We start from the raw sequence: 53,170 nt of genomic DNA on the forward strand, positions 1-53,170 counted from the left end.
GGGAAATGTAATCCCAGGCGGTAGACAAATGCGGCCAGTAAGACCCTACGGTCTTCACGGGATCTTCGTTTGCAAGCGTGTCGAACCCGCCGGCAAGAACGGGCCAGTTGTCCACACCTTCAGCAAACTCGCCGTGACATGACGCGCAGCGGTCGGCAAACACTTCTTCCCCGGTCCAAACGTCGCCCGAACCGACGGGCAAGCCACGCCCGTCCGGCAGAACATCAACATCCCAGGTCGCGATCTCCTCCTCCAAGGCGGGGCGTCCAATCCCATATATACCACCACGGCTCGGTGCAGGTGCGGTCAGGTTCGCCCCATTTGCTAACCGCTCCTCAGCAGCAGCCTGAATTTCCTGGACTTTGAGATCCAGCTGGGCTGCCCTGTCGGCTTCTGCCTGCGCTTTTTCTTGTGCGGCTGCTGCGTGGGCCTCAATCTGACCCACCCGGGTTTCCAAAGTTTCGATTTTCGATTGGCCGTAGTTTCTGTTGGCGAAGACCAACGCCCCCGCAAGCACCAACGCTGTGCCGCCGAATACCGGCAGGAAAACATGACTAAGAGACTTCGACATTCTCAGCGATCCCTTCTGCGCTTACGTACCACGTCTGGATACAGTTGTTGTGATAGACTGAGTTTTCCCCGCGCTTTTCGCGCAGCTGGTCTTTGGTTGGCTGTACGTAGCCGGTCTCGTCTATTGCTCGGGCCTGTAGGAGCATGGGTGCCCCGTCCCAGTTCGTGTCGAGATAGAAACGCGACAAAGCCTTGGAATCGCCCTGCTTGCCAAGGCGTGCCGTTTCCCACGTGATGCCGCCGTCCTTGGATACATCGACACGGGTAATCTGTCCGTGGCCTGACCATGCAAGCCCTGAAATCACCAGCGGCCCGGGCCCATGTTTGATCGGCATTTGCGGGCTAGGCGAGGTTATGACGGATTTCGCATCCATCACCCAAGTCCATTTCTGGGCTGTGCCATCGGCATAAACATCGGTGTATTTCGAAGTTTCTTCGCGGCTTTCGACTGCCCTATCTACAACCTCGATGCGGCGTAGCCACTTGACCCACATGTTGCCTTCCCAGCCTGGCACGACCAGGCGCACGGGATAGCCATGCTCCATCCGCAGGGCTTCGCCATTTGCCTTGAAGGCCACCAACACATCATCCAGCGCTTTTTCCATCGGAATGGAGCGGCCATTGGACGACGCATCCGCACCCTCAACATAGACCCACTTGTCGGGCGAGATATCGGCGCCTGCTTCCTGCAACAGCGTGCGCAGCGGAACACCGGTGTATTCCATATTGTGAATCATGCCGTGGGTGAATTGCGCACCGTTGAGTTGCGCGCCTGCCCACTCCATCCCGGAATTCGCCGCACATTCGCAGAAATACACGTGGTTTTCGCGCGGGAAACGTTCGATGTCGTCATACGTGAAGACAAGAGGACGATCGACCAGACCGTTGATCATCAGCCGATAGTCTTCCTTGCGCAGCTCGATTGCGCCCGAGTGATGCCGTTCAAAAGCACATCCCTGGGGTGTGATTGTGCCATCAAGCGCGTGGATCGGACTAAAGTTGATCGACGAAATCGGAGAGGCGGTCAGCCATTCCACATTGCGGCGCACGACATGGGATTCATAGCTTATCGGCATGCCATAAGGTGCCTCGTCAACGCCTGCACCCGTGTAAGACGCCCAATCCTGAAGCTCTGTTATCAGGGGGTCGGGCGTTTCTGCCACTGCCGCACCTGCAACTGACCCCGCGGCGACCGCGGCACTGCCTTTCAGGAAGGCCCGGCGGGACGGTTTGAACGCGTCATCCATATCTCTTAAGGTCTCCATCTGTTTCTTATGCGCCGACGACATCGACGCTGGTGTTCTCTTGCACTGTTACAGTGCCTAGATTGCGAATGTGGTTTTCGACGACATCCCAAATCGGCGGGCCCTCGGTACCTTCGTTGACACTGGCCCACCCCGCCACAACGTAGGTTTTCGACGGATCAATCGCTTCACCTGTCTTGAGCAGGGTCATTTCGCTGATCCGCTGCCCTTGCGGCTTGGTCACGTCGATGCGGTAACCAAGCCCACCGACACGGACCATGTCGCCGCCCTGCTGATAGTAAGGATCAGGGTTGAACAGGTTGTCGCCGACATCCTCGAGGATCACATGAATGAATTCACCTGTCATTTCTGTGCGATATGCATTCGGGTAAGACATCGAGGTGACGTTCCAGATGTCCTCGCGCGTAATCTCCTGCCCCGGCAGGATCGACGGGCCCCATCGGACGCCAGGCGACATGGCAATGTCTGCCTCACGTTCTTTAAGCAGGGCGTCGCAGATCAGATCATCCCAAGTGCCGTTGAAATTGCCGCGACGATAGAGCAACGAGTCCGTTTTACCGATCACTTCGCTGAGCGTCGCCTCATACGGCGCGCGCTGCTCATCTATCAGAGCGGTGATCGCAGGATCCGGAGCTATAACATCAGAGAAAATCGGGATCAGCTTGTGCTTCAGCCCCATCAACTGCCCGTCCCGTACATCCAGGTCCACGCGGCTGACGAATTTGCCGTTCGAGCCTGACGCGATGATATGTGTTTTGCCCACCAGAACCGGCTCGGGCAGCGCGTCATGAGTGTGGCCACTGAGGATCACGTCGATCCCCTGCACCCGGCCTGCCATTTTTTTATCTACGTCAAAGCCGTTGTGGCTGAGGACAACGACGACATCGGCTCCGGCATCGCGAACCTCGTCAACCATTGACTGCATGTTCTCATCCCGGATACCGAAAGAGTATTCAGGGAACATCCAGCCCGGGTTCGCGATTGGCATGTATGGGAATGCCTGCCCGATCACGGCAACTTTTGCACCACCCCGGTCAAAGAACTTGTAGGGTTTGAACAATTCCGCAGGTTCATCCCATTCGGCATCAAAAATGTTCTGGCCCAAGGCTGCAAAGGGCAAACCTTCGACGATTTCGTTCACTCTGTCGCTGCCCAGCGTGAACTCCCAATGGAAGGTCATTGCATCAGGTTTCAGCGCGTTCATGACATTGACCATGTCCTGACCGGCCGTCTGGTAACAGGTGTAAGACCCGTGCCAGGTATCGCCGCCATCCAAAAGCAGGGCATCGGGCCGGTCAGCACGGATGGCGTTTATGACGGTAGAAACCCGGTCCAAGCCACCGACCCGACCATAGGTCTTTGCCAGTGCCGCAAAGTCCTCGTAGGTCAGCGCATAGGCGGAAGGGCTGCCATCTTCGATTCCGTAAGCCTTGCGGAACGCGGCCCCCGTGACGTGCGGCATCTGCCCCTTTGCCTCGCCGATACCAAGATTTATCTCGGGTTCACGGAAGAAAATTGGTTTAAGTTGCGCGTGAATGTCAGTGACATGGATCAGGCTGATATTGCCAAAGGTCTCAAACTCCAGCAGCTGATCCTGCGTCAGACTTTGCTGCGCTGCAAGTCTGGCCCAGTTGCCAAACCCGGATGCCCCGTACAGAGCCGATGCCGCCATTGAAACCTGCAAGAAGTCACGTCGAGAAATCATCTTTCAGCTTTCCTATAACACATATAAATGTGTGAATGTTGCTTTCATGAAAAACCCGCGCCGAGCATCGCCAACGCGGGTCATTCGTTACTGGCGCACAGCCGGAGTTTCGACTGAAAGCCCGTTGCTACGCGAGGCAACATAGAGCTCCAGCGCACGGAACTCGTCCGAACCTTCGGCAAAGGTTTCCGCCCGTGTATCACGAATACAACCGCGGAAACGATTGTGTCGCGAGATCAGCTTGGCCTGTTTCAAGCGGTAAGTCGGGAACCCGTTGATCATTCCCTGGCTCAGGTGATCCGCTCGGATCATGTTGCCCCAATTGTCTTCATGACAGTTGGCACAGCTCAGCTCCAACTGACCATAGCGGGTATAATACATTTCCTTGCCCTGTTCCCAATACGGGGCGGCATCACCGTCAATGGCAATGTTCATGGGCATTCCGCGTGACTGCAGACCGATCAAAGCGACCATACCCTGCATATCTCCACCGGACCATTTCCAGGCGTCGGCTTCCATACGCTCCGTGCGGCACTCATTGATCAGATCTTCCATGACCACCAGCTTGCCGGTTTCGTCATCAACCTTTGGCATGGAAGCCTGCAATCCCTTGAAGCTTTCCACCCCGTCGTGGCACGACGCACAACTTTTTTCGGCAGCCCCATCAACCGTCTCAAAGAGGTCGGCGGCCTGGTCGACGAAGATCATCGCCGGATTGTCGAAATCATCGATCTGAAGGGCCTGGGTCTCATTCGTACGGAAATGCCAACCCGAATAGATCGTGTCCAGGTTTTCCAGATGCGCCGGAGCTTCGGTGACCGAGGTCATGTCCAGCTCGCCATTGATCACCAGATTGTCTTCGTCCGGTCCGGCCATTGCTGCCACTGGGAAAACCAGAACTGCCGCGATCGCCGTAAGTGCCTTAGTATTCATTTCGTTCCTCCCTTGGTGGACCAGCGCCAAAATTCATGTCCGGCGCTGATCTGCCTTAGTGGTCGAGCCGTCAGGCGATCTCGATCGATTTTTTCTCGTCGTAGACAGAGCCGTCGTCATCGTACCAGGTGAATACGAACTCACCTGTCTCAGGCACGGTTGCCTCAAACTGGAAATACGGATTGGTTGAAATTGCCGGCTCCATCGTCACATCGACCACCATTTCGCCGTTAAACTCGCAGGTGAAACGGTTGATGATCGACCGAGGTATGACGTTGCCTTCTTTGTCCTTACGTTGTCCGCTTTCCATCTTGTGGCTGATCAGTGTCTTGATCGTGACGGTTTCGCCAGCAGCGGCTTTCTTCGGAACCTTGACGCGGGGTTTCACACCGGATGCCATTGGTTAGTCTCCTGTTCTTCGAGGCATGCGTGGCTATCAGCCGCCGCAGCCGCCGATTGTAACTTTTACGGTCGCGGATGCCTTGGCAAAACTGCCATCTGCCATTTTCGCCACGGCAATCACGTCTTGCGTTCCCGCAAGACGGATGCGGGTTGAAGCGGCTTGTTCAGCAGCCAGCGGGCCGAAATTGAACGTTGCAACGCCCGGTTCGGGGTTGCCTGCGGCCACGATCAGAATCGAAGTGGCACCCGGGGCGCTTACTTCGATCGGTACGGTGTTTCCGTTCTCGGCAATTTCAGGTGCCGTCAGTGTCACACCGCCGTCTGCCACATCCGCCCCACCGGTAAACGCGGCAATCGCATCCTCAGCGGCCGCATTTGCACGGAGCGGCATTATTGTCAGGAACGCGGCGCCCAGCCCAAGGGCCAGAGTCTCGCGGCGAGAGAGTTCCATTTTCAATCTCCTTTGAATCTTCGACAATCACGCTATGAAAGCGCGACTATTGCTCTTTCAGGGTCGCAAGAAACGCGACCACGTCCTCGATATCCTGCGCTGTCAGGATCGGCGTCAGTGGTTCAGTCGGGGCTTTGCCGGTATAGGCATCGCCCGGGCGGATATAGCCGTCATTCTTGTAGAACGCTGGCATTACCGTGCCTTCGAACGTCATTTTTGCATTTGCGACCAATCCGCGAAGCTCGGCCTCAGACCAACGATCACCAGCGCCATCCAGCGTCGGACCAACCTCGCCCTGGAATGGAATGTCGGCCAAAGCCGATACCGCGTGGCACGCCACGCAATTGCCTTTTGACTTATCGCCAACGATAAGTGCGCCATTTGCCGCATCACCGGCGGCGCCGCTCAAAGACACCTCTACCTCACCATATTCACCATAGGTTACGTTTTCCGGGTCTGTCTCCGCTGCAAAAGCGGCACCCCCCGTCATTGCGCAGACCAATGTTAAGAGTCTCAGCTTCATGATCCCTCCCATTTGCTAATACGCCGACGGCGCCTTGCGACCCAAAGCATTTGTGTACCGTAGTCGACGAGTGTGGTCTGTCGCAACATTAAATTCATTACAATGAATTTTTTTATTTATAACCCCGACCCTCAATCTTGCGAAACATTGTTTCGCTCCTGAATGCGTCGCGCGTGATACCGCTGGAAATCTTCACCATTATCAAGTTCGTACCGCTTCTCGTAGACCCAGGTGAAAAGGTCCAAAGTTGTTCCTTTGGCGAACGCTCCCGGCATAACTGCAACCGCAGCTTCAATGGCAGTGACGTCCTCGGGCGCCTCTTCGGGAAGAAATACAAGGGTCGGGGTAAACAGAATCCCCCATTTGCGCATCAGCGCTCTTTGCTCGCTCTCTTCCCCATCAAAGTCGGTGGCGGTGGTGCTTCCATGCAAATCCAGTTGGACGACAAAGAAGTTCTCTTCGATGAACGCCGCCAGGTCAGGCTGGGGGAAAACCTCTTCATGCATTTTCTTGCAATAGATGCAGCCCTGTTGCTCGATAAACAAAACCAACCGCTTGCCTTCATCTGACGCCTCTTCAAGATCCTCGCGAAGGTCTTTGAACGTGTCGCGCATCCAAGGCGTTTTGTGCAACCCATCGTCGCCAATCTCAGCAGCGGAAACTGCCACGCCTACCAGGCATGCCATCAATACTGACAATGTTCGCTTCATGTTTTCCTCCCGTTTTATCCAATGGCTGCAAGCCAGGGCATATGGACCAGCATCCATTGGGCGACTTGATTGATGGAGTTGGTTGCGATCAGGACGCCGAACAGAATCAATAACACCCCCATCATCTTCTCCATCAGAGGCAAGTGCTTTCTGAACCGCGCCATCCACTGCATGAAGGGGCGAACCAAGAAAGCCGCCAGAACAAACGGCGCGGTCATTCCTACCCCGTAGACGAACAAAAGAATCGCTCCACGCCAAGCCGTCTCGGTTCCGGCCGCTGTAAACAGGATTGCAGCGAGCACCGGCCCGACACAGGGCGTCCAGCCAAAAGCAAATGCCAGTCCAAGAACATATGCTCCGATCAGGCTCACGTTTGATGTCTCGCCGACGTCTGCCCGAAACTGTCGATACAGGAACCCGATGCGAATCAGCCCAAGGAAATGCAAACCCATCGTCACGATGATGGCTGCCGCTATCCAACGAAGGATATCGAAGTATTCGCGAACAAGTTGTCCGAATATCGAAGCCGTGGCTCCGAGAGCCATAAAAATCGTTATGATCCCCGCTGCAAATGCGATTGCAGCAAGCGTTGCTCTGCGGCGAACGTTGCCGGAAACAGCTGAATTCGCAGAAATCTGCTCCATCCCGACACCCGCCAGATAGCTGAGGTAAAACGGCACAATTGGAAGGATGCAGGGGGACAGAAATGACAACAGCCCTGCGACCAGAGCTCCTGCAAATGTAATGTCGAGCATGGTCAAACCTGTCCTGGCGAGCTATCATTCATACATTCAAAGTAATAAAGATATGTCGCCGCGGTCAATCGGAGCTTGAGATGCGCCACCTTTTCCTGCTTGTACTTGCGATCACGTTGTTTGTGTCTCCCAAGGCTCTACGGGCGGAAATGACACTTCTGATGGCAGAAGAAGATGGGTGTATGTGGTGTGCCCGCTGGGATGCTGAAATCTCGGGGATCTACCCGAAAACACCGGAAGGAAATGCCGCCCCGCTTCAGCGCGTAGACATCCATGCATCCATGCCGGATGGAATCGAACTGGGAAGACCTCTGTACTACACTCCAACCTTTGTCTTGCTGAACAACGGCCGCGAAGTCGGCCGGATCGAAGGGTACCCCGGTGAAGACTTTTTTTGGGGTTTGCTGGGCGTGCTGCTACGTGACGCAGGGGTACAGATTGAGACCTCTGGATAAACGACGGCAAATTACATAAACTGTTTTGAATGCGTGAAGCTGAGAAAGCGAGGCGATCTTGTTGGATAAACCATCGAAACTGCCAGTGTTCACAAAAGACATGTGCGCAGAAGATCTGGACCAGATGATGGAGAATGCGCAAACGGCATCAAACTTCCTGAAGGCTATCAGCCACGAGGGGCGTCTGATGATCTTATGCTACCTGTCCTCGGGCGAAAAGTCCGTCACCCAGATGGAAGAGATGCTGTCAGCGAGACAGGCTGCGGTATCTCAACAATTGTCCCGACTGCGTTTCGAAGGTTTGGTCAAAACACGGCGTGAAGGTAAAACAATCTACTACAGATTGGCTGATGATCGATCGACACAAATATTGGAAGTTGTGTACGACCTCTTCTGCAGGCAGAAGTAAACGCCGATCAAAACGCCGCCAGCTTTGGGAGGAGACTGGCAATGTTCGAAGCATTGGGAGACGCAAATACCGTTGCTCTGATCGGTTTGATTGGTGGAATCGTGTTGGGACTGGCCGCGCGTGTCGGCCGATTTTGCACGTTGGGTGCAATCGAAGACTATCTTTACGCAGATGATGACCGGCGACTGCGCATGTGGGCAATTGCGATCGGTGTTGCAATTGTCGGAAGCCATACCGCAATGGCGTTCGGCTGGCTTGACCCTATCGGAACACGCTACCTTGCGCAGACCTGGAATCCACTCGGGTCGATCGTGGGTGGCCTCATGTTTGGTTACGGAATGGCCATCAGCGGAAACTGCGGCTATGGCGCGCTGGCAAGGTTGGGAGGTGGCGACCTTCGATCCTTCGTCATCGTTCTGATCATGGGTCTTTCAGCGTATGTCGTAATGTCAGGTCCCTTGGCTTATCTGCGGGTTTGGGTCTTCCCGGTGGAAATGGATCTCAGCGGCCCTCAGAGCATCAGCTTCCTTGGTGAACGGTTGACCTCTATTCCAGCCTGGCTCCTCGGCTCTGCTGTCGGTGTTGTTTTGGTGATATTCGCTTTGGCGAACCAACAGTTCCGCCGCGCTCCGAAACACGTGTTCTGGGGATCTGTGGTTGGGCTGGCGATCGTTTCAGGCTGGCTTGGCACGAATTGGGTGGCGACACAGGGTTTCGACGGTGAGCCGGTGCAAACTCATACCTTCGCTGCCCCCCTGGGGGACACGATGTTCTACCTTATGACGGCGTCCGGAAACACTTTGTCTTTCGCAGTCGGGTCAGTCTCAGGAGTTCTCATCGGCGCGTTTGTGGGATCTTGGTCAAAAGGCCATTTTCGCTGGGAAGCATGCGAAGATCCACGTGAACTAAAGCGACAAATGCTGGGCGCAGCGATCATGGGACCGGGAGCGATCATCGCAGTAGGTTGCAGCGTCGGACAAGGCATATCCGCCTTCTCGCTTCTGACCTACAGCGCACCAGTTACATTCGCTGCGATCTTTGCAGGTGCAGCGCTTGGATTGAGACAGCTCGTTTCCGGACTGTCCTTCATAACTGAGCGCTGAGTTCAGAACACTATCGAGCCAAATGCCGTAAGAGCCGTCAGTGATACTGATCGGCCCTACATGCGAAATGCAGTTTGATATTTGGAGTATGACCAGATCATTCAACGGCGCGCCCGAAAGAGTGCTTCAAAAAAGCACCGGCATTAGTTCATGCCCAAGGCTTCCTTGTACATCTCAATAACTGCCTCTTGCTCAGCAATATCATCCTTATCTCTTTTTCTGAGAGAAATGATGCTGCGAAGGGCCTTCACATCGTAGCCACGCGACTTACTCTCCGAATACACTTCTTTTATTTGGTCCGCGATGTCTTTCTTTTCCAACTCCAGGCGCTCGATACGCTCTACAAATTGGCGCAGTTCCCCAGAGGTGACCTTGTAACTTGCTTCTGCTTCTTCAGACATGCTCATCTTTATCTTCCTAATTCTGGACCACCACCGCCAAGAGAATACAGTTTTAACTACTTGTATTCGTCTTAAGTCTTTGTCGTCACGTATATAAAACAGTTTTCCAGTGATGGGTGTGGCCACGCGACTTGGCTTCAGCCATGACTTCTTTGTGTTGTTCCGTCAGGTGCTTTTTCTCTGCATTCAGACACTCAAACCACTCGATGAACTGACGCAGCTCGCCTGCCATAAAGCGATAGTTGGCCGAGGCCTGATCTTCGATGATGACTTCCATACGCGTCTCTCCCAAAGGCTGAAGTCTGGTGCAGGATGCCGGATACAATGCCGCCGCCCGGGTCGCAAGCACCCAATCTACTAGCGCACTTGTACGATGGGATCCGATCCGCTAAGCGCAGAGGGAGTTTGCGAGGAAATGCAGGGCATCATGTTCGAATTCATCACCTGGGGCGGTGCGGCCCTTTCACTGGCCGGGCTTGCCGGTCTGGTTTGGTGCATTCTTCGCGTGATGAAGGCGCGCAAGGCCGGTCTGTCGGACGACGAGTTGCGCGCTGTCGTTCAGGGCGTGTTACCCTGGAACCTGGCTTCTTTGTTCCTGTCAGTGCTTGGATTGATGCTGGTCATCCTCGGAATATCCTTCGGATGACCGCCCAACTCAAACCGGCAAGTTATCGAACAACGCTTCAATGGCGTCTTCGCACAAGGCTGCATCCAGACGACGCAGTCGGGACGGCACTTGCATCCCCTCCTGCCTCATACGGTCAATAACCTTGCTCACACTTGGTTGAAGCGCCAAGCGCGTATCAAGGGACGCGTTCCTGAGCTTTTGTTCAAGCTGTTCAGCTTCGGAATAAAGACTTTTTGTTGTCATAATACCCTCCCAAGTGTCGTCAGTATTCCAGATTTAGGTAACGGGAATAAGACCCGATAATAATAACCTCACCTTGTGCGGGATATTGCCCAACGCAATTGTAATTTCGGCAATCCGGCGCGGATGGGTTAAAGTTTAGTCTGATTTAATCGTGAATGCCTTGACCCGCATCAAATGCAGTTTCGATGTTGCATCACATTCCATTTTGCATATATGATATATGGTAACCGATACGGAGGAAATCATGACACCCGCTGTGAAAGCGTTTTTTGACGATCAGACCTTCACGGTGTCCTACGTTGCTCATGAGCCGCAGGGACGTGCCTGCGCCATCATCGACAGCGTTCTGGATTTCGATCACGCCTCGGGGCGCACGGCGACAAAATCGGCTGACGCAATCATCGACTATGTGCGCGCGCACGATTTAAAGGTCGAGTGGATACTGGAAAGCCACGTTCACGCAGATCACCTGTCAGCTGCCCCCTATCTGCAACAGGAACTGGGTGGCAAAATCGGAATCGGTGCTCAGATCGTCACCGTGCAGGACACATTCGGCAAAGTTTTCAATGAAGGAACCGAGTTCCAGCGCGATGGCAGCCAGTTCGACGCCTTGTTCTCGGAGGGTGACAGTTTTCACATCGGCCAGATGCGAAGCGATGTTCTGCACACCCCCGGCCATACCCCAGCCTGCCTGACCTACGTAATAGGCGACGCCGCCTTTGTAGGCGACACGCTGTTCATGCCCGATTTTGGCACAGCCCGCTGTGATTTTCCCGGAGGGTCGTCAGCGAAATTGTTTGAATCGATCCAGAAAATCCTGTCGCTGCCAGACGAAACGCGCATCTATGTCGGGCATGATTACAAAGCGCCGGGCCGTGATGAATACGCGTGGGAAACGACGGTAGGTGAACAGAAAGCGCTAAATGTTCATATCGGACAAGGGCGCAGCATCGAAGAATTCGTGGAAATGCGTGACGCAAGGGACGCCACACTGGCCATGCCACGTCTGATCCTGCCCTCTCTGCAAGTCAATATGCGGGCGGGTCAAATGCCTCCGGCCGATGATCAAGGCGATGTCTTTCTGAAGCTGCCGGTGAACAAAATCTGACGCAAGTCAAATCGATCAAAAAGGATAACTCCACATGAACATCGAGTGGATCTGGGGGCTGTGCGGCGGTCTGCTGATTGGCCTGGGCGGAGCCGTGTACCTGCTTGGAAATGGCAGGATCATGGGTGCAAGCGGTATCTTGGGCGGTCTTGTCGACGGTGAGGCCGGCGGTACGTGGCCCGAGCGCCTGGCCTTCATTGCCGGGTTGATCGGTATGCCGCTACTGCTGCGGCCACTGATCGCTCCCGAGGCCCAAACGCATCTTACCAGCAATCTGGGTCTTGTTGTTCTGGCCGGGCTTCTTGTCGGCGTCGGAACGCGTATCGCCAATGGCTGCACGTCGGGTCACGGGGTCTGCGGCATCTCGCGGTTTTCTCTGCGCGGCATCGTGGCAACCGTATTCTATATCCTAGCTGGGGGAGTGACCCTCGTCCTGCTGCGCCATGTTTGGGAGCTGATCTGATGCGCCTTATCATTGCATTACTTGCCGGATCGCTGTTCGGTACCGGATTGTTGATTTCAGGTATGACGGACACGACCAAAGTTCAGGGCTGGCTGGATGTATTCGGAAACTGGGACCCGACCCTTGCCTTTGTGATGGGTGGCGCCATCCTGCCGATGCTTGTGGCGTGGAGGCTGACAATCGGTCGCAAAGCCCTGACCGGGGACGATTTTCCGCCTCCTGCAAGGCCCGAGGTTGATCAAAGGCTTATCGTTGGTTCGGTCCTTTTCGGGATGGGCTGGGGCTTGGCCGGGCTTTGCCCCGGACCAGCTATGGCCTCGTTGACTTATGGTGGGCTGGGTGGCCTGGTCTTTCTGATTGCGATGGTCGCCGGCATGTTCATGGCGCCTACGCTTGGCGCTCAACTGGACAGAGCTGCAAACGCGGCCTAAGGATCTGATATGGAGATTCGACCGATCACGACCCGCTATGCTGTCTCGCCGCAGATCACGGTAGAAGACGTCCCGGCAATTGCCGAGGCGGGCTTCGTTAAGGTGATCTGCAACCGGCCCGATGTGGAAGTTCCCGCGATCATGCAATCCGACGCAATCGGTGAAGCCGTTCGTGCCGCTGGTATGGAATACGAAGTATTGGAACTGACACACCAGACCATGACGCCCGAGAATGCAAGACGGCAACGCGAACTGGCAGAAAGCTGCGATGGTCCGGTTTTAGCTTATTGCGCCTCGGGCACTCGGTGTTCGGTGGTCTGGGCCCTTGGTCAGTGCGACCGCATGAGCACGGACGACATTCTGACCGCTACGACAAATGCCGGGTATCAACTGGAAAATCTGCGCCCCGCACTGGAGCAATTCCGAAACAGGGCGGACTAAACCTTATTCCGCGTCGGTATGTGTGTCGGCAGCGTCAAGGCCAGCCAGTTGCGAAATCTCCGCGACCATCCGTTCGGAATCGTTCAGTGACATATCGTTGTCTGCCAGTTCCAAACCCTCGTCCCCTGTTGCCGGAGGCATCACATCCACCGCGTTGGAAACCGATTCGGCCAGGTGGTCGTGCGGCTGCATTCTCCCTCGGCTCTCGATAAACTCCTGCGCATCAGCCCCAGACAAGGCGGGTAGAGCCGCATGTTCGTTCAATCGAACGGCTCGCAAGCCGCCGCACTGACCAAGGCGACCAATGCCCGTTGGCGTTCGGTCGATAGTCAATATCTCAGTTCTGTCCATACGTGCCCCGTGTAGTGGCAAAACACTACCGGGTTGAATCGTTGACAGATCGGACAATGGCAGCGACATCCGGCACAAAACGGCGTTCAGTTCCGCCCGAACAACACCCGATGATAGCGCAATCTTCGGACCGGCCGTTTCCGTGACCTTATCAACTTTGTCCGGCGCAGCAGGATGATCCGGAAGGAAAATTGATATCTGTCCTTGCTGCACCCCGTTGGCCAGATCAACCGTCAGATCAAAGACATGGTGTGCGTCTGCAGACATGGCCAAAGACAAGCCGCGCGCATCTTCCGAACGTGCGGTGAGCTCATATCCTGTCAGACAAATCTGCTCGTCCGCAGCGACTATTAAGCCGGCGGACAGAGTCAGCGCGGATTCAATAAATGGCGCCGCCATGGCGGCGTCCGTATCTGTAAACACCCTTGGTTCGGGATCTCCGGGCAGTACTTCACCGATGGTCTGGGTTTGTACAATGGCGGACACTACGTGCGGGTTCAAGCAAATCGCAGCGCGGCCCTCCTGTCCATCAAAAACCAACAGCAGCCAATCCTGACCGACAGATTCCACCAGATCATCCTGAGAGCCGCTGGCTTGCTTTGCACCGATGACAGCCAAGGGAAGGTTCAATCGATCGCTTGCTGCCCGCGCAAACCCCAAGCGCAGCGCCCGCAGAACCGAACGCGGACGATCGCCTAAATCTTTTCGTCCAACAGACAGTTTGCGCGCCAAAGCGGCGCTGACGGTTTGTGACATGGCGCCCGATCACCAGTTGTTCCAATAACTGACTATTGGTTTACCCCGCCGTGCGTTACGAAGTTCTTTACGACGAGGTCATTGCGCAGCCTGCTGGAACGCCAAGGGCATGCTTACCCGGAATGCCGCGCCGCCCTGCCCGGGCAGATACGTGATCTCGCCGCCCAACCGCTGCATGATCTCTCGGCAAATCGCCAACCCCAAACCTGCACCCCCTGCCTTGTCGACCCCGACTCGGGCAAATTTCTCGAACACCATCGACCGCGCCCCGGGTGGAATACCGCTGCCGTTATCGATGAAATCGATGATAACCCTCCCGCCGACGTCGTGGGCTGATATGACCAATACCGGTTCTTCCGCGTCACAGTATTTCTGCGCGTTCGAGATCAGATTGATGAACACCTGCCCCAACCGGTCCAGATCCGTATGAAGGGACATTCGCTCTGCCGTAAGAGTCCGCCGGACCGTGATTTTCCTTTCCGCTCCAGCCAGCGCACTGGACACTGCGCGGTCCAGAACCGAACGCAAACTGTCATCGCTGAGGTTCAGATTGACCTGCCCGTTTTCGAGCACGCTCAAATCCAGCAGATCGTCGAGAAGCCGGGTCAGGCGCAAGGCCTCATCGTGAATGATTGCGGCATAGCGGGTCTGTTCCTCTCGGCTCAGGCCCTCTGTATCCCGCATGATCTCGGAAAAAGCTCGGATCGAGGTCATCGGCGTACGTAATTCGTGACTGACCTGACTCAAGAAGCTGTCTTTTTGCTCGGAAATCTGAGTGAGCTTGGTATTTGCTTCACGCAGCTGGCGCGCCGTGCGGGACAATTCGGACGACTTCTCTTCCAACTTCCCTGAGTACTCCAGAAGCTGCGCCGATTCATCCGCCACTGCAAGCAGGTCTTCAACCGAAACCGAAGACCCGCCCACGATCTGAGCGATCATCGCATGTGCCGTGGCGGTTCCGACCGACCCGCTCAACTCTCGCTCTAGACGGTTGAGGAAACCCGGGGTTGGTTCCGGCATGTGCGACCGGCCACCCTGTTTTTCAGCCTCAGCCTGGAAGAACTCCTGCGCCGGGGCGGTGCCCAGAATACGCTGAGTCATTATCATCAGGTCTTCGCTTTGCGCCACCGAACCGGACCAGCCGCCCGGTGAAACCGAATGATCGAAAACGTTGACGAACTGCGCGCCCTGCAAACGCTCCAGAGGGCTGGGAAAGCTCAGCAGGGACGCCACGCAAAATGCAATGGTATTGAGGGACAGAGACCACATCACGGTATGGACCATCGGGTCGATCCCTTCGATCCCGAACAGAGCATGAGGGCGCAGCCAGGCAAGACCGAACAGCCCATTCTGCATTACAGCCTCTGGCATCCACGGCGCGCCCATACCTGGCAACAACAGCGTATAAATCCACAATATGAAACCGACGCTCAGCCCGATCAGTGCCCCTGTACGGGTTGCTCCGCGCCAGAACAGCCCTCCGACCAAAGCAGGCAGAATCTGCGAGATGCCGGCAAAAGCAATCAATCCTATCGATGCCAGTGCAGCACCACCGCCGGACAACCGATAATAAAAGTAACCCAACGCCATGATCACGGCGATGGAAACACGGCGCGCTATCAAAACAATGCTTCGCACATCGCCCGAGACTGACCCTGTTCCTTCATGGGTGTTCAGCCATATCGGCATGACCACATGGTTCGACACCATCGTCGACAAGGCCATTGCGCTAACGATAACCATCGATGTTGCGGACGAAAACCCACCGATAAAGGACAGCATCGCCAGCCAGTCATTGCCCTGCGACAACGGTACGGTCAGCACGAACAGGTCAGGATTGGCCCCCTCTGGCAACAGATCCAGACCAACGACGGCAATTGGCACGACAAACAGGCTCATCAAAAGCAGATAGAGCGGAAACGCCCAGGCAGCCGTTCTCAGATGACTTTCGTCATCGTTTTCAACCACCATCACCTGAAACATGCGCGGCAGACAGATAAAGGCCGCGGCGGACAGAAAAATGAAAGTCGTCCAGCGACCGGCATCGACATTCCAATGTCCGATTTCCGAGGCATCGATCTGTTCCATCATCGGGCCAACGCCACCAGCGATACCCCACACTACGAAAACGCCCACGGCGATAAGAGCAAACAGTTTGACCACGGCTTCAACGGCAATGGCCGTGACGACGCCGTGGTGACGCTCGTTCACGTCCAGATTGCGCGTACCGAAGAGAATTGCGAACACGGCCAGCCCCGCGGCGACCCAGAAAACGCTGGACCCTTCGCGATACAGGCCTGATGGATCGGCTTCGGCGAATATCGAAAATGACAGGGTAATCGATTGCAACTGGAGCGCGATGTAGGGCGTCCCGCCGAGCACGGCTAGAACGGTCACACACACGGCCAATGTGTTTGACTTGCCATAGCGTGACGACAGCAGGTCTGCGATGGAGGTCACCCGCTGGCTACGTCCGACTCTCACCAGCTTGCGCAACCCCCACCACCAACTGACCATTACCAGAGTGGGGCCGAGATAGATGGTGACGAACTCCAAACCGGACCGCGCGGCATTGCCCACCGCACCGTAAAATGTCCAGGCAGTGCAATAGATCGACAGTGACAACGTATATATCAGGGGAGACCGCAACCACGTTCCCCGCCGTGCTGCGGCCATCCGGTCAGCTGCGAAAGCTACCGCGAACAAGAAAACGACATAGGCAAGGCAGACCAGGATCAGCGTGTTAATGGTTGCCATCACTCAGCGTCCGCGTCTCGATCCTCGCGCGCGCCTATACGGCGGGCAACAATGCCAAAAACCAACCCGACCAGGATCAGCGCGCCCCAGCAGACAAAAATGTAATAAGTCGCTGAAGACAAGGGGACGGCCGCACCCCCACTGGATTGATCGGGCCACAGCAACGGAAGCGCCAGCAAAGCCGCCCCCAAAAAAGGTAGAAGCCGCGCTGCATCCGTTAGCCTGCGTCGGCGATAGCTTTGACGTTCGAGAAAAAGCGAGGGCCGTGTGACCTGTGGTTTATCCTTGTTGCCCTCGCCAATCATCATATTCGCGTCGCCTGCGCGTGAAGATCGCGCACAGCCGTCAGAACTTCGGCATTGGAAAACGGTTTGGTCATGAAACGGCTGACACCTGCGTTTTCCGCCATTTCCCTGTCCCGCGATTGACCTCGCGCGGTCAGCATCAAAACCGGTAAACCTGCCAGTTCTTCCATCTCTCTGATGTCCCGCAGAATATCCATGCCGCTCTTACCCGGCAGCATGACGTCCAAAATGACCAGGTCGGGTTGTGCCCCCTGGATCACCTGAACCGCATCCGCTCCATCGCCATGCGTTTCGACCTGCCATCCCTCGCGGGTCAGCAGGAACCGGATTGCTTCGGCAATGTTCGGCTCGTCCTCAATCAACAGAACCTTGCGGCTCATATTTTCAGTTCCTCCCCAAGACCGTTCCTCCATCCCGAGACCGGTCCTTTTTAGACTAAGCCTTCTGCCGGGAAAGTGTCAAAAGCCTTCGCTCAAAATCGACGGCTCGCGGCGGGCCTTGCACGCATTGCTGGGACAGACGCGGCAGTTCGACCCGACCCGCGTAACCGGTGCGTCACCTGTTGTTTCGTTGACCGAACGAACCAGCATGACCGAGCGGTAGGCGGGATCCTGATCATACCCCAATACAGCATAAGGCCAGGCATAGGCGAAGCATTCGAATTCAGCAGGTGTCCGGCCCATCTGGACAACTTGCTTGCGAACAGGAACAAGCGGACGACTCAAAGCCGAAAACAACGGCCATAGGGGGCAAACCTCACCATGCCTCGCCAACGCAAAGCCCGGAATCGGCTTGATGAACAATATGCTGCCGGACGCATCGCACAGCACCATACCAACAGGTTGCGGCAACACATCCTCGGGCAAAAATGCCAGTCGTCTGAGAATGGTGGCGACGTCTACGGAAAAACGGTGGGCCAACGCGATGGGATCCGCGTCGTCTTCTTGCAGACCCGATCTGAGTGCATCCAGCGGCAACACAGTTGCATCATCGCGATACATCTCCAGAATTTCACGCGCCACAATTCGGGCAGCCGACGTGTTGAGACTGCTCAGATCAACAGCATCCACGTCTTCCCCTTGTTCCAGTTCCGAAAAACTGTACCTACGGGATTCGAAGAAGGCTTCGACCTCTTCAAGCGGAACACCGCGCGGATCAACTGACGAATCACTTTCGTCCAGAAAGGTTACAAGTGCCTTGGAACTGCCGGCCAGCCGTTCTGCATCCTGATGCAAGTTTTTGTGAAACCGCTCCCGCCACTCGGCTTCGATGTCCTTTGTGTCTGCAAGAATTGCCGCTGTTGAACGAATCGCGGCCGCTGTGGACAGCACTTCGTGCATTGATGCCGCAAGATGAGGGTCATGCGTCAGGCGGTCTGACAAGACCTCGACATTCCGCTCAAGCGAAACAACCCGGCGGTGCATCTGTGCAAGAACCCCGGCCCACCCGGGAAAACGCCCGGCGAATTCCTCCAGCCCGTCCACTTCGGCCTGCTGCCCGACGGCATCATCCGCCGCCTCCCGCAGGGCCGTCACAAGGGTTGCCTCAATCCCCTGGGTCAGGACAGAAGGTTCAACAGAGAGTGCAGACGCTATGTCCACCAGTAATTTGCCACCAATCCTTCGGCGGTTATGTTCGATCAGGTTCAGATAAGACGCCGATATACCGGCCAGGCGCGCAAGTTCTGCCTGCCGAAGCCCGGCAATCTGCCGTCTTTCCCGGATGCGGCTTCCTGTCAACATATCGCGCATGATTGGCTTCTCCTGACCAGGGTTCGGTCGCCTGTTTTCAGAACATATCATGTGTTTCTGTAGTTTACCCACAAGTTTTCAAGTCGCATTTACACCCTTAACAAAAACCGCAACAACCATGACACATCAGCAGCGCATCAGCAGTCACAATAAACCGCATCTCCCCTTCAATTCCGCGTGGTTTCCCGGCACGATAGGCAAATGAGTGACCCCGCCTTTGAATATGCCCCGATCGGGTTGGTTGAGCTGGAAAACCGGATCATCAGACGCTGCAATCTGCAGTTCGCCCGCACTTTTGGTGGTGAAGAAACCGATTACCGCAACATGCCGTTGCTGCATCTTTACCCGTCGGTTGCTGATTGGGAGAGGATCGGAGAGCGCAGCCTTCAAGTGATGCGTGACACCGGGTACTATACGGATGAGCGCGTCATGCGCCGACGTAATGGCGATCTGTTCTGGTGCCGCGCCCGTGGCCGTTCCTTGACACCGGATGACCCGTTCCGGCATGGAATCTGGAGCTTTTCCGACATCTCGGAAGAACGTCCCCTTGTCGAATTGACCGTCCGAGAACGCGAAGTGGCGATCCTGTCCTGCCGCGGCCTGTCCGCCAAGGAAATCGGCGTGGAATTGGGGCTGAGCTACCGCACAATCGAAGCCTATCGCGCCCGCCTGCTTGAGAAATTCGGGGCCCGCAAATTACCTGAGCTGGTCGCCAAATTGTCAGGGATGCCTCTGTAACCTGTCCGCCCCTTTAAATTATACGAGATTCCCGCCTGTGATGGTGCGAGTCGACGCTTTTCATGCACCGCCGCTTAGCCTATAACCCTGCGTAATTTGATCAGAGCCCGCAAGAAACAGACGGGCCAAAGGGGAACCGTCGAGGATACTCATGACAGACACCAAACACGAAGCGGATGTGGCATTCATCAAAGCTCTGGCCGAGTTGCTGCGCGATAACGATCTGACCGAACTGCAGGTCAAGCGCGAGTATGGCGACGAAGACAGCCTGAACGTCCGCGTCAGCCGTATGACACAAGCCGCGGCCGCGCCAGTTCAGGTCGCCGCACCTGCAGCAGCACCCGCCCCTGCAGCGGCCCCCGTCGTGGCGGAAGCTCCTGCCGCTCAGGAAGATCCGGCCAGCCACCCCGGCGCTGTAACTTCCCCTATGGTTGGTACCGTCTACATGCAGCCCGAGCCCGGCGCACCTGCGTTCATTTCGGTCGGCGCTTCTGTTTCCGAAGGTGACACTCTTTTGATCGTCGAGGCAATGAAGACCATGAACCACATCCACGCACCCAAGTCGGGTACCATCAAGCGTGTTCTGGTTGGCGATGGCGACGCTGTGGAGTTCGGCACCCCTCTGGTCATTATCGAGTAAGGCGGGCCCATGTTCGACAAGATCCTGATTGCCAACCGAGGCGAGATCGCCCTGCGCGTCATCCGCGCCGCCCGCGAGATGGGGATTAAGACGGTTGCCGTCCACTCCACCGCGGATAGCGACGCGATGCATGTGCGCATGGCTGACGAATCGATCTGCATCGGCCCCCCGCCTAGCCCCCAGAGTTACCTGTCAGTGCCCGCGATCATCTCGGCCTGTGAAATCAGCGGTGCGCAGGCGATCCACCCCGGCTATGGCTTCCTGTCCGAGAATGCCGAGTTCGTGCAGATCGTCGAAGATCACGGCATTACTTTCATCGGCCCCACAGCGGAACATATCCGCGTCATGGGCGACAAGATTACAGCCAAGGACACGATGAAGGCTCTGGGCGTGCCCTGCGTTCCAGGATCTGATGGTGGCGTGCCTGATCTTGCGGCCGCCAAGAAGATCGGTGAGGAATTCGGCTATCCTGTCATCATCAAGGCCACTGCAGGTGGCGGCGGACGCGGCATGAAAGTCGCGATGAACGCGAATGAGATGGAAAGCGCGTTTATGACCGCACGTGCCGAGGGCAAAGCCGCCTTTGGCAATGACGAGGTTTATATAGAGAAATACCTGACCACGCCGCGCCACATCGAGATTCAGGTCTTTGGCGACGGTAAAGGCAAGGCCGTTCATCTGGGCGAGCGTGACTGCTCTCTACAGCGGCGGCACCAGAAAGTATTCGAAGAGGCCCCAGGTCCCTCCATCACACCGGAAGAACGCGCCAAGATCGGCAAGGTCTGCGCCGACGCGGTCGCCAAGATCAACTATATCGGCGCCGGAACGATCGAGTTCCTGTATGAGAATGGCGAGTTCTATTTCATCGAGATGAACACCCGTCTTCAGGTGGAACACCCGGTAACCGAAGCTATTTTTGGCGTCGACCTGGTGCGCGAACAAATCCTTGTCGCCGCGGGTGAACCGATGTCGTTCGGTCAGGACGATTTGGAAATCAACGGCCACGCCATCGAGGTTCGGATCAACGCCGAAAAGCTTCCCAATTTCTCGCCCTGTCCCGGCAAGATCACCGCGTATCACGCACCGGGTGGCTTGGGGGTTCGAATGGACTCGGCGCTCTATGACGGTTACTCGATTCCACCCTACTACGACTCTCTGATCGGCAAGCTGATCGTGCAGGGTCGCGACCGGGCAGAAGCGCTGGCCCGACTGGAACGCGCATTGGGAGAATTGATTGTCGACGGCATAGACACCACTGTCCCTCTTTTCCACGCCCTGTTGCAGGAACCCGATCTGCGCAGCGGCAACTATAACATCCACTGGCTGGAGCGCTGGCTTGCGGAGAATATGGAACAGTAGTCACCAAGGACCGGAGGGCCCGTGCCCTCCGGTTGACTCATACCTGACATGAGCTTGTCCCCCGAACTTTTGCTGCATGGATACTCCATCGGTATCTTTCCGATGGCCGAGCATCGCGATGACCCCGACCTGTTCTGGGTCGATCCCAAGTTCCGGGGTGTCTTACCACTGGACGGATTTCACATATCCAGAAGCCTGGCACGCCGTATTCGAAACTGCGGGTTCGACATCTCAATCGACCAGGACTTTTCCGGCGTCGTCGACGGCTGCGCCGACAGGGCCGATACCTGGATCAACGCCCAGTTGCACGACCTTTACCGTCAGCTGCACCAAACCGGTCATGCGCATTCGTTGGAAGTCTGGGAAGGCACCGCGCTGGTGGGGGGCGTCTATGGCGTGACCCTGGGCGCGGCCTTCTTTGGCGAAAGCATGTTCTCAAGGCGCAAAGACGCCTCGAAAATCGCCCTCGCGTATCTTGTGGACCGTCTGCGGCAAACCGGGTTCCGTCTGTTTGACACGCAGTTTCTAACCGCACATCTGGCCTCTTTGGGGGCGATCGAAATTCCGCGCGGTGTCTACAAGAAAGAGCTGGAAGAAGCCCTGAACTTCAGCGGCGATTTCACAGCGCCGCTAAATCAGTCCGCAGCGAGTGTAATACATCGTATGACCCAAACGTCATAACGCGCGTGATCCAGCGCATTCAAAGCCGGGGACGTCGCGATCATCCAACCGTCAAACAGCTGATCGGCCTTTCCGCTCTCCCAGATGGTCAGATAGGCGAAAGCGTCACCCGTTGGATTGTCAACGGGATAACGGCAATCCCCCAAGGCGACATCCAGCCCAAAAACCGCTGCTGTCTCGCCGGTCTGCAATTCAACATCGACGGTCTGGCCATTCACCTTGTCGAGGCCCCGCAACAGTGCCCCGGGTCCAGACTGAACATTCTGCTGCGCGGCCGCACCAGTGCCGGAAAGCAACAAGGCAAGAAACGCGACGCGCATCATTCGCTGCCGTCTCCGGCGACAAACTTGACCAGAAGCGAGATCAGGCTGACCGCGCCCTGGGTATCCTCGATCTCATCGCCGGGATCAAAAAAGAACGGCGAGCCGCCGGGCATTACCTCGACGAAGTTTCCGCCCAGCAAACCTTCTGACGAAATGACAATGGCACTGTCGTCCGGCACGAGAATCCCGTCCGCAATCGTGAAGGTCGTGTCCGCCCGGTAGGTATCCGGGTTGAGGTTGACATCCGTCACGGTTCCGATTTTGACACCGGCAAGGCGAACATCCGTACCGACGCCTACCCCTTCCAGAGATCTGAACGACGCGCCCAGTTCGTATCCAGCGGTACCTTGCGACAAGCCCGTCGATTGACTGGCATAAACGCCAAATGCCACGGCACCGGCCAATACGACGCCGCCGACAAGAATTTCGGTCCAGTTATGGGTCGACATTTTTGCCTCGTCTATTCTGGGCTCCAGGCCTCATAGTCCCTACGCTCCATCGGTTCTGCACGACGCAGAGACCCGGCAGGAGTATAGGCCAGCGCGGTGCCGGTCAGGTTTTCCTGATGTGGTTTTTCCCAGGATTTATGCGGCAGCGGTTTATCCGTCGGAGGCTCGTCCCAAGTGCGATGCAACCAACCATGCCATTCAGGATCAACCCGGGTGGCTTCGGCCTCACCATTAAAAATAACCCAACGCCTGCTGTCGTCGGCATTGCGGTAAAACACGTTGCCTTCATTGTCTTCGCCCACTTTCACGCCCTTGCGCGCAGTGTAGATCTGAGTGTTCAAAGTCGACCCATTCCACCAGGTCACAGCTCGCAAAAGACTGTTCAGGATTCCCATCGGGTGCCTCCGGCATTTCGTCGAAGAAAGGTATGGACCAAAGGCCCGCCAAGGTCCAGTGCCCCTGATACCACCTGCGTCACTCCGACAGAAAGGCGGTCACTTCGATCTCGATCCTGAATTTCGGATCGATCAGACCGCATTCGATCATTGTCGCAGCCGGAGGATTGGCTCCGAAAGTCTCGGCCAAAATCGACCAGCACGGTTCGAACTCGCTGCGGTCCGGCAACATGTAGGTGACCCGAACCACATCTTCAAAGCCTGCCCCCGCCTCTGCCAAGGCCTTTTCGATGATAGCCAACGCCGATCGGCATTGTTCGACCGCGCCCGGGCCCTGCCCGACTGTACCGGCTACATGAACCCAACCGCCCGCGACCACTGCACGGCAGTACCCGACTTTTGCTTCGAACTCACCACCAGAGGGAATGCGTTTAAGCGTCATGACCATTCACCTTACCCGCTTGGGAAACCGCCGGAGTTGTACATACTTGCACGCGCAAACCTTCCAAGTGGAAATCCCCGGCTTCTTTTGGCTGGGAGTACCGCGGGGGAAGTTCTCATTTGGTGGCGGGGGCAGAGCCCCCTCAACCGATTCAGCACAGCGAACCACAGCCGCGATCGATGACCGATTTTATCCGGCCGATGCCGACTCCGGTGCAGCGTCGGTATAGATGAACAGAGGCTGCGAGTCAGAGATGACCGCCTCTTCGTTCACAACAACTTCGCTGACATTCTTCATACCAGGCAGTTCGAACATGGTATCCAGCAGAATATCTTCCAGGATCGACCGCAGACCCCGCGCACCGGTTTTGCGCTCGATGGCCTTTTTGGCGATTGCCTTCAGGGCGTCATCCGTAAAGGCCAGTTCAACATCCTCCAGTTCGAACAGACGCTGGTATTGCTTGACCAATGCGTTCTTGGGCTTGGTCAGGATAGTCACCAGCGCGTCTTCATCCAGGTCCTCAAGCGTCGCCAGAACCGGCAGACGACCGACGAATTCCGGGATCAGGCCGAATTTCAGCAAATCCTCGGGCTCCAGTTCCTTGAATATCTCGCCGACACCGCGGTCATCATTGTCGCGCACATCGGCGCCAAAACCCATGGCCGAACCTTTGCCGCGTTGCGCGATGATCTTGTCCAAACCCGCGAATGCGCCGCCACAGATGAACAGAATGTTCGTCGTGTCCACTTGCAAGAATTCCTGCTGGGGATGCTTGCGGCCACCCTGTGGGGGGACGCTGGCCACTGTCCCTTCCATCAGTTTCAGCAAAGCCTGCTGCACGCCCTCACCCGACACGTCGCGCGTGATCGAAGGGTTCTCGGACTTGCGGGTAATCTTGTCAACCTCGTCGATATAGACGATGCCACGCTGTGCACGTTCGACGTTGTACTCACTGGCCTGAAGCAGCTTGAGGATGATGTTTTCGACATCCTCGCCCACATACCCGGCTTCGGTCAGCGTAGTCGCGTCCGCCATGGTAAACGGGACGTCCAGAATGCGCGCCAGTGTCTGCGCCAGCAGCGTTTTACCACAACCGGTCGGGCCGATCAGCAGGATATTCGACTTCGACAGTTCGATATCGCTGCCCGCTTTCTGAGCATGGTTCAAACGCTTATAATGGTTATGAACGGCAACCGACAGAACCCTCTTTGCGGTGGCCTGACCGATTACATAATCGTCCAGTACTTCGCAAATATCCTTGGGCGTCGGAACACCGTCAGAAGACTTCAGCCCGCTGGCCTTGGTCTCCTCGCGGATGATGTCCATGCACAGCTCAACACATTCATCACAGATGAAAACCGTGGGACCTGCGATCAGCTTACGGACTTCATGCTGGCTTTTGCCGCAGAAGCTGCAGTAGAGCGTGTTTTTCCCATCGCCGCCTGAATTCGTCGCCATGATCTACCTTTCGGGCTTCGTCCCTGCACCCCTTTTCGGGGGCGCTTACACCTGTGTGTGCAGCTTAGGCCAGCACTCTGGCGGCTACAATCTCAAAATGACCCCCGCGCCGGTGACGCGGGGTATTGGCCTCAGGCCTCTTCCGTGTCCATTTTCGCTCGGTTTTCGACAATCTCGTCGATGTGACCCCATTCCTTGGCCTCTTCAGGGCTCATGAAATTGTCACGGTCCAGCGCTTTTTCGACTGCCTTTTTCGTCTGTCCGGTGTGACGTACGTAGATGTCATACAGGCGATCCTTCAGCTTCTGCGTTTCAGCCGCGTGAATCATGATGTCACTGGCCTGGCCCTGGTATCCGCCGCTGGGCTGGTGCACCATGATGCGGCTGTTGGGCAGTGAAAAGCGCATTCCCTTCTCGCCCCCGGCCAACAGAACCGACCCCATCGAGGCCGCCTGACCGATAACCAATGTGGAACATTTCGGCTTGATGTATTGCATTGTGTCGTAAATCGACAAACCGCTGGTCACCACTCCGCCAGGCGAGTTGATGTAGATCGAGATTTCCTTGTTCGGGTTTTCCGCCTCGAGGTGCAGCAATTGCGCCACAACAAGATGGCTCATCCCATCATGGATCGGTCCGTTGATGAATATGATCCGCTCTTTCAGCAGGCGGGAGAAAATATCATAGGCGCGCTCGCCCCGGCTGGTCTGCTCAACGACCATGGGGACAAGTGTATTCATGTAGGTTTCTACGGGATCGAACATTCGTAACCTGCCTGTTTAGCTATGGATCGGGACAATATCCCAACAAGTGTTACCTGAGTCTTAGTGTCGGCTAAGGGGGGCTGCAAGGGGGGGCAAGTGAGAACGCTGACCGAATGTTGATCGTGATCAATCCTCAAAGCGAACCATCTGTTGTTTCCCGGGCTGATCCGCAGATCGCCTTCAGTTGAATTGCATGCACTTTGCGTTTCGGGAACATTCAATCCGAACTCCCCTTTCACACATCACGCTATTTTGATTCATACATATAGAAATGAATGTACGAAACGTGTACTGAAGGGCTTACTCTCACACCTCTTTACGTAACGGAAACACCGCCCGGCCAACGGGTTTGCAAGGAACACAATCGATGGCAATTCCCCAGCTATCCCAAGACATGTCACAAGAAGATTTTGACCGCATGGTCTCAAACGCGACGAGCGCATCCAATTTCCTCAAGGCTATTAGCCACGAAGGCAGATTGATGATCCTGTGTCACCTTGTGTCCGGTGAAAAATCTGTCACGGAACTGGAAGAGCTGCTGTCCGCCAGGCAAGCCGCTGTTTCGCAACAGCTTTCCCGCCTGCGACTTGAAGGTCTGGTGACACCTCGCAGGGAAGGTAAGGCCATCTATTATCGTCTGGCGGATGAACGTCCGCGCCGCATGCTCGAAGTCGTTTACGAACTTTTCTGCGGCGAGGCCCCAGCCTAAGAACTGGCTCCGCCTGAAGAAAGGTGCTACCGAAAAATGATCGAGCACTAAGGAGACGAATATGATCCGCGTAATTCTGATTGGCCTGAGTCTGTTTGCACTGACCGCCTGCGAAACTGCAAAAGGCGCCGGCAAGGACATCGAAAAAGCCGGAGATGCCATCCAGGGCGCAGCAACCGACGTTCAGGAAAGCCTGTAGCACACCTTATTTTGCGCCACGCGCGGAACCAGTATCAATATATGGTTGAAAGACGCACCAGGCCGCAGTAACCTATCCTCACAGGTGCATAGACGCGGCACTGCAACATCTGACGCTAAATCGGGGCTCTTTTGCACACGCAGAAGAGCCCCGGTCCCTTTCGGCAGGGGTGAGTGGTAGCCTGTATGAAACCGAAATCGGCAAAGGAAAAGGCGTCAGGTGCGCAGACGCGGTCTTTGCATGCATCCTTTCGGATACTCCTGACGCCTTACCGGTTCGATGCGCCCCGAGGGGCACCCCGATCCAGTTGCCCCAGCCCCCTTAGAGACTGCGACTGCTGCTTTGCGCCCGAAGGAACATCACAGCGTGCATCGGCCTTTTGAGAAGGTAGCCATTCGAGTAGGGTACGAAACCCGCATGCGGCTGATCACCCACCGGTAAGCCATTGCAGTTCAACGCAAATCCTAAGATCCGGTCTCTCTGCCAAGACCCCCGGGCCTTTGCGTCCCACCTTCGGTTCCGAAGAACCTGTGTGGTGTTCAGACTTTTGCATTACGTCTTGTATCCGACAAGAAAATAGCACTGCAGCATGAAAATTAGACGGGGATAAACTGTTAGTATCTGACGGGAAATCTTTGTGGATAATCCGAGAAATCTCGAATCCACGCATGTTTGAACCGGGACATGTTCAGACTTGATCCAGGCCCCCATTTTCGCCCTATGCTGCAGGCGCAAAGGCTGCCGCACGCTCCATTAGGTGAAAATTGCACGGTTTGTACAACTCTCGGACCACCAATCTTTCGAATCGTACATACGGAGATTCGCCGATGCGTTGCACCATTTCCCACGCGCGCGCCAATTTGGGCGCTCTGGTCACCCGCGCACAGGACCCGCGCGAAGTAATCATACTGACCCGGCACGGCAAACCACTGGCCGCTCTGGTTTCGATCGTCGAGGCGAACCGGATCTGGCATTTGCAGGATGATGACGAGATCGAGTGGAAACACCCGCTGTCTGGCATTCGCGGGATGTGGTCGCGGGGACGCAACATCCCCGGAATGGAGCCGGGACCGGACGGCAGCTATGTCACCGCGCGCGAGGCCGCGCTGAAGGTTCGCGAGATCCAGATGACCCGCGCCGAGGAATGCCGCATTCTAGCGCGGGGCGGTCTGGATCCTGTCGAGGGCGGTGAGTTGGCCGCCCGGCCCGTCTCCTCGCGGTGGAGACGATGATTCCGTTTTTGAGAAGCGGTCCGACCCGCGCGTGGCAACCTACTAACCTCCGCCGCAGTCAATATCGCATCAGCGGTACTTACCCCCTACAATCGCCCGGGTCGGACACGCTTCAGTTCACCTGACGTTCCAGAACGGTACTGTAGGTCGTTCCGTTCCGCAGGCTACGGAAATCCGCAAAGATCTTCCCCTCCTCATACCGCGCATCGATCAGCGCATTGGCCCCGATCAGCAGAGGTGAGGTCTCGACGATGCCGATGCTGCCCGACCCATCGATGCTGATGGTGCCGGTGGCCTCGTACTCATTCCAGTTGGTATCGCCATCGCGACGCCATTTGCTGTGCCCCCAGAAAACGTTGCCGTCCTGAAGCTGCACATCCAGCATCCATTCGGCCTGATTGAACCGGGGCTGATCGCCTTTGTAGTAATGGCTGGGCTGGACGGTCGTGTAGGACCCCAGCCATGTGCCGCGCAGGTCGGGCGTGGTATCGGCCAACGCGGCCGTTCCAAGGGCGAGGGTCGTGGCCAAAGCGGCTGCTCCGGCAGTCATGTATCTGGTCATGGGCTCTCTCCTGTTCGTCTGGTCAACAGATTGGGAGGGCACGCACCGGTTGCAACTTACCTAAGGGAAACTTCATGATTGGTTCACCGGGGGCTTAGAATGGGGCTTCAGGCTCAGGCCAGAGCTGTCCCGACAATGACCAGCGCGATGCCGATCCCCTCGCGATAGGAAAAGTTCTCGCCAAACAGGAAATACGAGGCGATGGCGATCAGCACGACTTCGGCCCCCAGAATGCCGGTATAGATGATGCCCAACCGCTCGTTGCGCAACGCGGCAAGTTCCAGCGTTGCGGCGGCCAGCAACGTGGCGACGATCAGAAGGGTCAGACCAACACCGGGGAGCTTCCACCAGAACTTCATCGAGATCATGGCAACGGAATATAGACCCGCCGACCCGAGTGCGATAAGGGGGATCATGGATGTTGACATAGGGGCCTCCTGCCGAGGTTGCCGTGGGTCAAGTGTAGCAGGTGGGCGCGGTCGGGGCTGTGAGGTTGGTCACAGGTGTTAGATGGACGACTGATAAACCACTGATACGATGCTATTTAAACGTTCGAATTAGATAAAAGACTATGTGAAACATGCTGTAGAATCCCCAACCACCAACAATAAGAAACAACACCCAACCAGGGTTAAACTCCTGCTGATCAAAGGCGCGGAAAGTGTGGTCTGCAGTGCTTTGCAAAACAAAGTATGAAAGAAACGTCAGGCCAATCGTCGCGACGGGCCAGCGCTCCAAGATAGTTCTATAGTTCATTGCCATAGCAACAACCTAACGAGGTGATCTGTCAGCGGCTAGTCACAGAAATCCAAGTGATGAGGGCAGCGCCAACCCGAGGGGGTGAGCGGCGTCTCGGAATTCGTCCAGTGGACGAATTCAGCCGCGAACGGGCAGAGCCCAAGGGCGCAAACGCACCACCCGTTTTTTTCGAAGGTAAACCCTGAGGTTGACGCAGGAAGGTCATCCCAAAGGCAGGCACTCGTGTTTTTACGTCACTGACGGAACTCACTTTAGGCCCACAAAACGAGAACACTTGTTCTTCGCTTCAAAGGTTTACTTTCCATCGCTTCAACAGTTTAACGAAAACCTCGCGTGTAATGGAGCTAAAGGGTTTCGAGGAAAAGTACTGTGTCTTCCACCTTCCATCCTTCAGATTATGACGATCTCTTGTCCTCAGCACAGTGGAACGAAAACTTGCGCGACCTCAATCAGTATGTCGCACATTCGCTTGAACAAGTGGGTGAACCACCTGCGCTAAATGGCAATCTGTTCTACGAACACCGCGCGACGGGTTTTCAAACACAGCCATTTATTGAAAGATTCGAACCCAAACGAAGAAATTTCTTTGAGTTGGCCCGACGCTCGACACGTCTGTTCGAAATAGGCGTGAATGCGGGCCACAGCATGTTGTTGGCGCTTATGGCCAACCCTGAAATCAAGTGCGTCGGCCTGGATGTCTGCCAGAGATTGAACCGCCGGTGGGCCCGCGTGGACATTTACGTGCCGGCAGCATTCAACTGGCTAAGGTACAAGTTTCCTGACCGGGTTGAGCTGATAAAAGGAAACTCTCTGATCGAAGCTCCGGCATACGCCCTGAGGCACCCTGATGCGAAAATCGATTTCCTGCACCTGGACGGGGCCAAGGACACGCACCTCAGAGAGGTTCTGGCGCTACACGCTCTCATGCCGTCCGGTGCATTCATCGTGCATGACGATTCCAACCTCAGACCGGTTCGAATTGCAGACAGACAGTTGAGGCGTCTGAACTTTTCCAAGCCGATTGACTACAGCGAATTCGGCCTGACGGACTGCGAATTCCATTTGGTTCGAGCCGCCACCTGATCAGGTGGCATCAAGCTCGAACCCAAAAAGAAAGCCTGTCAGTGACTGTTCAAAACGGACAGCTTTAGCTGTCCATCTTCAGCGCTGAAATAAACGCCTCCTGCGGGATATCGACCTTCCCGAACTGGCGCATTTTCTTCTTACCCGCCTTCTGCTTGTCCAGCAGCTTGCGTTTCCGCGTGGCGTCGCCGCCGTAGCATTTGGCGGTCACGTCCTTGCGTAAGGCAGACAGGGTCTCGCGCGCGATGACCTTGCCTCCGATGGCGGCCTGGATCGGGATTTTGAACATGTGGCGCGGGATCAGGTCTTTCAGCTTTTCGCACATCGCCCGGCCCCGCATCTCGGCCCGGTCACGGTGAACCATGGTCGACAGTGCATCAACCGGTTCGTCATTCACCAGCACCGACATCTTGACCAGATTATCCTCGGTATAGCCCGTCATCTGGTAGTCGAACGAGGCATAGCCCTTGGTCACCGATTTCAGGCGGTCGTAGAAGTCAAAGACGACCTCGTTCAGCGGCAGGTCATAGACGACCATGGCGCGACTACCCGCATAGGTCAGGTCCAGCTGGATGCCACGGCGGTCCTGGCAGAGTTTCAACACGTCGCCGAGGAATTCGTCGGGCACCAGAATGGTCGCCTTGATGCGCGGTTCCTCGATATGGTCGACCTTCGAGGGGTCGGGCATGTCGGCGGGGTTGTGCAGCTCGATCATCTCGCCGTCTTTCATGTAGACGTGATAGATCACCGACGGCGCGGTGGTGATGAGCTCGATATCATATTCACGTTCGATACGGTCGCGGATCACCTCAAGGTGCAGCAGGCCCAGGAAGCCGCAGCGGAAGCCAAAGCCAAGCGCTGCCGAGGTCTCCATTTCAAAGCTGAAGCTGGCGTCGTTCAGCGCCAGTTTGTCAATCGCATCGCGCAGGTCTTCGAATTCGGAACTGTCGACGGGGAAGAGGCCACAGAACACCACCGGCTGCGCGGGTTTGAAGCCTGGAAGCGCCTTCTCGGTGCCGTTTCGGTCATTGGTGATGGTGTCACCGACGCGGGTGTCGCGGACCTGTTTGATCGATGCGGTCAGGAACCCGATCTCGCCGGGGCCGAGGCTGTCGACCATCTCCATCTCGGGGCGGAAAACGCCGACGCGGTCGACATGGTGCAGGGTGTTGTTCGACATGAACTTGACCCGCATGCCCTTTTTCAGCGTACCGTCCATGATGCGGACCAGGACGATCACGCCGAGATAGGCGTCGTACCACGAATCCACCAGCATCGCCTTGAGCGGCGCGTCCAGATTACCCTGCGGCGCGGGCAGATGGGTGACGATGGCTTCCAGCGTTTCGTGGATGCCCTGCCCCGTCTTGGCGCTGACCTGAATGGCGTCGGTTGCGTCGATGCCGATCACGTCCTCGATCTGTTCGGCCACGCGGTCACAGTCGGACGCGGGCAGGTCGATCTTGTTGAGCACCGGCACGATCTCATGATCGGCATCGATGGCTTGGTACACGTTGGCCAGCGTCTGCGCCTCGACCCCTTGGGTGCTGTCGACGACCAGCAGCGAACCTTCGACAGCACGCATGGAGCGGCTGACCTCATAAGCAAAGTCCACGTGGCCGGGAGTGTCGATCAGGTTCAGCACATATTGCTCGCCATTGTCGGCGGTATAGTCGATGCGAACCGTGTTGGCCTTGATGGTGATGCCACGCTCGCGTTCGATATCCATGCTGTCGAGCAGCTGTTCCTTCATGTCACGATCCTTGACTGTCCCGGTCTCTTGAATGAGCCGGTCAGCAAGGGTGGATTTGCCATGGTCGATATGCGCGACGATGGAGAAATTGCGGATATGAGCGAGGTCTGTCATGGGTTGGGGATATGTAGAGGAATCGTGGGTTGGTCAAGGTGGATTGGGATCGCCCGCAATACTATACCACGCCCCTTCAGCTTGTTCGCATCGGCAAGCCGTTTGACAACTGCTGTGGCCTACGATGAATTTCTGCAATCTGATGCCAGCTTATAGTCCCGCTCGCGATCAAGAACGCTGCGCCAATCAGCTTGCAAAATTAGGTCCGTAAGTAAAAGAGCATGGCAAGTTAGATCCCTAGCATAGAAGTGGCGCCGATCAATCACGAGAATTGGGAATGGTGTGTCATCCCCCTCAAACTCCACTGTCAGTTCAGTTAGGAAATTGCCTTCGTCATCGCTCGGGAAGTCAGTTTCGACAAATCCAAGAGACCTTACGATTTCTTCATCGAGTGCCTCAATAAAATGATCGACAAATATCACGATAAGGTCAAATTCAGATAGTCGCTTTGAAGGATAACCAAAGTCGATTTTCTTATCGAAATCTCCATCGATTACTTCATTGGCGAGTTGATTAGAGATACCAGAAATGACCACTCTTACAGGTCTGTCAAGGTCGTCTGATCGATCTTGAGCAACGCTTTGCTCCACCAAGCCTAAAACAAATATCAGTGTCGCGATCAAGAAAACGCCAGTTGTTCTCATTTTCATATGCTCTTTCGCGTTCACTAAAGTGAGTATTGAAGCAACCCTACTGTCAGATAGTCGATAATCAAGCTACGTCTCAGTAGGCGGCGACATTGTTTCGCACAGACAGGTGCCGGGCTGAAGCCCGGTCTACGGGGTTGGTGTTTCCGACTCGTGTATTCACTTTTTCAAACCACCCAATTGATCCCTTCCCCCGTTTGATTCATACTCCCGCGCAGACCGAGAGGGGCATCAGACCTGTCCGGGCAGGCAAAAACGAGGCATGAGCATGAAACAGTTCCTCCTAATCGCATTCTGTGCGGCATCGCTGACGGCGGTGGCGCCTGGTGCAGACGCGGCGCAGATCAAGCGGGCGTGTCTGGCGTCGGACCGGTCGGCAGCGACGCGGGATCGGTGTACTTGCATCCAGCGCGTGGCGGATCAGGCGCTGACCCGAAGCGATCAGAAGACCGTGGCCAAGTGGTTCTCTGACCCGCATCAGGCGCAAGAGTTGAAGATGTCGCAGACCGCGCGCGATGATGCGCTGTGGGATCGGTATCAGAACTTTGGCCAGATGGCGCAGGCGATCTGCAGCTAAGCCCTTCGGAACGCTTGACCTGATGCACGCTGCGCCCCAGAAAAGGCGCAACGAAAGGTGTATCTTATGGTGATGAAAGGGCTGACCCTGCGGGGCCTTGAAGTATTCGAGGCCTTGGCACGGACGGGATCTGTGGCGCAAGCCGCCGAGATCACGGGGCTCAGCCAGCCATCCGTTTCCCAGCAATTACGCAATCTGGAAAAGGCGTTGGGCACCGAACTGGTCGATCACGGGCGGCGACCGATGCGCCTGACACAGGCCGGGCGCAGCTTTCTGGCGCGGGCCGAGACGGTTCTGGCCGAGCTGCAAATGGCACAAAGCGAATTGTCGGTCATGGATCTGGGGCATCTGACCACGCTGTCAATCGGGCTGATCGACGACTTCGACAATGATCTGACCCCGCGGCTGGCAACGTTGCTGGCAGACAGTCTGACCCGATCGAATTTCAAACTGATCACCTTGTCGAGCCTCGATCTGTTCGAGGCCCTGGCCGAACAACGCCTGCATATGGCCGTAACCGCCCATAGCGGAGAAGTGCTGGAGGGGGTGGTCGAGTACCCTCTGGTCCGGGATCCGTTCATTCTGGTTGCACCACAGGGGTCGGGCGGAGTGGAGGCGGTACAGGACAGGCTGCCATATCTGCGCTATGCCCGCGAGCAACTGATCAGTCGGCAGATCGAGGCGCATATGGCGCGCGGCGCGCAGGAGTTTGAGGAACGGTTCGAGATCGGCTCGCACATGGCGCTAATGGCCATGGTTGCACGGGGCCTGGGTTGGGCGATCACGACGCCGCTGGGTTTCATGCGCGCAGCGCGGTTCCATGAAGGGCTGGAGGCCCACCCTGCCCCGTTCGGGGATTTCTCGCGCAGCATATCCTTGCTGGCGCGTACGGACTGGTCCGATCAGGTACCGCAGGAAGTCGCGGGCATGACACGGCGCCTGATGCAGAACCAGATCGTGGACCCGGCTTTGGCCAAACTGCCCTGGCTGAGCGGATCGCTGCGGGTGATCGGCGGTTAACTGTCCAGATGAGCGGCAAGGCCCTCGACCGCCGCTTCGATCAGGTCCAGAGCGCCATCGAAATCCCGTGTATAATATGGGTCAGGCACATGATCCGCGCCGGTTTCAGGGGCGAAATCGGTCAGCAGGCGCACCGGGGTGTCACTGCCGGCGGGGCGCAGATCCTCGATATCCGCGATGTTGTTGGCGTCCATGCCGAGGATCAGGTCGAAGCGGGCGAAATCGGCGGCGGTGAAGTGACGGGCGCGCAGGTCACCCAAGTCGATTCCCCTGACCTTCGCAGCTGCCTGCATCGGGCCATAGGGCGGGTTCCCCGCGTGCCAGCCCATGGTTCCTGCACTATCGGTGACGTGGTGCGGCGCGCGGGCGCGGAAAACGCCTTCGGCAGCGGGCGAACGGCAGATATTGCCTAGGCAGACAAAGAGGATACGGTGTGACATGCACCAAGCTGTACCGCGCGGAGGAGAAATGGAAAAGATCGTGATCCTGACCGGGGCCGGAATATCCGCCGAAAGCGGGTTGAGCACCTTTCGCGATGAGGGTGGATTATGGGCACAGCACCGGATCGAGGATGTCGCCACGCCGGAAGGATTCGCCCGCGACCCCGCACTGGTTCAGGGGTTTTACAATGCGCGGCGCGTTCAGGCCTCTGAGGTGCAACCCAATGCCGCGCATGAAGCGCTGGCCCGATTGCAACGGGACTGGCCCGGAGACGTCGTGATTGTCACCCAGAACGTGGATAGCCTGCATGAGGCGGGCGGCGCCAAGGATGTCATCCACATGCACGGAACATTGGCCGGCGCTTTGTGTTCAGCCTGCGGCCATCGATGGACCGCCCCGATCGAGATGGCTGTAGGAGAACCCTGCCCCGCCTGTGCGCACCCCTCTGCCCGACCCGATGTGGTTTGGTTTGGTGAAATGCCCTATTTCATGGACGAGATTTATGACCATCTGGCCAGCGCGTTGCTTTTTGCTGCCATTGGCACCTCGGGTCAGGTTTATCCGGCAGCGGCCTTTGTGCACGAGGCACAAGCGGCAGGCGCACGGACGATCGAAATCAATCTGGAACCGTCGCTGGGCGCATCCGGGTTTGACGAACGTATTGTCGGCAAAGCGACTCAAACAGTTCCGCGATGGGTCGAGCATCTGCTTGCGCCGCACACTTAAGGTACAGACAGCACGCGCTTAATTTGTATAGACTATCTTCGAAACGACTGGAGGACGAGAAATGGCTGATCAAGACCCCCGGACCGGTGAGATCCTTGATGACGACAGCATGGCCGGGCGCGACATGCTGGGCGAGCAGCTTTCCAGCCTGTGGTGGACCTTTCTGCTGCGCGGAGTATTGGCCGGGCTTGTCGGCATTGCCGCACTGTTCTGGCCGTCGGGCAGCATCGCGTTGCTGCTGCGATTGGTTGGCGTGCTGCTGATCCTCGATGGCGGCCTGACGCTCTTGGGCGTTGGGCGACGTGGTGTGATGGGCGGCGCTGCGATTGGTGCGCTTCTGATCGGGCTTGTCCTGCTGTTCTGGCCGGAAGGGACGGTCAAACTGGCCTTTTTCCTGATGGGCGCATGGGCGCTGATCATCGGGATCGGCTCGCTGGCGGCCTCCGGGCAAATGCATGAGAGAGACCCGCAACGTGGCTCGATGCGCGTATCGGGATTCGTCGCGCTTGTCGTCGGGCTCGTTTTGATGATCTGGCCCGCGGTCGCGCTTGTAGCGCTGGGATGGGGCATCGCCTTTTCGGCACTGGCCATTGCTGCCGTCATGTTCTGGCTGGCATCCCGATTCCGTCAGGCCGGCGACCGTGTTGGCCTGAAGACCGTCAATAAGTAGCACCAGCGACAGCCACAAGGACAACAGGCCGGGCAATGCCCGGCCTGACGCATGAATGACGGCCGCAGCGCGGCCTGAAGGCAGGCGTTGCCCTAGTTCGAATGTGATCCCCCGCCCATGTCCTGGCGCTCCAGATCGACCGGGATTTCGACTTCAACCTCGCCAGCTTTTTTGAAGATCAGCGTCACCGGAACCGTGGCACCCTGCTCGAACGGTGCCGTCAGCCCCATGAACATCACATGGTCGCCGCCGCGTTTCAGCATATGGGTCTCGCCGGCCGGAATGGCAAAGCCTTCCTCGACATGCATCATCTTGGCCACGCCATTTTCGTCGACTTTGTGCGTATGCAGTTCGACCCGGGCCGCGGCATCCGAAGACGCGCCGACCAGCCGGTCATCTGTATCACCCTGATTCCGGATCATCATGAACGCAGCACCCGCCTTGGCGGTCTTTCCCGATGACCGGGCATAGGCATCATCAACTTTGATTGTACCTTCGGCAAAAGCCGGCAAAGCAAGTGTCACAACGGCCAGAGTTGCAAACAGAGTAGTCTTGAGGGACATCGTGCCTCTCCTGTGTTTTGAGTTTGAAAAAGATTGTTTTTCAAATACTTACAGGCGGCGCGCGCGCCGGGGAGCCGGGGACTGGCAAAGCGATCTGATTGACCAGATGCCGCAACGGCGAAGGCTGCGCCTGTTTCGGCGCCACAGGCATCGATGGGTGGGCGACGGCAATCGCGCCCATCAGGGACAGCGCATAGTCCGGACAGTAATGCGGTGGCGCGGTCGGTTGCCCGTCTTCGTCCATATAGACAACGACCGGACCGGTGCCTGTGCACAGCACCATCTGACCCACGGCCCTGTCCATGCCGCGCGAAACAGCAAGGCCCTGCCCGGTCAGAACCAAAAGCAGGGACAGAACATAAGGTAGGATTCTGATTAAAACTGGTCTCATCCTGACCCGGGTATAGGTCAGTCAGCAGAGTAGCTTCAAGCGCCAAAGGGTCGCGCTTGAAGCTGGTTTCAGTAGTCAATTCCCGGTCGTTTCACCTTGCTTGTATTGAAGCTGGTGTGGGAACGGTTCACCCTGCGCTGCATCCGCGTGCAAGCCGAAATTGCTTTGCGAAAGACCGCGGCCAGGAACAGGAAAAGGTAGAAACTTTTTAACGTCATAGTGTGGCCCCCGCCTGATGAATGACAGTTACGTTAGGTCAGATTCGAGAGTCCGTATGTGAAGCAATTCACCAATAGCGAAAAATAATTTCGAAATTGAAAACAATGTTAGGCAGTAGTGGGCGGTTCAAAAAAGAAAAAGCCCCGCACCACAGAGGTACAGGGCTTGAAATACCGTTAGCGAAAAGGCTTAGGCCGTGGCTTGTGCCTTGGCGATTTCCTTCTTCACTTTCAGAGCGTTCGACGACAACTCTTCATCCTTGGCTTTGGCCAGGAATGCGTCCAGACCACCGCGGTGGTCAACCGAACGCAGGGCAGCGGCCGAGATGCGCAGCTTCACGCCGCGGCCCAGGGTCTCGGACTGCAGGGTGACGTCATTCAGGTTCGGCAGGAAACGACGACGAGTTCTGTTTTTGGCGTGGCTGACATTGTTGCCAGTCATCGGGCCTTTTCCGGTCAGTTCGCAACGGCGCGACATGGTTTCTTCCTTTGTTTCTGGAGGCCGGGCACAAAGCCCTCGGCCAAATCACAAGGGGCACAACCCGAAGTCGCGCCCGAAAACTGGTTGGATGCGTGTAGTGGGAATCGCAGGGAGGGTCAAGACGGGCTGCGCGAATTCTTTCATTTTGCGCCAACCTTTGAAACCCCGCCCTTTTTCAACCCGTCAGGTCAGCGTATTGAGCAGTTCCTGGGCAGCCAGGACCGGGTTCAGATGCCCGGCCGAGACTTCGGCATTCAGACGCTCCATCTCGGCCTTGGCTTGCGGCGTGTCGAGGCGGGCCAGAAGGGCGTGACGGACTTCCTGATCGAACCAGTAACGTGCCTGCGCGGCGCGGTTGGCCTCCCAGATACCGTTGTCGCTGCGCCACTGGATCAGGGATTGCATCTCGTCCCAGGCTTGCTCCAGCCCCTGTTCTTCGACCGCTGAAACGGTCATTGCCTTGGGGAAACCTTCGGGATCCTGGGGGCGCTTGCGCAGCAATCGCAGCGCGCCGGCATAGTCTGCGCATGTCCGTGTCGCCGTGGCCTTCAGGTCACCATCCGCCTTGTTGATCAGGATGATGTCGGCCATCTCCATGATGCCACGTTTGACACCCTGCAATTCGTCCCCACCCGCCGGGGCCAACAACAACAGGAACAGGTCCGACAATTCAGACACCACCGTTTCGGACTGCCCTACGCCCACGGTTTCGATCAGCACCACATCATAGCCCGCGGCCTCGCACAGGGCGATGGCCTCACGGGTCCGTCGGGCAACGCCGCCGAGATGACTCTGGCTGGGGGACGGGCGGATGAAAGCGTTCTTCTCACGGCTCAGGCGTTCCATCCGGGTTTTGTCCCCCAGAATCGAGCCCCCCGAACGGGCAGAGCTGGGATCGACTGCCAGAACCGCGACACGCAGCCCCTGCCCCGTCAACATCATTCCAAAGCTTTCGATGAATGTGGACTTGCCCACTCCTGGCGTGCCCGACAAACCGATCCGCAGCGCCTGGCGCCCCGATCCGGCGAGCTGTGCCAACAACTCGCTCGCCTGTGCGCGATGATCGGCGCGGTTGCTTTCCACCAGAGTGATTGCACGTGCCAGCGCCCGGCGCTCGCCCTTCAAAATCCTGTCGCTGAGGCTGTCTGTCTGCATTCTTGTCCCGATCCTAGAGGCAAGAATAGTTGCCGCGCTCCGGGGGCGTTTGTCCAGACCGGAGGTCTCTGGAAATGCGATCAAGGCAATAGCTGCGTCAATTCGTGCGCCGCGTGGCACTTCCGGATATGGTCTTGGCACCATGGGTTACACCAAAGTGCTCGCACTGTGCGAGAACTGGACGTCACCTGCATGATGGCGGATAAGAGCCGGATGACGATACGCCTGCCCATCGACGACGCCATTCCCGAACTGCTAGACACTTTACGTGCGCATGGTCGCGCGGTGCTTCAGGCGCCACCCGGGGCGGGCAAGACCACGCGGGTTCCTCTGGCAATGCTCGAGGCAAGTCTGTGTGACGGCAGGATCGTGATGCTGGAGCCCCGGCGGCTGGCGGCCCGGGCCGCTGCCGAGCGGATGGCCGAGACCCTGGGAGAGCGCGCAGGGCAGACCGTGGGTTACCGTGTGCGCGGCGATGCGAAAGTGTCAAAAGACACCCGGATCGAAGTGGTGACCGAAGGTATCCTGACGCGGATGCTGCAATCCGAACCCGACCTGCCCGGCATCAGCGCGGTGGTTTTCGACGAATTCCATGAACGGTCTCTGAACGCCGATCTGGGGCTGGCCTTGTGCCTTGAGGTAACGGGCGCACTGCGAGACGATCTGATCCTGCTGGCTATGTCAGCCACGCTGGATGCAGATCCCGTCGGCGCGTTGATGGCGGCCCCGCTGGTCACATCAGACGGGCGCAGCTTTCCGGTTGAGACGCGCTGGCTTGATCGGCCATTGGGACCGCAAGCGCGACGGTTGGATGCGTTGATCGATCTGGTGACTCAGGCCGAGCGTGAGACGCGCAAGTCCGGCGGCGGAATTCTGGTTTTCCTGCCGGGAGAGGGCGAAATTCGGCGCGCTGAGGGCGCTTTGAACAGTCGATTACCCAATAGTTGCGTGGTGCGCCCGTTATTCGGGGCCATGCCCTTTGCGGCCCAGCGTGCGGCGATCGCCCCGGTGGAACATGGGCGCAAAGTTGTGCTGGCGACGTCGATTGCCGAAACGTCGCTGACGATCCCCGATATCAAGGTTGTCGTGGACATGGGGCAGGCCCGACGGGCTCGGTTCGATCCGGGATCGGGAATGTCACGGCTGGTGACCGAACGGGTGACACGGGCCGAGGCCACACAGCGTGCGGGCCGGGCCGGACGTGTCGCCGAAGGGGTGTGTTACCGGCTCTGGTCGAAGGGGGAAGACGGTGCGCTGGCCGCCTACTCGCCTGCAGAGATCGAAGCGGCTGACCTGACCGGGCTGGCGCTGGAGCTGTCCCTGTGGGGCGCTGGCGCGGCCGATCTTGCCTTTCTGACTCCACCTCCCGAAGGGACGATGGCCGAGGCGCGGGCTTTGCTGACAATGCTGGGCGCACTCGACACCAATGGGCGGATCACTGATCATGGGCGCGCCCTGGCAGCACTGCCCTTGCATCCCCGGTTGGGGCACATGCTTGTGCGGGCCGGTCCGAACGCCGCACCTTTGGCGGCGTTGATGGCAGAGCGTGACCCCCTTCGCGGTGCGCCGGTGGATATCACCCTGCGGCAAGAGGCGCTGCGTGATCCACGGACTTTTCAGCGCAACAGGGTCTGGCAGGTCAACATGGGCGCCGTGGATCGGATCAATGCCGAGACCAAACGGTTGCGGAAACAGGCCAAGGGCGACTCTGCTGATCTGAGCCCTGCCGCCATGGCTGCGCTGGCGTATCCTGACCGCATCGGGCAGCGGCGCAAAGGTGACGCGCCGCGCTATGTGCTGTCAGGGGGAAAAGGCGTTGTTCTGGACAGTGCGGATCCACTGGCCAACGCTCCGTTTCTGGTCGTCATCGACACTGATGGCAACCCGCGCGAGGCTAAGGTCCGGATGGCCACCCAGATTTCGGAACGCGAGACCCGCGATCTGTTCGCGGATCAGATCGATTGGGTTGAGACTTGCGCCTGGTCGAAACGCGAGCGGCGGGTCGTGTCGCGGTGGCAAGAGCGGTTCGGCGCGATCACGCTGGATGACCGCATCTGGAAGGACGTTCCAGACGACGCCGTGGCGCGTGCGATGCTGGACGGGGTCCGCGATCTGGGCTTGCGGCTGGAGGGTGCCGCCGCGCGTTTGGTTGCCCGTGTCGAGCTGGTGCGTGCCGATGGCATCGATCTGCCCGATTTTTCGGTCGCAGGCCTGATGGCCGAGATGGACGACTGGTTGCTGCCCATGCTGTCAGGTGTCAAAAGCGCCGAAGACTGGAAGAAGTTCGACCTTATGCCCGCCCTGCGCGCGCGGTTGGACTGGGCACAGACGCAGGAACTGGACCGGCGCGCTCCGGGGTCATTTGAAACGCCGCTGGGGCGCAAGGTGCCAATTGATTACAGCGCTGCCGTGCCTGAAATCTCGGTCCGCTTGCAGGAAGTGTTTGGCGTGACCCGACATCCGGCAATCGGCGGCCAGCCTTTGAAGATCACCCTGCTGTCACCAGCACAGCGCCCGATCCAGATAACGCGCGACCTGCCCGGTTTCTGGGCGGGCTCTTACGCGGATGTACGCAAGGACATGAGGGCGCAATACCCCAAACACCCTTGGCCCGAAGATCCGACCCGGGCTGATCCCACGCTGAGAGCGAAGCGCAGACGGGAATAGAGCAGTCAGAAAATTCTGCTGTTTGGCCAAAAACCCACAATTTCAGGCTAAAAACCCTCAAATATCGGTTAAAATCGGAAGATACAATTGAAACTCACCATTTCTGTTGTTATGTCTTATCAACTTTGAAGGCATAGAGTAGACAACAAGAAACCGATGAGTGCATGGCTGCAAAACATCTGGGAAGAGGTTGGACGACCTCTTTTTCTGCGCCCCCGGCGGGTGCAGTTTGCAGCGTTGTGCACCCGCATTCATGACGGGAAGGACGAAGTCCTGTTGATCACCAGCCGCGACACCAGACGCTGGATCATCCCGAAAGGTTGGCCAATTGATGGTTTGAGTGGAGCGGAAACGGCCCTGCAGGAGGCCTGGGAAGAGGCCGGAGTACGCGGGGATACAGTACACAATGATCCAATCGGTCGTTACACTTACGACAAGATCCTCAAAGACGGATCAGCGCAGCCGGTTTTGACCAGTGTCTACCGGATTTCGGCGCACGCACTGGCTGAAGAGTTTCCCGAGGCCGATCAGCGCGAACGCCGCTGGTTTTCGCCGGCTGATGCGGCCACACAGGTACAGGAGCCCGAGTTACAGGCCTTGTTGCGTAGTCTCTAAGGAATTTGCAACGATTCTGTGGCACCCAGCTTGCCTGCGCAGCAGGAAACCGCTAGCTGCGCGCTCGTTCAATATTTGACCAAGTTCATGTCTGACACGAATCCAAAACCACGCTGGCAAAAGCTAGACAGCGACCTGCACCGAATTTCGCGCGTCGAAGCCGCCAATATCCATGTCGCACGCCATTTGCTGGCACCGGGAGTCGCGCTTGCCTTCATGGCATTGGCCGGGCTGACGGCGGCAGTTCTGTTTGGTCAGGCGGATGGTAGCTATATCGTCGTCGCAGCGGCTGCGTTCGGGGCCTATATGGCAATCAATATTGGCGCCAATGACGTGGCCAACAATATGGGCCCTGCGGTTGGTGCGAATGTGCTCACTATGGGCGGCGCCATCGTGATTGCCGCCATTGCCGAAAGCACAGGCGCTTTGCTTGCGGGGGGTGATGTGGTTTCGACCATCTCCAAGGGGATCATCGATCCGGCCTCGGTGCAAAACAGCGAGGTGTTCATCTGGGCCATGATGGCGGCGCTGATATCGTCAGCCATGTGGGTCAACCTGGCAACCTGGATCGGCGCTCCTGTTTCCACCACGCATTCTGTCGTGGGCGGGGTCATGGGTGCAGGTATTGCCGCAGCGGGCCTGAGCGCGGTGAGCTGGGGCACAATGGGCGCAATTGCGGCCAGCTGGGTGATCTCGCCGGTGCTTGGGGGTGTGATTGCAGCGGGTTTTCTGGCGCTGATCAGGTCAAAGATCCAGCATCAGGACGACAAGATTGCAGCCGCGCGCAAATGGGTGCCAATCCTTTTGGCGGTGATGGCTGGGGCCTTTTCCACATATATGTCCGTCAAAGGGCTGAAGCGGATCGTGACAATCGATCTGGAGATGGCTTTGCTGATCGGGTTGTCTGTGGGGCTTCTGGCTTGGTCCGTGACCGTCCCGTGGGTCAAACGCAAATCCGAAGGAATGGAAAACCGGACCCGGTCTCTGAAAACGTTGTTTGGGCTGCCCCTTGTGATCTCGGCCACGTTCCTGAGTTTCGCCCACGGCGCAAATGACGTGGCCAATGCGGTCGGCCCGCTGGCCGCGATTGTTCACGCGGCTGAATTCGGAGAGTTCGCAGCCAAGGTTTCAATCCCTCTATGGGTGATGATCATTGGCGTGTTCGGGATTTCGTTCGGTCTGTTCCTGTTCGGCCCCAGGCTGATCCGCATGGTGGGCAGTCAGATCACCAAGCTGAACCCGATACGCGCCTTTTGCGTCGCCCTGTCGGCGGCGATCACCGTAATTCTGGCCAGCTGGCTGGGTCTGCCGGTCAGTTCGACCCATATTGCCGTTGGAGCAGTCTTTGGCGTCGGCTTCTATCGCGAGTGGCATTCCGAGCGTCGGCGCAAGCAGGGAAACCTACAGCGCACGGCGCAACACCTTGCCCCGGAAGAATACCGCCGTCGCAAGCTGGTGCGCCGGTCGCATTTCATGACCATCGTGGCGGCATGGGTTGTGACCGTGCCAGCCGCTGCATCCATGTCGGCCGTATTATACTGGGTACTGACTGCATTCGTCTGACGAATACCGTCAGAGCCTGATCTGCTCAGGTGACAACGGGTGATCGGGTGCATGTTTGATCAGGTCGGACACTTGCGTGCAGATGGGTGTTGGCACTCCGGTTTCGTGACCCATCCGGATGATATGCCCTTGCAGACTGTCAATTTCCGTTTGGCGCTCGGCCATCAAGTCATAGGCCATGGACGTTCGCGCACTCGGATCGATTGTCAGCATCCGGGCCGCGATCCGGGTGAACAGCGGCGTCGGAAGTCGCAGAATATGCGGCGTCATCCATGCCGGAAGTGGTGTGGTCGAAGCCACGGGATGCCCCGCCGCCTTGAGAACAGTCAGCGCCTCAGACATCTGATCCGCCATGAGATTGCGCCAGTCGCGGTTCATAAGCTGATCCACCAGCGTGAGGCCCGACAAGGCATTGAGCGCATTGTTCAGGTTGATCACAAGCTTGCCCCATTGCACGGCCTCGATCCGGTCGCTGGACATAACGGGAAGGTCCGCACTGCTCAGCTGCGTCGCCAGATCTCCGGTGCCGCTCTGGATGACGATCTCTCCGGACGTGGCCCGGTGATAGGTGGCGGGGGCAGTCGGCACCACATTGAACGGAACCATTCCGGCGCGAACGTCGCGCCCGGGAAGGGCATTGCGCAGTGTTGTGGCGGCCTCGATCCCGTTTTGCCAGGACAGGACAGGCACATCTCGCGGTGCAATAGTGCCAATCAGCTCGGCCATGTCTGATGTAGCGCCCGATTTGACGGATACGATGACGAGTTCGGCCTGACCCAAGCAGGCCGGATCTTCACTGAGAGACAAAGATTCGGGCGGAACCGTGTAATCAAGGCCGTCAAAATCTGTGACCGTCAGCCCGTGCTCACGGATCGGGTCCAGCACACGTGCCCGTCCCAGAAGGGTCACGGAGTGCCCCGAACGGGCAAGCAAGGCACCGCAGTAGCAGCCAATGCTGCCCGCGCCTGCGAGGACAATTTTCATGATACCCCCTCCGGTATTCCCGAAAAGGATCACCGCAAACGGCCCGTGACACAAGCCCACTTGCCCCTGACGTCGCGCGCTAGCGGGCCAGCCGGGGTTTTGTGTGCTCAAGCTCTTTGGAAATAGGGATAAATTCCTGATCGTCACCCGGAGGCAGGTGAAACGCACCGTTGGCCCAATCGGCGCTTTTCCACTCACGGGTTGCCGTTTCGATCTTTTCCTTCGAAGACGAAACGAAATTCCACCAGATGTAGCGGTCTTCATTCAGGGTCGCTCCGCCCAGCAGCATCAGCCGCGCGCCCAGTGGGCCCGCCGTGACAGACAGCCTGTCCCCGGGACGGAACACCATCATGCGGCGCTCGTCAAACGTGTCACCCGCGATTTCGACCGCACCTTGCGTGACATAGACACCGCGATCTTCGTGGTCGTCAGGCAGAGGGAAGGACGCGCCGGGTTCCAATTGCACATCGAGATAGAAGGTTTCGGACAACATCGTGACCGGGCTGGTCTCACCATAGGCCGAACCCAGGATCAACCGGGCGCTGACACCCGCATCCTGAAGATGCGGCAGTGCGGCCTGTTTGTGGTGTTCGAAATCCGGGGCCATATCCTCATGCGCTTCGGGCAAGGCAATCCAGGTCTGAATGCCGAACAGGCTGTGTTTCTTGCCTCGGGTCTCATCACTGGTGCGTTCTGAATGGGTCACACCGCGGCCTGCGACCATCCAGTTGACCTCGCCGGGATAGATCATCTGATGTGTGCCAAGGCTGTCGCGGTGCTCGAACTCGCCCTGGTACAGATAAGTGACCGTGCCCAATCCGATATGCGGGTGGGGGCGAACATCGATGCCGCCTTCGGTGATGAATTCAGCAGGCCCCATTTGATCGAAAAAGATGAACGGGCCCACCAACTGTCGTTTTACCGAAGGAAGCGCACGGCGCACCTCGAACCCTCCCAGGTCACGGGCACGCGGGATGATCAACGTGTCCAGCGCCGGATTTTCCGAGATGCAGTCCGGATTGTGTGTCGGGTTCCAACTCATTTCAGCACTCCCCTCGTTGCAGATGGTCAGGCCGTCTGCGTTCTCTCAGGTAAGAAATAGCCGCGCAAAGCAGCCTATAAAGTGCACGATTGCACAGGTGGAGTGCGGCGCCGTTCCGACTAACGCGGCCAGAGCTGGGGGAAAAAGGGTCCGTCAATCCGATCCCCCTCGCCATAACCAGCTGCCTCGAACTGCGCGCGCTCGTCCTTGGCCCAGTCGCCACGGTATCGGATGACACCGTCTGGTGCGGTCATGCGAAGGGTGAAGCGGCGCACCGTTTCCGACGGGGTGGTTGAAGACAGCCCGCCATGCAGCGTTCGCATGTCGAAGAAAATGCAATCCCCAAGCTCAAGATCCCATTGCAGCAAATCAAACGCGTCGGGGTCTGCATTGACATCAGGTGGTGGGTGATAGGTCTGCCCGGCAACTTCGGTGGGCTTATAGCTGGGATGACCATCGGCGAACCGCACCCGCATGAACAGCTTGTCCCATAGGTGTGAGCCTTTGACGAAAGCGATGCCGTTTTCCTTGGTCACTGGTTCCAGCGGCAGCCAAAGGACGCACATCGTACCTTCGAAATCGAAGTAAGACAGGTCCTGATGGAAGGGCGGGCGCGAAGTCGAGCCGGCCTCGCGGAGAAACCAGTTGTCCATGACAAGGTTTACGGATGGCGCGCCCAGCAACCCGGCAGCAAGCGGTGCGCAGGGTGAATTGTGAACGAATTCGTTGAATTGCGGAATTTTATTCCAGGCCCAGTAGTCTTCGAAATAACCCGGGGCGTCCGGATCCTTGGTGTGGCGAGTGAAATTGTCGGTTGGAGTGTCAAGGTCGGCATCGATACCGGCGCGCAACAGTGACAACCAGTCAGATGAGAATTTCGACCGGAGAACAACAGCCCCATCGCGTTGGAAGGCGCCGATGTCTTCCTTTGTGACCAGGTCTGCTGTCGTCATGGAATGATCATCCCGAAGTGGTTCGGTGACCCTGAGCATCGCACCGCACAGCACGAGACGTCAAAGAGATTCGTTTCGACGACCCAGAATCGCTCACAGTACAGTGAGCGTGCATGGGTTGAACCGAGCACAGCCTCGGATTTTTAGAGAAACATGCTATGTTTCAGATGGAAGCCGCAGACTGACAAGATTGGATCGCGTATTGGAGGTTTCTCGATGACAGATGCGTTGCTGTCCCGTCGTTCCCTGATCACCCAAGGTGCTGCCGTTTTGGCAACCGGGGCTGCGGGGCTTTTGGTTCCTGCCCGCGCAGCCGGGCTTGCGCCGACGCCTTCGATGCGGGGTGGATCAAACAACTATCGCCCTGGCGCACCGGTCGTGGACCGGATCGGCAGAGGGGGGTTCTGGATGACCGGCACCGTACGACGGGCGGGCGACGGCGCACCCCTGCCCGGCCAACGCATTCAAATCTGGGCCCACACCACCGAGGGGCACGAGCGTGACCCGCAAAGCCATGGGGCGACTTTGACGAATGAAAAGGGTGAATTCCGCCTGGAAATGCCGCAGATCGTGCCCGCTTTCGGCCAACCGCACGGGCATCTGGCCTATGACAGCGGCGCGTTCGAGACGGTGTTCCTGCGGCCTGTGATGTCCAGTTCCAAGGACAAGACACTGGCTGCGCATTTCGTGTTGCAACCGCTCTGATCCCGGTGATCCGAACCGGTGTCATTTGGGCGACCCTGATCGCCGCCCTTGCCGTTCCTCTGATCGCTGCGGCAGGCAGCCCTTACCTTGCATGGCGCGACCCTGTCTACATCCTCGCCGGGTTTGCCGGAATTCTGAGCTTGGATCTGCTGTTGCTGCAACCGCTTCTAGCCGGAAAAAACCTTCCGGGCTTGTCCGCAGTGAAGAGCCGCCACATTCACCGTTGGGTCGGCCTGACCCTGGTGCTGGTGATTGTGGTCCATGTCGCGGGTTTGTGGCTTACCAGCCCGCCGGATGTGGTGGATGCGTTGTTGTTCGTCTCTCCGACACCGTTCTCGGCCTGGGGCGTCATTGCCATGTGGACAGCTTTCGGGGCGGCCCTGCTGGGTGTCTTCCGCCAGCACCTGCGTCTGCGCTTTCGACTTTGGCGGCTGAGCCACACCGTGCTGGCCGCGGTGACGATTGTCGGCAGCGTTGTTCACGCCATGCTGATCGAAGGCACGATGGAGATCATGACCAAAACAGCGCTTTGCACACTGGTCCTGCTGGCGAGCGCAAGCGCACTCGCCAAGCTGAAAGTGTGGGATGTCCGTCGGCGCCCTTAGACGCCCAGACACCAGCGCATGACCGCCTTCTGCGCGTGCAGGCGGTTTTCGGCCTCATCAAAAATGACCGAGTTCGGTCCGTCCATAACCTCGGAGGTCGCTTCTTCCTCGCGGTGGGCCGGCAGGCAATGCATGAACAGCGCATCCGGTTTGGCATGCGACATGAGTTCAGCGTTGACCTGATATGGTCGCAGCATGTTGTGGCGGCGTTCCTTGGCCGACTGGGAATCATGCATCGAGACCCAGGTGTCTGCGACGACGAGGTCAGCGCCTTCCACCGCTTTGTGCGGATCCCTTTCGATCACGATTTTTGACCCTTTCTGGCGGGCAAACCCTATGAACCCTTCTTCCGGGTCAAGCTGAGCGGGCCCGGTGAAGGTCAGATCGAACCCGAACTGACCAGCGGCGTGCAGGAAGGAGGCGCAGACATTGTTGCCGTCGCCGGTCCAGACCACCTTTTTTCCGGCGATGGGGCCGCGGTGTTCCTCGAATGTCAGAACATCAGCCATGATCTGGCAGGGATGGGTGCGGTCGGTCAGGCCGTTGATCACCGGCACGTCCGAGTATTCGGCCATTTCGGTCAGGATGGTTTCATCAAAGGTGCGGATCATGATCATGTCGACATAGCGCGACAGCACACGGGCGGTGTCGGCAATGGTCTCGCCATGACCCAGCTGCATGTCCTTGCCGGACAGCACCATGGTCTGCCCGCCCATCTGGCGCACGCCCACATCGAAAGACACGCGCGTCCGCGTCGACGGCTTTTCGAAGATCAGTGCCACCATACGATCTTTCAACGGTTGTTCGTCGTCAGGGGCGGCCTTGGGGCGGCCCAAACGCGCCTGTTTCATCACTCCCGCCTGATCGATCATGGCCCGCAGATCGGTAGAATCGGTTTTGTGGATATCAAGAAAATGGTTCATTTTGCTTCGCTTTTGGCTGACGGCGGGTGGGGTCAGACCCCAACACCCCCAAAGTATTTGAAGAAAGGTGAAACTCAGGCAGTCGCAAGCTGGGTTTCGATCTGTTTGGCTGTTTTGTCGAGGCGGATCACGGCCTGAGCGATATCGTCCTCGGTCAGGGTCAGCGGTGGCAGCAGACGGATCACGTTGTCGGCGGCGGGAACGGTGATAACCTCGTTGTCATACCCTGCGTTGACCACGTCGATATTGGTCGGCTTGCACTTCAGACCGAGCATCAGGCCCGATCCGCGCACTTCTTCGAACACTTCAGGGTGGTCGGCGATCAGGCCTTCGAGCTTCTGGCACAGAAGCCCGGATTTGCGGTTGACGCCTTCAAGGAAGGCGGGTGTTGCCACGTGATCAATCACCGCGCAGCCCACGGCGCAGCCCAGCGGGTTGCCGCCATATGTCGAACCGTGGGTGCCCGCAGTCATACCGGACGCCGCGTCTTCGGTCGCCAGTACAGCCCCCAGCGGGAAGCCCCCGCCGATGCCCTTGGCGACCATCATGATATCAGGGGTGATCCCCGCCCATTCATGGGCAAAGAGCTTGCCTGTCCGGCCAACGCCGCATTGGACTTCATCAAGGATCAGCAGAAGGCCATTTTCGTCGCAGATCTGGCGCAGCGCTTTGAGTTCGGCATCAGGTACGGGGCGAATACCACCTTCGCCCTGCACCGGTTCGATCAGGATCGCGGCGGTCTCATCGGTGATGGCGTTGGTGACGCCATCGAGGTCTCCGAATGCCAGGTGGACAAAGCCGGGCAGCAGCGGGCCGAAGCCCTTGGTCATTTTCTCGGACCCGGCAGCAGCGATACCGGCTGACGACCGGCCGTGGAAGGAACCGTCGAAGGTGATGATTTCAACCCGCTCGGGCTGACCTTTGTCATAGAAATACTTGCGGGCCATTTTCACGGCCAGTTCGCAGGATTCCGTGCCAGAGTTCGTGAAGAAAACCGTATCGGCAAAAGTGTGTTCCACCAGCTTGTCAGCCAACGCCTGTTGCTGAGGAATGTTGTACAGGTTCGAGACATGCCACAGCGCATGGGCCTGGTCAGTCAGCGCGGCCACCAATGCCGGATGGGCGTGACCCAGCGCGTTCACCGCGATCCCTGCGCCGAGGTCCAGAAAACGTCGGCCATCCGCCTCGGTCAGCCAGGCGCCTTCGCCCTTCACGAATGTCAGGGGCGCACGGTTATAGGTCGGCAGAACGGACGGGATCATGGGATCATCCTTTTCAGGTAGTATGAGCCTCGTGAGTGGTACACGAAGGCCCAGTTCGTCAACAGATTTGGTGAGGTTTGTGCCGAATAGCTGGGCACACGGGATCAAACAGGCCGGTTACGTAAAGATGCGTCGGCGTCGGAGCAGTTGGATATGCACATGTTTGATCATGGCCGTCCGTATAGCGATGCTTGCGCAGGTTGGGAAGCCGGTATTTTGAAACGATCCCATTTTGCGCTTGCCAACGCCTGCGCAACCGCGCACCGCTTGGCCATGTTCGAACCCAAACACCATAATCCACCGCTTGCCGCCGCGCTTATCTTTGTCGCCACCGCCTTTATCGCGGCGACGACGCTGCTGGCCAAGGCGCTGGGGACGGATGCGTTGGGCCCGCCCTTGCATGCGATGCAGATCAGTCACGGGCGGTTTCTGTTTGCCCTGCTGGCGATCCTGTTGGCGGTTGCAATTCTGCGGCCCCGATTGGTGCGGCCCCACTGGGGTCTTCACATCGGGCGGACCAGTTTTGGCTGGGCGGGGGTGACATTGATGTTCGCGTCGGTTGCCTTCATTCCGATGGCGGATGCGACGGCTATATCCTTTCTGAACCCTGTCTTTGGTATGGTGCTGGCCATTCCTCTGCTACAAGAACGCGTGGGACTGTGGCGCTGGCTGGCTGCGGCTGTTGCCTTGACGGGTGCACTGATCCTGCTTCGCCCGACCCCAGCCAGTTTTCAGCCCGCTGCCCTTCTGGCGCTGGCAGCGGCCGCGCTGATCGGGATGGAGTTGATTTTCATCAAGAAACTTTCCGGGCGCGAGCCACCGATGCAGATCCTGCTGATCAATAACTCGATGGGGCTGGTGATCGCCACGATAGCCGTCAGCTTCGTCTTTCAGATGCCGACCCCGCAGCAATGGGCAGCATTGGTGGGGATCGGCGTTCTGATGGCCTGCGCGCAGGCTTGTTTCGTCAACGGCATGGCGCGGGCGGACGCATCCTTTGTGGCCCCGATCAGCTATGCCACGCTGATCTTTGCCGCCCTTTACGACTTTGCGGTCTTTGATGTGATCCCTGACTGGATCAGTCTGGTCGGGTCTGCGACTATCCTGGCCGGCGGGCTGATCCTGGTCTGGCGAGAAGCGGTGCAGCGCCGTGCCTGAGAGCCTGCCTTGCACAGGCCCCGTATTCCGGAACGGAGGCGCCCGCACCCCTTGCTGGGAAGGCCGAACCTGCCCTTGAAACCCGACGCGCTGGCAGAGCGGCGCTAAGCCTTGAGACGGTAACCGGTGCGCAGCATCAGCCAGGTGATGACTCCGATCACGAGTGTTGCAAACGTACAGACCGCTATTCCCAGCCACGGAGAGCTGTCCGACACCCCGATCATCCCATACCGCAAGCCATCAATCAGATAGAACACCGGGTTCAGGTGTGTCAGGCGATTCAGGACAGGCGGCAGTGCCGCGACCGAATAGAACGTACCCGACAGGAAGGCCAGCGGCGTGACGATAAAGTTGGTGATCGCTGCCATCTGGTCGAACTTGTTGGCAAAGATACCTGCAAACAGTCCCAACGCGCCCATGAACGCTCCGCCCAGAACGACAAAGGTCAACGCGATCAACGGGTGCTGAGGCGCGATGGAGAGCAAGACCAAAAGCGCAATCGAGATCACCACTGCAATCATCACGCCGCGGGCGATGCCACCCGCGAGGTAGCCCAGCAGAATCTCAAGCGGTGACAGCGGTGGCATCAAGGTATCAACGATGTTGCCTTGCACCTTGGCGATCACCATCGAGGACGAGGTATTGGCAAAGGCGTTCTGGATCACCGTCATCATCATGATCCCCGGCGCCAGAAACATCACAAACGGCACGCCCATGACATCAGGCCGGCTGGGTCCGATGGCGATGGTGAAGATCAACAGGAACAACCCCGCCGTAACCAGTGGTGCCAGAACCGTCTGGGTCCAGACGGCCAGAAAGCGCAGGGTTTCGCGCTGCGCCAGCGTGTAAAGGCCCATCCAGTTGACTGCTCCGAAGCGACGCGCGGTCTGATCTGCGGGATTCTGCATGTTTTGCCCTCAAACTGATTCGAAGACAGCTTGTAACTCGGGCTGCAGTGTTTAGAATAGGGGGCTGAGACGAATTCCCAAGGCGGCCCGAATCCGGGGCCGCTTTCCGCTTTTGAAAGGCTAACGATGTCCTGGACAGACGAGCGCGTAGAACTGTTGAAGAAGATGTGGGGCGAAGGCCAGTCGGCCAGCCAGATTGCCAAGGAACTGGGTGGCGTGACCCGCAATGCGGTGATCGGCAAGGTGCACCGCCTGGGCCTGTCCAACCGGACGGCAGGCGCATCCCCGGCCAAGGCGGAACCGAAAGAAAAACCGGCGCCTGC

The 53,170-nt window shown here is 57.6% G+C and carries 64 protein-coding genes and 1 pseudogene (2 of these 65 running past the window's edge); 27 read left to right on the top strand and 38 right to left on the bottom strand.

The window, feature by feature from the left end:
- The 9 genes from AC2FFA_RS11030 to AC2FFA_RS11070 form a co-directional block, all read right to left on the bottom strand.
- Nucleotides 1-571 carry the 5' portion of a c-type cytochrome gene (locus AC2FFA_RS11030; protein WP_496851719.1) on the bottom strand. Its footprint begins 755 nt before the window's first position, so only the first 571 of its 1,326 coding nucleotides appear in the window; the start codon lies at nt 569-571; its stop codon lies off the left edge, out of view.
- Complete coding sequence (soxC, locus tag AC2FFA_RS11035) at nt 555-1,817, bottom strand: sulfite dehydrogenase (RefSeq protein ID WP_496851855.1); 1,263 nt, start codon at nt 1,815-1,817, stop codon at nt 555-557. Before soxC ends, AC2FFA_RS11030 begins: the two co-directional genes overlap by 17 nt.
- 25 nt (nt 1,818-1,842) lie before the next feature.
- Nucleotides 1,843-3,540, bottom strand: coding sequence for a thiosulfohydrolase SoxB (gene soxB / locus AC2FFA_RS11040; protein ID WP_496851720.1), 1,698 nt, complete (start codon nt 3,538-3,540; stop codon nt 1,843-1,845).
- 87 nt (nt 3,541-3,627) lie between these two features.
- Entirely contained in the window at nt 3,628-4,473 is an 846-nt protein-coding gene (gene soxA / locus AC2FFA_RS11045) for a sulfur oxidation c-type cytochrome SoxA (protein WP_496717665.1), read from the bottom strand.
- A gap of 70 nt (nt 4,474-4,543) precedes the next feature.
- Nucleotides 4,544-4,873, bottom strand: a complete 330-nt coding sequence (soxZ, locus tag AC2FFA_RS11050) for a thiosulfate oxidation carrier complex protein SoxZ (RefSeq protein WP_496851721.1) — start codon at nt 4,871-4,873, stop codon at nt 4,544-4,546.
- Between the two features lie 36 nt (nt 4,874-4,909).
- Complete coding sequence (soxY, locus tag AC2FFA_RS11055) at nt 4,910-5,326, bottom strand: thiosulfate oxidation carrier protein SoxY (RefSeq protein ID WP_117869619.1); 417 nt, start codon at nt 5,324-5,326, stop codon at nt 4,910-4,912.
- 46 nt (nt 5,327-5,372) lie between these two features.
- A complete protein-coding gene (gene soxX / locus AC2FFA_RS11060; protein ID WP_117869620.1) occupies nt 5,373-5,849 on the bottom strand; it encodes a sulfur oxidation c-type cytochrome SoxX in 477 nt (158 codons plus the stop codon).
- 131 nt (nt 5,850-5,980) lie between these two features.
- Nucleotides 5,981-6,559, bottom strand: coding sequence for a thioredoxin family protein (locus AC2FFA_RS11065; protein ID WP_496851722.1), 579 nt, complete (start codon nt 6,557-6,559; stop codon nt 5,981-5,983).
- Between the two features lie 14 nt (nt 6,560-6,573).
- Nucleotides 6,574-7,314 carry a cytochrome c biogenesis CcdA family protein gene (locus AC2FFA_RS11070; RefSeq protein ID WP_496851723.1) on the bottom strand — a complete coding sequence of 247 codons (741 nt, stop codon included), beginning with the start codon at nt 7,312-7,314 and terminating at the stop codon, nt 6,574-6,576.
- Between the two features lie 80 nt (nt 7,315-7,394).
- Here AC2FFA_RS11070 and AC2FFA_RS11075 point away from each other — a divergent pair, with 80 nt between their 5' ends.
- The 3 genes from AC2FFA_RS11075 to AC2FFA_RS11085 all read left to right on the top strand — a co-directional run bounded on the left by AC2FFA_RS11075 (nt 7,395) and on the right by AC2FFA_RS11085 (nt 9,281).
- Nucleotides 7,395-7,769, top strand: coding sequence for a thioredoxin domain-containing protein (locus AC2FFA_RS11075; RefSeq protein WP_117869623.1), 375 nt, complete (start codon nt 7,395-7,397; stop codon nt 7,767-7,769).
- 100 nt (nt 7,770-7,869) lie between these two features.
- The gene (locus tag AC2FFA_RS11080; RefSeq protein ID WP_117872807.1) at nt 7,870-8,178 is read left to right on the top strand and encodes an ArsR/SmtB family transcription factor; all 309 of its coding nucleotides are present in this window, start codon (nt 7,870-7,872) and stop codon (nt 8,176-8,178) included.
- A gap of 41 nt (nt 8,179-8,219) precedes the next feature.
- On the top strand, nt 8,220-9,281 hold the full coding sequence (locus tag AC2FFA_RS11085; RefSeq protein ID WP_496851724.1) for a YeeE/YedE family protein: 1,062 nt from the start codon (nt 8,220-8,222) through the stop codon (nt 9,279-9,281).
- 143 nt (nt 9,282-9,424) lie between these two features.
- On the opposite strand, the gene AC2FFA_RS11090 is transcribed toward AC2FFA_RS11085, so the two are convergent.
- Entirely contained in the window at nt 9,425-9,688 is a 264-nt protein-coding gene (locus AC2FFA_RS11090; RefSeq protein WP_117869625.1) for a DUF2312 domain-containing protein, read from the bottom strand.
- Between the two features lie 112 nt (nt 9,689-9,800).
- A pseudogene (locus AC2FFA_RS11095) lies at nt 9,801-9,959 on the bottom strand (GapR family DNA-binding domain-containing protein); the annotation flags it as partial.
- A 150-nt stretch (nt 9,960-10,109) separates the two neighbouring features.
- Here AC2FFA_RS11095 and AC2FFA_RS11100 point away from each other — a divergent pair.
- On the top strand, nt 10,110-10,328 hold the full coding sequence (locus AC2FFA_RS11100) for a hypothetical protein (protein WP_117872808.1): 219 nt from the start codon (nt 10,110-10,112) through the stop codon (nt 10,326-10,328).
- A gap of 9 nt (nt 10,329-10,337) precedes the next feature.
- On the opposite strand, the gene AC2FFA_RS11105 is transcribed toward AC2FFA_RS11100, so the two are convergent.
- Nucleotides 10,338-10,553 (bottom strand): hypothetical protein, encoded by a 216-nt coding sequence (locus tag AC2FFA_RS11105; RefSeq protein ID WP_117869627.1) that lies wholly within the window; start codon nt 10,551-10,553, stop codon nt 10,338-10,340.
- Between the two features lie 244 nt (nt 10,554-10,797).
- On the opposite strand from AC2FFA_RS11105, the gene AC2FFA_RS11110 reads away from it, so the two are divergent.
- The 4 genes from AC2FFA_RS11110 to AC2FFA_RS11125 are packed head-to-tail and all read left to right on the top strand — an operon-like array spanning nt 10,798 to nt 12,996.
- Nucleotides 10,798-11,661 carry an MBL fold metallo-hydrolase gene (locus AC2FFA_RS11110; protein ID WP_496674015.1) on the top strand — a complete coding sequence of 288 codons (864 nt, stop codon included), beginning with the start codon at nt 10,798-10,800 and terminating at the stop codon, nt 11,659-11,661.
- Nucleotides 11,662-11,695: 34 nt separating this feature from the next.
- Nucleotides 11,696-12,124 carry a YeeE/YedE family protein gene (locus tag AC2FFA_RS11115; protein WP_117869629.1) on the top strand — a complete coding sequence of 143 codons (429 nt, stop codon included), beginning with the start codon at nt 11,696-11,698 and terminating at the stop codon, nt 12,122-12,124.
- Nucleotides 12,124-12,555 carry a DUF6691 family protein gene (locus AC2FFA_RS11120; protein ID WP_496851725.1) on the top strand — a complete coding sequence of 144 codons (432 nt, stop codon included), beginning with the start codon at nt 12,124-12,126 and terminating at the stop codon, nt 12,553-12,555. Before AC2FFA_RS11115 ends, AC2FFA_RS11120 begins: the two co-directional genes overlap by 1 nt.
- A 9-nt stretch (nt 12,556-12,564) precedes the next feature.
- Nucleotides 12,565-12,996, top strand: a complete 432-nt coding sequence (locus tag AC2FFA_RS11125) for a protein tyrosine phosphatase family protein (protein WP_496851726.1) — start codon at nt 12,565-12,567, stop codon at nt 12,994-12,996.
- A 3-nt stretch (nt 12,997-12,999) separates the two neighbouring features.
- Here the strand turns inward: AC2FFA_RS11125 and AC2FFA_RS11130 are convergent, their stop codons facing one another.
- From AC2FFA_RS11130 to AC2FFA_RS11150, 5 genes are all read right to left on the bottom strand, one after another.
- Nucleotides 13,000-14,103 (bottom strand): FliM/FliN family flagellar motor C-terminal domain-containing protein, encoded by a 1,104-nt coding sequence (locus AC2FFA_RS11130; RefSeq protein WP_496851727.1) that lies wholly within the window; start codon nt 14,101-14,103, stop codon nt 13,000-13,002.
- A gap of 78 nt (nt 14,104-14,181) precedes the next feature.
- Complete coding sequence (locus tag AC2FFA_RS11135; protein ID WP_496851728.1) at nt 14,182-16,860, bottom strand: ATP-binding protein; 2,679 nt, start codon at nt 16,858-16,860, stop codon at nt 14,182-14,184.
- Nucleotides 16,860-17,168, bottom strand: coding sequence for a hypothetical protein (locus AC2FFA_RS11140; protein ID WP_496851729.1), 309 nt, complete (start codon nt 17,166-17,168; stop codon nt 16,860-16,862). Before AC2FFA_RS11140 ends, AC2FFA_RS11135 begins: the two co-directional genes overlap by 1 nt.
- Entirely contained in the window at nt 17,165-17,545 is a 381-nt protein-coding gene (locus tag AC2FFA_RS11145; RefSeq protein ID WP_117869634.1) for a response regulator transcription factor, read from the bottom strand. The genes AC2FFA_RS11140 and AC2FFA_RS11145 overlap by 4 nt, the downstream gene beginning before the upstream one ends.
- A gap of 78 nt (nt 17,546-17,623) precedes the next feature.
- Nucleotides 17,624-18,916 carry a helix-turn-helix domain-containing protein gene (locus tag AC2FFA_RS11150; RefSeq protein ID WP_299898741.1) on the bottom strand — a complete coding sequence of 431 codons (1,293 nt, stop codon included), beginning with the start codon at nt 18,914-18,916 and terminating at the stop codon, nt 17,624-17,626.
- A gap of 201 nt (nt 18,917-19,117) precedes the next feature.
- Here AC2FFA_RS11150 and AC2FFA_RS11155 point away from each other — a divergent pair, with 201 nt between their 5' ends.
- The 4 genes from AC2FFA_RS11155 (at nt 19,118) to aat (ending at nt 22,334) form a co-directional block, all read left to right on the top strand.
- Nucleotides 19,118-19,654, top strand: coding sequence for a LuxR C-terminal-related transcriptional regulator (locus AC2FFA_RS11155; RefSeq protein ID WP_496673997.1), 537 nt, complete (start codon nt 19,118-19,120; stop codon nt 19,652-19,654).
- A gap of 151 nt (nt 19,655-19,805) precedes the next feature.
- Nucleotides 19,806-20,294 carry an acetyl-CoA carboxylase biotin carboxyl carrier protein gene (gene accB, locus AC2FFA_RS11160; protein WP_299639782.1) on the top strand — a complete coding sequence of 163 codons (489 nt, stop codon included), beginning with the start codon at nt 19,806-19,808 and terminating at the stop codon, nt 20,292-20,294.
- A gap of 9 nt (nt 20,295-20,303) precedes the next feature.
- Nucleotides 20,304-21,653 carry an acetyl-CoA carboxylase biotin carboxylase subunit gene (gene accC, locus AC2FFA_RS11165; RefSeq protein WP_496851730.1) on the top strand — a complete coding sequence of 450 codons (1,350 nt, stop codon included), beginning with the start codon at nt 20,304-20,306 and terminating at the stop codon, nt 21,651-21,653.
- A gap of 48 nt (nt 21,654-21,701) precedes the next feature.
- On the top strand, nt 21,702-22,334 hold the full coding sequence (gene aat, locus AC2FFA_RS11170; RefSeq protein ID WP_496851731.1) for a leucyl/phenylalanyl-tRNA--protein transferase: 633 nt from the start codon (nt 21,702-21,704) through the stop codon (nt 22,332-22,334).
- Here aat and AC2FFA_RS11175 read toward each other — a convergent pair.
- The 6 genes from AC2FFA_RS11175 to AC2FFA_RS11200 form a co-directional block, all read right to left on the bottom strand.
- Nucleotides 22,289-22,657 carry a DUF2155 domain-containing protein gene (locus AC2FFA_RS11175; RefSeq protein ID WP_496851732.1) on the bottom strand — a complete coding sequence of 123 codons (369 nt, stop codon included), beginning with the start codon at nt 22,655-22,657 and terminating at the stop codon, nt 22,289-22,291. The genes aat and AC2FFA_RS11175 overlap by 46 nt on opposite strands.
- The gene (mlaD, locus tag AC2FFA_RS11180; RefSeq protein WP_496851733.1) at nt 22,654-23,106 is read right to left on the bottom strand and encodes an outer membrane lipid asymmetry maintenance protein MlaD; all 453 of its coding nucleotides are present in this window, start codon (nt 23,104-23,106) and stop codon (nt 22,654-22,656) included. The genes AC2FFA_RS11175 and mlaD overlap by 4 nt, the downstream gene beginning before the upstream one ends.
- Before the next feature lie 11 nt (nt 23,107-23,117).
- On the bottom strand, nt 23,118-23,501 hold the full coding sequence (locus AC2FFA_RS11185) for an NADH:ubiquinone oxidoreductase subunit NDUFA12 (RefSeq protein ID WP_496851734.1): 384 nt from the start codon (nt 23,499-23,501) through the stop codon (nt 23,118-23,120).
- Between the two features lie 79 nt (nt 23,502-23,580).
- Entirely contained in the window at nt 23,581-23,943 is a 363-nt protein-coding gene (locus AC2FFA_RS11190) for a RidA family protein (RefSeq protein ID WP_496851735.1), read from the bottom strand.
- 189 nt (nt 23,944-24,132) lie between these two features.
- Nucleotides 24,133-25,401 (bottom strand): ATP-dependent Clp protease ATP-binding subunit ClpX, encoded by a 1,269-nt coding sequence (gene clpX / locus AC2FFA_RS11195; RefSeq protein WP_117869643.1) that lies wholly within the window; start codon nt 25,399-25,401, stop codon nt 24,133-24,135.
- 131 nt (nt 25,402-25,532) lie between these two features.
- Nucleotides 25,533-26,165 carry an ATP-dependent Clp protease proteolytic subunit gene (locus tag AC2FFA_RS11200; protein ID WP_117869644.1) on the bottom strand — a complete coding sequence of 211 codons (633 nt, stop codon included), beginning with the start codon at nt 26,163-26,165 and terminating at the stop codon, nt 25,533-25,535.
- Nucleotides 26,166-26,532: 367 nt separating this feature from the next.
- Between AC2FFA_RS11200 and AC2FFA_RS11205 the strand changes: the two genes are divergently transcribed.
- From AC2FFA_RS11205 to AC2FFA_RS11215, 3 genes are all read left to right on the top strand, one after another.
- Nucleotides 26,533-26,874: an ArsR/SmtB family transcription factor gene (locus AC2FFA_RS11205; protein WP_496851736.1), complete on the top strand. Its 342-nt coding sequence runs from the start codon at nt 26,533-26,535 to the stop codon at nt 26,872-26,874.
- Between the two features lie 61 nt (nt 26,875-26,935).
- Entirely contained in the window at nt 26,936-27,073 is a 138-nt protein-coding gene (locus tag AC2FFA_RS11210; protein ID WP_117869646.1) for an entericidin A/B family lipoprotein, read from the top strand.
- 827 nt (nt 27,074-27,900) lie between these two features.
- Nucleotides 27,901-28,305, top strand: coding sequence for a type II toxin-antitoxin system Phd/YefM family antitoxin (locus AC2FFA_RS11215; RefSeq protein WP_496851737.1), 405 nt, complete (start codon nt 27,901-27,903; stop codon nt 28,303-28,305).
- Between the two features lie 112 nt (nt 28,306-28,417).
- On the opposite strand, the gene AC2FFA_RS11220 is transcribed toward AC2FFA_RS11215, so the two are convergent.
- Together AC2FFA_RS11220 and AC2FFA_RS11225 are read right to left on the bottom strand one after the other, a co-directional pair.
- Entirely contained in the window at nt 28,418-28,867 is a 450-nt protein-coding gene (locus AC2FFA_RS11220) for a hypothetical protein (protein WP_117869648.1), read from the bottom strand.
- Nucleotides 28,868-28,980: 113 nt separating this feature from the next.
- Nucleotides 28,981-29,295, bottom strand: coding sequence for a hypothetical protein (locus tag AC2FFA_RS11225; protein WP_496851738.1), 315 nt, complete (start codon nt 29,293-29,295; stop codon nt 28,981-28,983).
- A gap of 700 nt (nt 29,296-29,995) precedes the next feature.
- Here AC2FFA_RS11225 and AC2FFA_RS11230 point away from each other — a divergent pair.
- A complete protein-coding gene (locus AC2FFA_RS11230; RefSeq protein ID WP_496851739.1) occupies nt 29,996-30,709 on the top strand; it encodes a class I SAM-dependent methyltransferase in 714 nt (237 codons plus the stop codon).
- Between the two features lie 64 nt (nt 30,710-30,773).
- Here AC2FFA_RS11230 and lepA read toward each other — a convergent pair whose 3' ends face one another.
- Both lepA and AC2FFA_RS11240 read right to left on the bottom strand, forming a co-directional pair.
- A complete protein-coding gene (lepA, locus tag AC2FFA_RS11235) occupies nt 30,774-32,573 on the bottom strand; it encodes a translation elongation factor 4 (RefSeq protein WP_496851740.1) in 1,800 nt (599 codons plus the stop codon).
- A gap of 119 nt (nt 32,574-32,692) precedes the next feature.
- A complete protein-coding gene (locus tag AC2FFA_RS11240; protein ID WP_496851741.1) occupies nt 32,693-33,223 on the bottom strand; it encodes a hypothetical protein in 531 nt (176 codons plus the stop codon).
- Nucleotides 33,224-33,488: 265 nt separating this feature from the next.
- Between AC2FFA_RS11240 and AC2FFA_RS11245 the strand changes: the two genes are divergently transcribed.
- Together AC2FFA_RS11245 and AC2FFA_RS11250 are read left to right on the top strand one after the other, a co-directional pair.
- Nucleotides 33,489-33,797: a hypothetical protein gene (locus AC2FFA_RS11245; RefSeq protein ID WP_496851742.1), complete on the top strand. Its 309-nt coding sequence runs from the start codon at nt 33,489-33,491 to the stop codon at nt 33,795-33,797.
- A gap of 66 nt (nt 33,798-33,863) precedes the next feature.
- On the top strand, nt 33,864-34,817 hold the full coding sequence (locus tag AC2FFA_RS11250) for a LysR family transcriptional regulator (RefSeq protein WP_117869654.1): 954 nt from the start codon (nt 33,864-33,866) through the stop codon (nt 34,815-34,817).
- Here the strand turns inward: AC2FFA_RS11250 and AC2FFA_RS11255 are convergent.
- A complete protein-coding gene (locus tag AC2FFA_RS11255; protein WP_496851743.1) occupies nt 34,814-35,257 on the bottom strand; it encodes a low molecular weight protein-tyrosine-phosphatase in 444 nt (147 codons plus the stop codon). The genes AC2FFA_RS11250 and AC2FFA_RS11255 overlap by 4 nt on opposite strands.
- A gap of 28 nt (nt 35,258-35,285) precedes the next feature.
- Here AC2FFA_RS11255 and AC2FFA_RS11260 point away from each other — a divergent pair, with 28 nt between their 5' ends.
- Together AC2FFA_RS11260 and AC2FFA_RS11265 are read left to right on the top strand one after the other, a co-directional pair.
- Nucleotides 35,286-35,984 carry an NAD-dependent deacylase gene (locus AC2FFA_RS11260; RefSeq protein ID WP_496851856.1) on the top strand — a complete coding sequence of 233 codons (699 nt, stop codon included), beginning with the start codon at nt 35,286-35,288 and terminating at the stop codon, nt 35,982-35,984.
- Nucleotides 35,985-36,045: 61 nt separating this feature from the next.
- The gene (locus AC2FFA_RS11265) at nt 36,046-36,654 is read left to right on the top strand and encodes an HdeD family acid-resistance protein (RefSeq protein ID WP_117869657.1); all 609 of its coding nucleotides are present in this window, start codon (nt 36,046-36,048) and stop codon (nt 36,652-36,654) included.
- Nucleotides 36,655-36,746: 92 nt separating this feature from the next.
- Here the strand turns inward: AC2FFA_RS11265 and AC2FFA_RS11270 are convergent, their stop codons facing one another.
- The 4 genes from AC2FFA_RS11270 to meaB all read right to left on the bottom strand — a co-directional run bounded on the left by AC2FFA_RS11270 (nt 36,747) and on the right by meaB (nt 39,462).
- Nucleotides 36,747-37,217, bottom strand: a complete 471-nt coding sequence (locus AC2FFA_RS11270) for a copper chaperone PCu(A)C (RefSeq protein WP_496851744.1) — start codon at nt 37,215-37,217, stop codon at nt 36,747-36,749.
- Nucleotides 37,218-37,257: 40 nt separating this feature from the next.
- On the bottom strand, nt 37,258-37,608 hold the full coding sequence (locus tag AC2FFA_RS11275) for a glycosyltransferase family protein (protein WP_496673966.1): 351 nt from the start codon (nt 37,606-37,608) through the stop codon (nt 37,258-37,260).
- A 408-nt stretch (nt 37,609-38,016) separates the two neighbouring features.
- Complete coding sequence (rpmB, locus tag AC2FFA_RS11280; RefSeq protein ID WP_299644342.1) at nt 38,017-38,304, bottom strand: 50S ribosomal protein L28; 288 nt, start codon at nt 38,302-38,304, stop codon at nt 38,017-38,019.
- Nucleotides 38,305-38,490: 186 nt separating this feature from the next.
- Nucleotides 38,491-39,462: a methylmalonyl Co-A mutase-associated GTPase MeaB gene (gene meaB / locus AC2FFA_RS11285; RefSeq protein ID WP_117869661.1), complete on the bottom strand. Its 972-nt coding sequence runs from the start codon at nt 39,460-39,462 to the stop codon at nt 38,491-38,493.
- A 192-nt stretch (nt 39,463-39,654) separates the two neighbouring features.
- Here meaB and hrpB point away from each other — a divergent pair, with 192 nt between their 5' ends.
- The 3 genes from hrpB (at nt 39,655) to AC2FFA_RS11300 (ending at nt 44,307) form a co-directional block, all read left to right on the top strand.
- Nucleotides 39,655-42,129, top strand: a complete 2,475-nt coding sequence (gene hrpB, locus AC2FFA_RS11290) for an ATP-dependent helicase HrpB (RefSeq protein ID WP_496851745.1) — start codon at nt 39,655-39,657, stop codon at nt 42,127-42,129.
- 156 nt (nt 42,130-42,285) lie between these two features.
- Nucleotides 42,286-42,744 (top strand): NUDIX hydrolase, encoded by a 459-nt coding sequence (locus tag AC2FFA_RS11295; protein WP_496851746.1) that lies wholly within the window; start codon nt 42,286-42,288, stop codon nt 42,742-42,744.
- An 87-nt stretch (nt 42,745-42,831) separates the two neighbouring features.
- Nucleotides 42,832-44,307, top strand: coding sequence for an inorganic phosphate transporter (locus AC2FFA_RS11300; protein ID WP_496851747.1), 1,476 nt, complete (start codon nt 42,832-42,834; stop codon nt 44,305-44,307).
- Nucleotides 44,308-44,316: 9 nt separating this feature from the next.
- Here the strand turns inward: AC2FFA_RS11300 and AC2FFA_RS11305 are convergent, their stop codons facing one another.
- From AC2FFA_RS11305 to AC2FFA_RS11315, 3 genes are all read right to left on the bottom strand, one after another.
- Nucleotides 44,317-45,291 carry a 2-dehydropantoate 2-reductase gene (locus tag AC2FFA_RS11305; protein ID WP_117869664.1) on the bottom strand — a complete coding sequence of 325 codons (975 nt, stop codon included), beginning with the start codon at nt 45,289-45,291 and terminating at the stop codon, nt 44,317-44,319.
- A gap of 79 nt (nt 45,292-45,370) precedes the next feature.
- Nucleotides 45,371-46,333 (bottom strand): pirin family protein, encoded by a 963-nt coding sequence (locus tag AC2FFA_RS11310; RefSeq protein ID WP_496851748.1) that lies wholly within the window; start codon nt 46,331-46,333, stop codon nt 45,371-45,373.
- A gap of 119 nt (nt 46,334-46,452) precedes the next feature.
- Entirely contained in the window at nt 46,453-47,286 is an 834-nt protein-coding gene (locus AC2FFA_RS11315; protein WP_496717690.1) for a phytanoyl-CoA dioxygenase family protein, read from the bottom strand.
- 216 nt (nt 47,287-47,502) lie between these two features.
- Here AC2FFA_RS11315 and AC2FFA_RS11320 point away from each other — a divergent pair, with 216 nt between their 5' ends.
- Complete coding sequence (locus AC2FFA_RS11320) at nt 47,503-47,991, top strand: peptidase associated/transthyretin-like domain-containing protein (RefSeq protein ID WP_117869667.1); 489 nt, start codon at nt 47,503-47,505, stop codon at nt 47,989-47,991.
- Nucleotides 47,992-47,999: 8 nt separating this feature from the next.
- On the top strand, nt 48,000-48,596 hold the full coding sequence (locus AC2FFA_RS11325) for a ferric reductase-like transmembrane domain-containing protein (protein ID WP_496674121.1): 597 nt from the start codon (nt 48,000-48,002) through the stop codon (nt 48,594-48,596).
- Here the strand turns inward: AC2FFA_RS11325 and argF are convergent.
- Both argF and AC2FFA_RS11335 read right to left on the bottom strand, forming a co-directional pair.
- Nucleotides 48,593-49,519, bottom strand: coding sequence for an ornithine carbamoyltransferase (gene argF, locus AC2FFA_RS11330; RefSeq protein ID WP_299898669.1), 927 nt, complete (start codon nt 49,517-49,519; stop codon nt 48,593-48,595). The genes AC2FFA_RS11325 and argF overlap by 4 nt on opposite strands.
- A gap of 74 nt (nt 49,520-49,593) precedes the next feature.
- Entirely contained in the window at nt 49,594-50,781 is a 1,188-nt protein-coding gene (locus AC2FFA_RS11335; protein WP_299898667.1) for an aspartate aminotransferase family protein, read from the bottom strand.
- Nucleotides 50,782-51,054: 273 nt separating this feature from the next.
- Here AC2FFA_RS11335 and AC2FFA_RS11340 point away from each other — a divergent pair, with 273 nt between their 5' ends.
- The gene (locus AC2FFA_RS11340) at nt 51,055-51,939 is read left to right on the top strand and encodes a DMT family transporter (RefSeq protein ID WP_496851857.1); all 885 of its coding nucleotides are present in this window, start codon (nt 51,055-51,057) and stop codon (nt 51,937-51,939) included.
- Nucleotides 51,940-52,043: 104 nt separating this feature from the next.
- On the opposite strand, the gene AC2FFA_RS11345 is transcribed toward AC2FFA_RS11340, so the two are convergent.
- Nucleotides 52,044-52,847, bottom strand: coding sequence for an ABC transporter permease (locus tag AC2FFA_RS11345; RefSeq protein WP_496851749.1), 804 nt, complete (start codon nt 52,845-52,847; stop codon nt 52,044-52,046).
- A 126-nt stretch (nt 52,848-52,973) separates the two neighbouring features.
- Here AC2FFA_RS11345 and AC2FFA_RS11350 point away from each other — a divergent pair, with 126 nt between their 5' ends.
- Nucleotides 52,974-53,170 carry the beginning of a GcrA family cell cycle regulator gene (locus AC2FFA_RS11350; protein ID WP_117869672.1) on the top strand. 379 nt of this gene lie beyond the right edge of the window, so 197 of the gene's 576 nt are visible here — the first part of the coding sequence; the start codon lies at nt 52,974-52,976; the stop codon falls past the right edge of the window.

It is taken from the genome of Ruegeria sp. YTSB088, assembly GCF_059609825.1.

Bases quoted from the DNA above. Each gene is read 5' to 3' on its own strand.
- soxC (WP_496851855.1), bottom strand. From the start codon at position 1,817: ATGGATGACGCGTTCAAACCGTCCCGCCGGGCCTTCCTGAAAGGCAGT.
- soxB (WP_496851720.1), bottom strand. From the start codon at position 3,540: ATGATTTCTCGACGTGACTTCTTGCAGGTTTCAATGGCGGCATCGGCT.
- soxA (WP_496717665.1), bottom strand. From the start codon at position 4,473: ATGAATACTAAGGCACTTACGGCGATCGCGGCAGTTCTGGTTTTCCCA.
- soxZ (WP_496851721.1), bottom strand. From the start codon at position 4,873: ATGGCATCCGGTGTGAAACCCCGCGTCAAGGTTCCGAAGAAAGCCGCT.
- soxY (WP_117869619.1), bottom strand. From the start codon at position 5,326: ATGGAACTCTCTCGCCGCGAGACTCTGGCCCTTGGGCTGGGCGCCGCG.
- soxX (WP_117869620.1), bottom strand. From the start codon at position 5,849: ATGAAGCTGAGACTCTTAACATTGGTCTGCGCAATGACGGGGGGTGCC.
- AC2FFA_RS11065 (WP_496851722.1), bottom strand. From the start codon at position 6,559: ATGAAGCGAACATTGTCAGTATTGATGGCATGCCTGGTAGGCGTGGCA.
- AC2FFA_RS11070 (WP_496851723.1), bottom strand. From the start codon at position 7,314: ATGCTCGACATTACATTTGCAGGAGCTCTGGTCGCAGGGCTGTTGTCA.
- AC2FFA_RS11075 (WP_117869623.1), top strand. From the start codon at position 7,395: ATGCGCCACCTTTTCCTGCTTGTACTTGCGATCACGTTGTTTGTGTCT.
- AC2FFA_RS11080 (WP_117872807.1), top strand. From the start codon at position 7,870: ATGTGCGCAGAAGATCTGGACCAGATGATGGAGAATGCGCAAACGGCA.
- AC2FFA_RS11085 (WP_496851724.1), top strand. From the start codon at position 8,220: ATGTTCGAAGCATTGGGAGACGCAAATACCGTTGCTCTGATCGGTTTG.
- AC2FFA_RS11090 (WP_117869625.1), bottom strand. From the start codon at position 9,688: ATGAGCATGTCTGAAGAAGCAGAAGCAAGTTACAAGGTCACCTCTGGG.
- AC2FFA_RS11100 (WP_117872808.1), top strand. From the start codon at position 10,110: ATGTTCGAATTCATCACCTGGGGCGGTGCGGCCCTTTCACTGGCCGGG.
- AC2FFA_RS11105 (WP_117869627.1), bottom strand. From the start codon at position 10,553: ATGACAACAAAAAGTCTTTATTCCGAAGCTGAACAGCTTGAACAAAAG.
- AC2FFA_RS11110 (WP_496674015.1), top strand. From the start codon at position 10,798: ATGACACCCGCTGTGAAAGCGTTTTTTGACGATCAGACCTTCACGGTG.
- AC2FFA_RS11115 (WP_117869629.1), top strand. From the start codon at position 11,696: ATGAACATCGAGTGGATCTGGGGGCTGTGCGGCGGTCTGCTGATTGGC.
- AC2FFA_RS11120 (WP_496851725.1), top strand. From the start codon at position 12,124: ATGCGCCTTATCATTGCATTACTTGCCGGATCGCTGTTCGGTACCGGA.
- AC2FFA_RS11125 (WP_496851726.1), top strand. From the start codon at position 12,565: ATGGAGATTCGACCGATCACGACCCGCTATGCTGTCTCGCCGCAGATC.
- AC2FFA_RS11130 (WP_496851727.1), bottom strand. From the start codon at position 14,103: ATGTCACAAACCGTCAGCGCCGCTTTGGCGCGCAAACTGTCTGTTGGA.
- AC2FFA_RS11135 (WP_496851728.1), bottom strand. From the start codon at position 16,860: ATGGCAACCATTAACACGCTGATCCTGGTCTGCCTTGCCTATGTCGTT.
- AC2FFA_RS11140 (WP_496851729.1), bottom strand. From the start codon at position 17,168: ATGATGATTGGCGAGGGCAACAAGGATAAACCACAGGTCACACGGCCC.
- AC2FFA_RS11145 (WP_117869634.1), bottom strand. From the start codon at position 17,545: ATGAGCCGCAAGGTTCTGTTGATTGAGGACGAGCCGAACATTGCCGAA.
- AC2FFA_RS11150 (WP_299898741.1), bottom strand. From the start codon at position 18,916: ATGCGCGATATGTTGACAGGAAGCCGCATCCGGGAAAGACGGCAGATT.
- AC2FFA_RS11155 (WP_496673997.1), top strand. From the start codon at position 19,118: ATGAGTGACCCCGCCTTTGAATATGCCCCGATCGGGTTGGTTGAGCTG.
- accB (WP_299639782.1), top strand. From the start codon at position 19,806: ATGACAGACACCAAACACGAAGCGGATGTGGCATTCATCAAAGCTCTG.
- accC (WP_496851730.1), top strand. From the start codon at position 20,304: ATGTTCGACAAGATCCTGATTGCCAACCGAGGCGAGATCGCCCTGCGC.
- aat (WP_496851731.1), top strand. From the start codon at position 21,702: ATGAGCTTGTCCCCCGAACTTTTGCTGCATGGATACTCCATCGGTATC.
- AC2FFA_RS11175 (WP_496851732.1), bottom strand. From the start codon at position 22,657: ATGATGCGCGTCGCGTTTCTTGCCTTGTTGCTTTCCGGCACTGGTGCG.
- mlaD (WP_496851733.1), bottom strand. From the start codon at position 23,106: ATGTCGACCCATAACTGGACCGAAATTCTTGTCGGCGGCGTCGTATTG.
- AC2FFA_RS11185 (WP_496851734.1), bottom strand. From the start codon at position 23,501: ATGGGAATCCTGAACAGTCTTTTGCGAGCTGTGACCTGGTGGAATGGG.
- AC2FFA_RS11190 (WP_496851735.1), bottom strand. From the start codon at position 23,943: ATGACGCTTAAACGCATTCCCTCTGGTGGTGAGTTCGAAGCAAAAGTC.
- clpX (WP_117869643.1), bottom strand. From the start codon at position 25,401: ATGGCGACGAATTCAGGCGGCGATGGGAAAAACACGCTCTACTGCAGC.
- AC2FFA_RS11200 (WP_117869644.1), bottom strand. From the start codon at position 26,165: ATGTTCGATCCCGTAGAAACCTACATGAATACACTTGTCCCCATGGTC.
- AC2FFA_RS11205 (WP_496851736.1), top strand. From the start codon at position 26,533: ATGGCAATTCCCCAGCTATCCCAAGACATGTCACAAGAAGATTTTGAC.
- AC2FFA_RS11210 (WP_117869646.1), top strand. From the start codon at position 26,936: ATGATCCGCGTAATTCTGATTGGCCTGAGTCTGTTTGCACTGACCGCC.
- AC2FFA_RS11215 (WP_496851737.1), top strand. From the start codon at position 27,901: ATGCGTTGCACCATTTCCCACGCGCGCGCCAATTTGGGCGCTCTGGTC.
- AC2FFA_RS11220 (WP_117869648.1), bottom strand. From the start codon at position 28,867: ATGACCAGATACATGACTGCCGGAGCAGCCGCTTTGGCCACGACCCTC.
- AC2FFA_RS11225 (WP_496851738.1), bottom strand. From the start codon at position 29,295: ATGTCAACATCCATGATCCCCCTTATCGCACTCGGGTCGGCGGGTCTA.
- lepA (WP_496851740.1), bottom strand. From the start codon at position 32,573: ATGACAGACCTCGCTCATATCCGCAATTTCTCCATCGTCGCGCATATC.
- AC2FFA_RS11240 (WP_496851741.1), bottom strand. From the start codon at position 33,223: ATGAAAATGAGAACAACTGGCGTTTTCTTGATCGCGACACTGATATTT.
- AC2FFA_RS11245 (WP_496851742.1), top strand. From the start codon at position 33,489: ATGAAACAGTTCCTCCTAATCGCATTCTGTGCGGCATCGCTGACGGCG.
- AC2FFA_RS11250 (WP_117869654.1), top strand. From the start codon at position 33,864: ATGGTGATGAAAGGGCTGACCCTGCGGGGCCTTGAAGTATTCGAGGCC.
- AC2FFA_RS11255 (WP_496851743.1), bottom strand. From the start codon at position 35,257: ATGTCACACCGTATCCTCTTTGTCTGCCTAGGCAATATCTGCCGTTCG.
- AC2FFA_RS11260 (WP_496851856.1), top strand. From the start codon at position 35,286: ATGGAAAAGATCGTGATCCTGACCGGGGCCGGAATATCCGCCGAAAGC.
- AC2FFA_RS11265 (WP_117869657.1), top strand. From the start codon at position 36,046: ATGGCTGATCAAGACCCCCGGACCGGTGAGATCCTTGATGACGACAGC.
- AC2FFA_RS11270 (WP_496851744.1), bottom strand. From the start codon at position 37,217: ATGTCCCTCAAGACTACTCTGTTTGCAACTCTGGCCGTTGTGACACTT.
- AC2FFA_RS11275 (WP_496673966.1), bottom strand. From the start codon at position 37,608: ATGAGACCAGTTTTAATCAGAATCCTACCTTATGTTCTGTCCCTGCTT.
- rpmB (WP_299644342.1), bottom strand. From the start codon at position 38,304: ATGTCGCGCCGTTGCGAACTGACCGGAAAAGGCCCGATGACTGGCAAC.
- meaB (WP_117869661.1), bottom strand. From the start codon at position 39,462: ATGCAGACAGACAGCCTCAGCGACAGGATTTTGAAGGGCGAGCGCCGG.
- hrpB (WP_496851745.1), top strand. From the start codon at position 39,655: ATGATGGCGGATAAGAGCCGGATGACGATACGCCTGCCCATCGACGAC.
- AC2FFA_RS11295 (WP_496851746.1), top strand. From the start codon at position 42,286: ATGAGTGCATGGCTGCAAAACATCTGGGAAGAGGTTGGACGACCTCTT.
- AC2FFA_RS11300 (WP_496851747.1), top strand. From the start codon at position 42,832: ATGTCTGACACGAATCCAAAACCACGCTGGCAAAAGCTAGACAGCGAC.
- AC2FFA_RS11305 (WP_117869664.1), bottom strand. From the start codon at position 45,291: ATGAAAATTGTCCTCGCAGGCGCGGGCAGCATTGGCTGCTACTGCGGT.
- AC2FFA_RS11310 (WP_496851748.1), bottom strand. From the start codon at position 46,333: ATGAGTTGGAACCCGACACACAATCCGGACTGCATCTCGGAAAATCCG.
- AC2FFA_RS11315 (WP_496717690.1), bottom strand. From the start codon at position 47,286: ATGACGACAGCAGACCTGGTCACAAAGGAAGACATCGGCGCCTTCCAA.
- AC2FFA_RS11320 (WP_117869667.1), top strand. From the start codon at position 47,503: ATGACAGATGCGTTGCTGTCCCGTCGTTCCCTGATCACCCAAGGTGCT.
- argF (WP_299898669.1), bottom strand. From the start codon at position 49,519: ATGAACCATTTTCTTGATATCCACAAAACCGATTCTACCGATCTGCGG.
- AC2FFA_RS11335 (WP_299898667.1), bottom strand. From the start codon at position 50,781: ATGATCCCGTCCGTTCTGCCGACCTATAACCGTGCGCCCCTGACATTC.
- AC2FFA_RS11340 (WP_496851857.1), top strand. From the start codon at position 51,055: ATGTTCGAACCCAAACACCATAATCCACCGCTTGCCGCCGCGCTTATC.
- AC2FFA_RS11345 (WP_496851749.1), bottom strand. From the start codon at position 52,847: ATGCAGAATCCCGCAGATCAGACCGCGCGTCGCTTCGGAGCAGTCAAC.